51 protein-coding genes (1 of these 51 running past the window's edge) are annotated in these 57,671 nt (G+C 43.8%); 17 read left to right on the top strand and 34 right to left on the bottom strand.

Translation table 11 applies throughout. The annotated features are described in order from the left end of the window. From ftcD to FFF34_019240, 5 genes are all read right to left on the bottom strand, one after another. On the bottom strand, nucleotides 1–459 hold the start of the coding sequence (ftcD, locus tag FFF34_019260) for a glutamate formimidoyltransferase (GenBank protein TSD62672.1). Its footprint begins 1,227 nt before the window's first position; 459 of the gene's 1,686 nt are visible here — the first part of the coding sequence; its start codon is at nucleotides 457–459; its stop codon lies off the left edge, out of view. Nucleotides 460–616: 157 nt separating this feature from the next. After that, nucleotides 617–1,840, bottom strand: coding sequence for an imidazolonepropionase (gene hutI / locus FFF34_019255; GenBank protein TSD62671.1), 1,224 nt, complete (start codon nucleotides 1,838–1,840; stop codon nucleotides 617–619). 223 nt (nucleotides 1,841–2,063) lie between these two features. After that, nucleotides 2,064–3,737 carry a urocanate hydratase gene (locus FFF34_019250; protein TSD62670.1) on the bottom strand — a complete coding sequence of 558 codons (1,674 nt, stop codon included), beginning with the start codon at nucleotides 3,735–3,737 and terminating at the stop codon, nucleotides 2,064–2,066. Next, a complete protein-coding gene (gene hutH / locus FFF34_019245; protein ID TSD62669.1) occupies nucleotides 3,715–5,286 on the bottom strand; it encodes a histidine ammonia-lyase in 1,572 nt (523 codons plus the stop codon). The genes FFF34_019250 and hutH overlap by 23 nt, the downstream gene beginning before the upstream one ends. Beyond that, the gene (locus FFF34_019240) at nucleotides 5,267–5,764 is read right to left on the bottom strand and encodes a winged helix-turn-helix transcriptional regulator (protein ID TSD62668.1); all 498 of its coding nucleotides are present in this window, start codon (nucleotides 5,762–5,764) and stop codon (nucleotides 5,267–5,269) included. The genes hutH and FFF34_019240 overlap by 20 nt, the downstream gene beginning before the upstream one ends. Before the next feature lie 167 nt (nucleotides 5,765–5,931). On the opposite strand from FFF34_019240, the gene FFF34_019235 reads away from it, so the two are divergent. Then, a complete protein-coding gene (locus FFF34_019235; GenBank protein TSD62667.1) occupies nucleotides 5,932–6,603 on the top strand; it encodes a secretory protein in 672 nt (223 codons plus the stop codon). 68 nt (nucleotides 6,604–6,671) lie between these two features. Here the strand turns inward: FFF34_019235 and FFF34_019230 are convergent, their stop codons facing one another. The 9 genes from FFF34_019230 to FFF34_019190 all read right to left on the bottom strand — a co-directional run bounded on the left by FFF34_019230 (nucleotide 6,672) and on the right by FFF34_019190 (nucleotide 13,150). After that, the gene (locus FFF34_019230; GenBank protein ID TSD62666.1) at nucleotides 6,672–7,259 is read right to left on the bottom strand and encodes a DUF4142 domain-containing protein; all 588 of its coding nucleotides are present in this window, start codon (nucleotides 7,257–7,259) and stop codon (nucleotides 6,672–6,674) included. A 118-nt stretch (nucleotides 7,260–7,377) separates the two neighbouring features. Beyond that, a complete protein-coding gene (gene atpG / locus FFF34_019225) occupies nucleotides 7,378–8,283 on the bottom strand; it encodes an ATP synthase F1 subunit gamma (GenBank protein TSD62665.1) in 906 nt (301 codons plus the stop codon). 81 nt (nucleotides 8,284–8,364) lie between these two features. After that, complete coding sequence (locus FFF34_019220) at nucleotides 8,365–9,939, bottom strand: F0F1 ATP synthase subunit alpha (protein ID TSD62664.1); 1,575 nt, start codon at nucleotides 9,937–9,939, stop codon at nucleotides 8,365–8,367. Between the two features lie 33 nt (nucleotides 9,940–9,972). Then, on the bottom strand, nucleotides 9,973–10,521 hold the full coding sequence (locus tag FFF34_019215) for a F0F1 ATP synthase subunit delta (GenBank protein ID TSD62663.1): 549 nt from the start codon (nucleotides 10,519–10,521) through the stop codon (nucleotides 9,973–9,975). 17 nt (nucleotides 10,522–10,538) lie between these two features. Then, nucleotides 10,539–11,030, bottom strand: a complete 492-nt coding sequence (atpF, locus tag FFF34_019210; protein ID TSD62662.1) for a F0F1 ATP synthase subunit B — start codon at nucleotides 11,028–11,030, stop codon at nucleotides 10,539–10,541. A 102-nt stretch (nucleotides 11,031–11,132) separates the two neighbouring features. Further along, nucleotides 11,133–11,366 (bottom strand): ATP synthase F0 subunit C, encoded by a 234-nt coding sequence (atpE, locus tag FFF34_019205; GenBank protein TSD62682.1) that lies wholly within the window; start codon nucleotides 11,364–11,366, stop codon nucleotides 11,133–11,135. A 67-nt stretch (nucleotides 11,367–11,433) separates the two neighbouring features. After that, nucleotides 11,434–12,522 carry a F0F1 ATP synthase subunit A gene (atpB, locus tag FFF34_019200; GenBank protein ID TSD62661.1) on the bottom strand — a complete coding sequence of 363 codons (1,089 nt, stop codon included), beginning with the start codon at nucleotides 12,520–12,522 and terminating at the stop codon, nucleotides 11,434–11,436. Nucleotides 12,523–12,536: 14 nt separating this feature from the next. Continuing rightward, nucleotides 12,537–12,923, bottom strand: coding sequence for a hypothetical protein (locus FFF34_019195; GenBank protein TSD62660.1), 387 nt, complete (start codon nucleotides 12,921–12,923; stop codon nucleotides 12,537–12,539). Next, nucleotides 12,920–13,150 (bottom strand): AtpZ/AtpI family protein, encoded by a 231-nt coding sequence (locus tag FFF34_019190; protein TSD62659.1) that lies wholly within the window; start codon nucleotides 13,148–13,150, stop codon nucleotides 12,920–12,922. Before FFF34_019190 ends, FFF34_019195 begins: the two co-directional genes overlap by 4 nt. 72 nt (nucleotides 13,151–13,222) lie before the next feature. Between FFF34_019190 and FFF34_019185 the strand changes: the two genes are divergently transcribed. Genes FFF34_019185 through FFF34_019170 form a run of 4 tightly spaced genes read left to right on the top strand, consistent with a single transcriptional unit; the run spans nucleotide 13,223 to nucleotide 20,572 of the window. Next, nucleotides 13,223–16,051: a tetratricopeptide repeat protein gene (locus FFF34_019185; protein ID TSD62658.1), complete on the top strand. Its 2,829-nt coding sequence runs from the start codon at nucleotides 13,223–13,225 to the stop codon at nucleotides 16,049–16,051. Next, on the top strand, nucleotides 16,035–18,287 hold the full coding sequence (locus FFF34_019180; protein TSD62657.1) for a penicillin-binding protein: 2,253 nt from the start codon (nucleotides 16,035–16,037) through the stop codon (nucleotides 18,285–18,287). Before FFF34_019185 ends, FFF34_019180 begins: the two co-directional genes overlap by 17 nt. Before the next feature lie 56 nt (nucleotides 18,288–18,343). Next, complete coding sequence (locus FFF34_019175) at nucleotides 18,344–18,727, top strand: four helix bundle protein (GenBank protein TSD62656.1); 384 nt, start codon at nucleotides 18,344–18,346, stop codon at nucleotides 18,725–18,727. A gap of 33 nt (nucleotides 18,728–18,760) precedes the next feature. Beyond that, nucleotides 18,761–20,572, top strand: coding sequence for an excinuclease ABC subunit C (locus FFF34_019170; GenBank protein ID TSD62655.1), 1,812 nt, complete (start codon nucleotides 18,761–18,763; stop codon nucleotides 20,570–20,572). A gap of 96 nt (nucleotides 20,573–20,668) precedes the next feature. Here FFF34_019170 and gldN read toward each other — a convergent pair whose 3' ends face one another. The 7 genes from gldN to FFF34_019135 all read right to left on the bottom strand — a co-directional run bounded on the left by gldN (nucleotide 20,669) and on the right by FFF34_019135 (nucleotide 28,173). Beyond that, entirely contained in the window at nucleotides 20,669–21,649 is a 981-nt protein-coding gene (gene gldN, locus FFF34_019165; GenBank protein TSD62654.1) for a gliding motility protein GldN, read from the bottom strand. A gap of 7 nt (nucleotides 21,650–21,656) precedes the next feature. Further along, nucleotides 21,657–23,192, bottom strand: a complete 1,536-nt coding sequence (gene gldM / locus FFF34_019160) for a gliding motility protein GldM (GenBank protein ID TSD62653.1) — start codon at nucleotides 23,190–23,192, stop codon at nucleotides 21,657–21,659. Nucleotides 23,193–23,234: 42 nt separating this feature from the next. Next, the gene (gene gldL, locus FFF34_019155) at nucleotides 23,235–24,038 is read right to left on the bottom strand and encodes a gliding motility protein GldL (GenBank protein TSD62652.1); all 804 of its coding nucleotides are present in this window, start codon (nucleotides 24,036–24,038) and stop codon (nucleotides 23,235–23,237) included. Nucleotides 24,039–24,083: 45 nt separating this feature from the next. Beyond that, nucleotides 24,084–25,409, bottom strand: a complete 1,326-nt coding sequence (locus tag FFF34_019150) for an SUMF1/EgtB/PvdOfamily nonheme iron enzyme (GenBank protein ID TSD62651.1) — start codon at nucleotides 25,407–25,409, stop codon at nucleotides 24,084–24,086. 251 nt (nucleotides 25,410–25,660) lie between these two features. Continuing rightward, a complete protein-coding gene (locus FFF34_019145; GenBank protein TSD62650.1) occupies nucleotides 25,661–26,425 on the bottom strand; it encodes a uroporphyrinogen-III synthase in 765 nt (254 codons plus the stop codon). A gap of 9 nt (nucleotides 26,426–26,434) precedes the next feature. Next, on the bottom strand, nucleotides 26,435–27,418 hold the full coding sequence (locus FFF34_019140; GenBank protein ID TSD62649.1) for a DUF4271 domain-containing protein: 984 nt from the start codon (nucleotides 27,416–27,418) through the stop codon (nucleotides 26,435–26,437). A 113-nt stretch (nucleotides 27,419–27,531) separates the two neighbouring features. Continuing rightward, on the bottom strand, nucleotides 27,532–28,173 hold the full coding sequence (locus FFF34_019135; protein TSD62648.1) for a hypothetical protein: 642 nt from the start codon (nucleotides 28,171–28,173) through the stop codon (nucleotides 27,532–27,534). A gap of 118 nt (nucleotides 28,174–28,291) precedes the next feature. Between FFF34_019135 and hemW the strand changes: the two genes are divergently transcribed. From hemW to FFF34_019115, 4 genes are all read left to right on the top strand, one after another. Beyond that, on the top strand, nucleotides 28,292–29,422 hold the full coding sequence (gene hemW, locus FFF34_019130) for a radical SAM family heme chaperone HemW (protein ID TSD62647.1): 1,131 nt from the start codon (nucleotides 28,292–28,294) through the stop codon (nucleotides 29,420–29,422). 102 nt (nucleotides 29,423–29,524) lie between these two features. After that, nucleotides 29,525–30,073 carry a fasciclin domain-containing protein gene (locus tag FFF34_019125; protein ID TSD62646.1) on the top strand — a complete coding sequence of 183 codons (549 nt, stop codon included), beginning with the start codon at nucleotides 29,525–29,527 and terminating at the stop codon, nucleotides 30,071–30,073. A gap of 249 nt (nucleotides 30,074–30,322) precedes the next feature. After that, nucleotides 30,323–31,201, top strand: a complete 879-nt coding sequence (locus FFF34_019120; GenBank protein ID TSD62645.1) for a cupin-like domain-containing protein — start codon at nucleotides 30,323–30,325, stop codon at nucleotides 31,199–31,201. Nucleotides 31,202–31,320: 119 nt separating this feature from the next. Further along, nucleotides 31,321–32,202 carry a cupin-like domain-containing protein gene (locus tag FFF34_019115; protein ID TSD62644.1) on the top strand — a complete coding sequence of 294 codons (882 nt, stop codon included), beginning with the start codon at nucleotides 31,321–31,323 and terminating at the stop codon, nucleotides 32,200–32,202. 118 nt (nucleotides 32,203–32,320) lie between these two features. Here the strand turns inward: FFF34_019115 and FFF34_019110 are convergent, their stop codons facing one another. The 6 genes from FFF34_019110 to FFF34_019085 form a co-directional block, all read right to left on the bottom strand. Next, a complete protein-coding gene (locus FFF34_019110; GenBank protein TSD62643.1) occupies nucleotides 32,321–32,941 on the bottom strand; it encodes a class I SAM-dependent methyltransferase in 621 nt (206 codons plus the stop codon). 146 nt (nucleotides 32,942–33,087) lie between these two features. Continuing rightward, complete coding sequence (locus tag FFF34_019105) at nucleotides 33,088–33,909, bottom strand: hypothetical protein (GenBank protein ID TSD62681.1); 822 nt, start codon at nucleotides 33,907–33,909, stop codon at nucleotides 33,088–33,090. 139 nt (nucleotides 33,910–34,048) lie between these two features. Beyond that, nucleotides 34,049–35,320 carry a metallophosphoesterase gene (locus FFF34_019100; GenBank protein ID TSD62642.1) on the bottom strand — a complete coding sequence of 424 codons (1,272 nt, stop codon included), beginning with the start codon at nucleotides 35,318–35,320 and terminating at the stop codon, nucleotides 34,049–34,051. A 23-nt stretch (nucleotides 35,321–35,343) separates the two neighbouring features. Further along, the gene (locus FFF34_019095) at nucleotides 35,344–36,846 is read right to left on the bottom strand and encodes a magnesium chelatase (GenBank protein ID TSD62641.1); all 1,503 of its coding nucleotides are present in this window, start codon (nucleotides 36,844–36,846) and stop codon (nucleotides 35,344–35,346) included. A 126-nt stretch (nucleotides 36,847–36,972) separates the two neighbouring features. Continuing rightward, on the bottom strand, nucleotides 36,973–38,073 hold the full coding sequence (locus tag FFF34_019090) for a VWA domain-containing protein (GenBank protein TSD62640.1): 1,101 nt from the start codon (nucleotides 38,071–38,073) through the stop codon (nucleotides 36,973–36,975). 127 nt (nucleotides 38,074–38,200) lie between these two features. Continuing rightward, complete coding sequence (locus FFF34_019085; GenBank protein ID TSD62639.1) at nucleotides 38,201–39,076, bottom strand: carbohydrate kinase; 876 nt, start codon at nucleotides 39,074–39,076, stop codon at nucleotides 38,201–38,203. Nucleotides 39,077–39,411: 335 nt separating this feature from the next. On the opposite strand from FFF34_019085, the gene FFF34_019080 reads away from it, so the two are divergent. Beyond that, entirely contained in the window at nucleotides 39,412–39,831 is a 420-nt protein-coding gene (locus FFF34_019080; protein TSD62638.1) for a nuclear transport factor 2 family protein, read from the top strand. A 71-nt stretch (nucleotides 39,832–39,902) separates the two neighbouring features. Here the strand turns inward: FFF34_019080 and FFF34_019075 are convergent, their stop codons facing one another. From FFF34_019075 to FFF34_019065, 3 genes are read right to left on the bottom strand one after another with little or no spacing between them, the layout of a single operon-like run. Next, entirely contained in the window at nucleotides 39,903–40,589 is a 687-nt protein-coding gene (locus FFF34_019075; protein ID TSD62637.1) for a response regulator transcription factor, read from the bottom strand. 15 nt (nucleotides 40,590–40,604) lie between these two features. After that, nucleotides 40,605–42,248, bottom strand: a complete 1,644-nt coding sequence (locus tag FFF34_019070) for a HAMP domain-containing histidine kinase (protein TSD62636.1) — start codon at nucleotides 42,246–42,248, stop codon at nucleotides 40,605–40,607. 6 nt (nucleotides 42,249–42,254) lie between these two features. Continuing rightward, on the bottom strand, nucleotides 42,255–44,144 hold the full coding sequence (locus FFF34_019065) for a S9 family peptidase (protein ID TSD62635.1): 1,890 nt from the start codon (nucleotides 44,142–44,144) through the stop codon (nucleotides 42,255–42,257). Nucleotides 44,145–44,273: 129 nt separating this feature from the next. On the opposite strand from FFF34_019065, the gene FFF34_019060 reads away from it, so the two are divergent. The 5 genes from FFF34_019060 to FFF34_019040 all read left to right on the top strand — a co-directional run bounded on the left by FFF34_019060 (nucleotide 44,274) and on the right by FFF34_019040 (nucleotide 50,871). Beyond that, nucleotides 44,274–46,085, top strand: coding sequence for a tetratricopeptide repeat protein (locus FFF34_019060; GenBank protein ID TSD62634.1), 1,812 nt, complete (start codon nucleotides 44,274–44,276; stop codon nucleotides 46,083–46,085). Nucleotides 46,086–46,272: 187 nt separating this feature from the next. After that, nucleotides 46,273–46,575, top strand: coding sequence for a DUF4286 family protein (locus FFF34_019055; protein TSD62633.1), 303 nt, complete (start codon nucleotides 46,273–46,275; stop codon nucleotides 46,573–46,575). A gap of 2 nt (nucleotides 46,576–46,577) precedes the next feature. Beyond that, complete coding sequence (gene rfbC / locus FFF34_019050; GenBank protein ID TSD62632.1) at nucleotides 46,578–47,132, top strand: dTDP-4-dehydrorhamnose 3,5-epimerase; 555 nt, start codon at nucleotides 46,578–46,580, stop codon at nucleotides 47,130–47,132. Between the two features lie 164 nt (nucleotides 47,133–47,296). Further along, entirely contained in the window at nucleotides 47,297–50,086 is a 2,790-nt protein-coding gene (locus FFF34_019045) for an outer membrane beta-barrel protein (protein ID TSD62631.1), read from the top strand. A 5-nt stretch (nucleotides 50,087–50,091) separates the two neighbouring features. Continuing rightward, nucleotides 50,092–50,871: a GLPGLI family protein gene (locus FFF34_019040; protein ID TSD62630.1), complete on the top strand. Its 780-nt coding sequence runs from the start codon at nucleotides 50,092–50,094 to the stop codon at nucleotides 50,869–50,871. 23 nt (nucleotides 50,872–50,894) lie between these two features. Here the strand turns inward: FFF34_019040 and FFF34_019035 are convergent, their stop codons facing one another. From FFF34_019035 to FFF34_019020, 4 genes are all read right to left on the bottom strand, one after another. Further along, nucleotides 50,895–51,767: a sugar phosphate isomerase/epimerase gene (locus FFF34_019035; GenBank protein ID TSD62629.1), complete on the bottom strand. Its 873-nt coding sequence runs from the start codon at nucleotides 51,765–51,767 to the stop codon at nucleotides 50,895–50,897. Nucleotides 51,768–52,247: 480 nt separating this feature from the next. After that, the gene (locus FFF34_019030) at nucleotides 52,248–53,435 is read right to left on the bottom strand and encodes a Gfo/Idh/MocA family oxidoreductase (GenBank protein TSD62628.1); all 1,188 of its coding nucleotides are present in this window, start codon (nucleotides 53,433–53,435) and stop codon (nucleotides 52,248–52,250) included. Between the two features lie 218 nt (nucleotides 53,436–53,653). Further along, on the bottom strand, nucleotides 53,654–54,403 hold the full coding sequence (locus tag FFF34_019025; GenBank protein ID TSD62627.1) for a hypothetical protein: 750 nt from the start codon (nucleotides 54,401–54,403) through the stop codon (nucleotides 53,654–53,656). A 71-nt stretch (nucleotides 54,404–54,474) separates the two neighbouring features. Next, a complete protein-coding gene (locus FFF34_019020) occupies nucleotides 54,475–54,675 on the bottom strand; it encodes a hypothetical protein (protein ID TSD62626.1) in 201 nt (66 codons plus the stop codon). A gap of 564 nt (nucleotides 54,676–55,239) precedes the next feature. Here FFF34_019020 and FFF34_019015 point away from each other — a divergent pair. Together FFF34_019015 and FFF34_019010 are read left to right on the top strand one after the other, a co-directional pair. Next, entirely contained in the window at nucleotides 55,240–56,313 is a 1,074-nt protein-coding gene (locus FFF34_019015; GenBank protein ID TSD62625.1) for an AAA family ATPase, read from the top strand. A gap of 151 nt (nucleotides 56,314–56,464) precedes the next feature. Further along, nucleotides 56,465–57,460, top strand: coding sequence for a hypothetical protein (locus FFF34_019010; protein ID TSD62624.1), 996 nt, complete (start codon nucleotides 56,465–56,467; stop codon nucleotides 57,458–57,460). Nucleotides 57,461–57,671 lie beyond the last annotated feature (211 nt).

Here is a 57,671-nt window from a genome sequence, read left to right as displayed (position 1 = left end):
TATTTTTTTGAAGAAGCCCTCGTACTCGCCCGAGCGAATAACCGACAGGTTGTTGCGCTTTTTATCGGCCTGCGCATGTTCATATAAATATGCGGGGATAGCCAATTCTTCTCCCACACGGTTAGCCAGCTTTTTAGCGTATTCGGCAGTTTCGGCCATAGTGATGTTGGCTATCGGTATCAGCGGACAAACATCGGTTGCACCCATACGGGGATGCTCGCCTTTGTGTTTGCTCATATCTATCAGTTCACCCGCTTTTTTGATGGCTAAAAACGCTGCCTGTATCACCTGCTCAGGTTCGCCAACAAAGGTTACCACGGTGCGGTTTGTGGCCTTGCCCGGGTCTATATTCAGCAGGCGAACACCCTCAACCGATTCCACTTCATCTGTTATTTGTTTGATGATGGATAGGTTCACACCTTCGCTAAAATTGGGTACACATTCAATTAGTTGGTTCATTGGTTCAATTGTTCATTGTTCATTAAATTATTCCCTCCCCACGGGAGGGGTGTGTTGGGCGGAGCGATGGCAGGGAGGGGTTGTCGCGGCGACACATCGCATGTTAAATAACCCCTTCCTCCTCCTTCCCCAGGGAAGGAATCGCATAGCCCCCCTCTTATTTGCTACCGCCAATCCATACCTCGTCCGGTTTTAATTTACCCTGGTAATATAATATGTCGCGATAATCGTTTACGGGGTAAGCCTGCATATCAGCGTACATTCCGGATGCTAATATACCACGCTTGTTTAATTTTAAAGCTGCCGCCGCACGGTAGGTTAATCCTGCAAATACTTCGGCTGTAGTTAATTTTTCACCCGCGCTCATCACCGCTGCCTGCATCAGCAGATCGCCCATAGGTGCCGAACCGGGGTTCCAGTCGCTGGCAATGGCCAGGCAGGCACCGGCATCTAATAATTTACGGGCCGGTGTATAGGGCATACCCAAACCTAACGATGCGCCGGGCAATGCAACGGCTACCGTAGCAGAAGCTGCCAGTAGCTTTATTTCAGCTTCTCCGGAAGCTTCTAAATGGTCAGCAGATAACGCACCTGCTTCAACCGCTACTGCACTGCCGCCCGCTGTAAACTGATCGGCGTGAACGGTGATATAAAAGCCCATTTCTTTAGCTTTTTTAAGATAGGCGAGTGCATTTTTTGTATCAAAGGCGCTTTTTTCAATGAAAATATCCACCCTATTAGTCAGCTGTTCCTGTTTGATAACAGGCAACAGATTATCTGCCACATACTGCAAATACTCCGCCTGCGAGCCTGCAAAATCTCTTTGGACCATGTGGGCGGCAAGGCAGGTGGGTATTAAATTGGCTTTCGTTTGATGTGATGCCGCTTTTATAGCCCTTAACTGTTTTAACTCCTCCTCCAAACTTAAACCATAGCCGCTTTTTACTTCTATGGTGGTTACGCCTTCGGATAGATGGCGATTGGCCCTGTTCACTAATGATTTAACAAGCGTTGCTTCATCAGCTAAACGGGTTTGGGTAACGGTATCCCATATCCCACCGCCTGATTGGGCTATCTCCAGGTAAGTTTTACCCGCTATGCGCATTGCATAGTCTTTGGCCCTTGTCCCTGCATAGCAAATATGGGTATGGCAATCTATAAAGCCCGGCAGCAGTATTTTTTCGCCGGTAATTTCTTCTATTGGGCTTGATGGATTATCCTTTCGCAGCGTATCAAAATCGTCAACAGCCATAATCAGTCCGTCCGCTACCAGCACACCGCCGTTGGGTATGATGCGCAACTGCTCATCCCTCAGGGCACCTTTTAAAGGCAAGCCTGATAACGGCAAAATTTGTGTAAACGGACCAATTAGTTTTTTCATTTTATTTAATAAACCATGTCATTTCGAACGAGGTACGAGGAGAAATCTTGTTCATCGTACCAGGTTCGACACCTATCATTTGAACAAGATTTCTCACTATCGTTCGAAATGACATGTATATAATTGCTTTCACGGGAGATTGCTTCGTTCCTCGCAATGACGGTTTTTATTATGTGTCGCATCCGACCACTCACCAATCAACCATGCTCTACTTACCATCCAACTACCACACCCTTAATCCAAATCTTTCGCCCCACTCGGCCGCTTTGTCGTAACCGGCATCGGTATGGCGGAAGATACCCATTGCAGGGTCGTTATGCAAAACCCGTTTAAGGCAGGTGGCCGCGCGTTCGGTACCATCGGCTACTACCACCATACCCGCATGCTGCGAGTAGCCCATGCCTACCCCGCCACCATGATGGAACGATACCCATGTTGCCCCGCCCGATGTATTGACCATCAGGTTAAGCAATGGCCAATCCGATACCGCATCCGAGCCATCCTTCATTGATTCCGTCTCCCGGTTTGGCGATGCTACCGAGCCGCAATCTAAATGGTCACGACCGATCACTATTGGGCCTTTTACCTTGCCTGTTGCTACCAGGTTGTTAAATATCAAACCTGCCTTTTCGCGGTCGCCCATGCCCAGCCAGCAAATACGGGCCGGTAACCCTTGGAAGGCGATCTGTTTTTGTGCCTTCTCTAACCAGTTTATCAGCGGTTTATTTTCGGGAAAGGCTTCCATTAGCGCCCTGTCTGTAGTATAAATATCTTCCGGATCGCCGGATAAGGCCACCCAACGGAACGGCCCCTTGCCCTCGCAAAACAGCGGGCGTATAAAGGCCGGTGTAAACCCCGGAAAATCGTAGGCATTTTGCTCGCCGCCTTGCTTGGCAAACTCGCGCAGGTTGTTGCCATAATCAAAAGTAACCGAACCCAGTTTTTGCAGCTGCAGCATAAAACCTACATGGCGCGCCATGCTTTTTAGCGATAATCGTTTATATTCTACAGCATCTGCCTTGCGCAAATCTGCCGCTTGTTGCAGGCTCAAGCCGTTAGGGATGTAACCATTCAGCGGATCGTGTGCCGATGTTTGGTCGGTTACCATATGAGGCACAATGCCGTCGGCTATCAAACGTTCCAGCATATCACCAGCATCGCTCACCAGGCCAACAGATAGTGCCTCGCCTTTCGCCATCGCATTTTGCACCCAGCTAATAGCCTCCTCGTAAGAGTGGGTAAGCCTGTCTATATACTTACTGTCTATCCGCTTTTGTATGCGGGTTACATCAGCATCGGCACCTAAAAATACGGCACCTGCCATAGTAGCGGCCAGCGGTTGGGCGCCACCCATGCCCCCAATGCCGGCGCTTACTATCAGCTTACCCGTTAAATCGTTGTTAAAATGTTGCCGGCCCGCTTCTACAAAGGTTTCGTAAGTGCCTTGTAAAATACCTTGCGTACCAATATAGATCCAGCTGCCGGCGGTCATCTGGCCGTACATCATCAGGCCATCAGCGCGTAGCTTATTAAAATGCTCCCAGGTGGCCCATGCCGGTACCAGGTTGCTGTTGGCTATTAAAACCCTTGGCGCCTGTGCGTGGCTGCGAATAATACCCACCGGCTTACCCGATTGTACCAGCAAGGAATGGTCCTCGTCCAGTTCCAGCAAAATTTCAATAATTTTTCGCAGCGACTCGGGGTTGCGGGCGGCCTGGCCTATGCCACCGTATACCACCAGCTCGTCGGGGTTTTCGGCAACCTGCCCATCCAGGTTGTTTAACAGCATACGCAAGGGTGCTTCGGTTTGCCAGCTTTTGGCATGCAATTGTGTACCCACCGGCGCTTTGTAAACGGGGTGATTGGCGTATGTTTTAATAAATTCCGAACTCGTCATCGCTATTTAGGTTGATGTTATGTTTTTGGGCGGCATCGCCGGCAACTTGCTCAAACCGGCCGCTTATAATTAATTGATGCAGGGCGTTTATATCGTCGGCAAAAATGCGGTCCTCTTTTATAAAGGGCACATGCTGCCTCACCACCTGGTGGCAGGCCTCTATCACCGGGGTACTTTGCAAGGGCCTGCGAAAATCCAATGCCTGCGAAGCGTATAATAATTCGATGGCCTGTATGTACTCGATATTATCTATCACCATGTGCAGCTTGCGCCCGCTGATAGAACCCATAGAAACATGATCCTCCTGCCCTAAAGAAGTTGGCACGCTATCGGCGCTGGCCGGGAAGCAAAGCGTTTTATTTTCGGTAACCAATGCGGCGGTAGTGTATTGCGGTATCATCAGGCCCGAATTTAGCCCGGCATCGTCTGTTAGAAGTTTGGGCAAGCCGTATCGTCCCTCGCTCATCAGGTAACAGCGTCGATCGGCAATATTGCCTAATTCGGCAGCGGCTACGGTGGCATAATCTAAAGGCATGGCTAATGGCTGCCCGTGAAAATTGCCCCCGCTTATGGTATCATCCGCGTTAAAAATAACAGGGTTATCGGTAACGGAATTTAATTCTATTTCGGTTAGCTCTTTTAAATGCAGCCAGGCGTTCCGCGATGCGCCATGCACCTGCGGCATGCAACGCAACGAATAGGGATCCTGCACCCTGTCGCAATCTACATGCGAGCTGCCTATATCTGAGCCATTCAGCAGGGCGGCTAATCGCCGCGCTACGTACTTTGTTCCTTTGAAGGGGCGAATGCCATGCAACCGTGCGTCAAATGGCCGTGACGAGCCCTTAAGCCCCTCTAATGACATGGCACCGATCAGGTCGGCAACGTTTAAAGCATTATGCAAACGCTGCACTGCTTTTATAGCAAATGCCAGTATAAACTGCGTACCATTTATTAAGGCCAGGCCTTCTTTCGGTCCAAGTACTAATGGCTGTAAGTTGTTTTTTTGCAGTACCTGCGCCGCCGGATGTTTTTCATCGCCAACAACCACAAAACCCAAACCTATAAGCGGTAAAAACAAATGCGACAGCGGCGCCAAATCGCCCGATGCACCTACCGAGCCTTTTTCGGGAACTACCGGGATGATATCATTATCTATATGCCATATAATGCGAGCCAACGTTTGCGGCGCAATGCCCGAGTAACCCTGCGCCAAAGCATGCACCTTGGTAATCAGCATCAGTTTGGCAATTTCCTGCGGGATGGGTTTACCCACGCCTACGCTATGGCTTTTTAATATATTACTTTGCAGCAGGCTGGTGTCTTTTTCGGATATACGGGTATCGCAAAGCGGGCCAAAACCAGTATTGATACCATAAACCGGCTTTTGCGCGTGTACTATCTTCTCCACCTCCAGCCACGATATTTTAATGCGATTTGCAGCTTCATCGGCAATAATGCCCTGTACCTTGCCCGCGGCAATATCCAGGCAAATACCAATTGTTAGGTGGCCGGTGCCATAGTCAAAACTATTCATTGGGTACAGCATTTAGTTTGTCACTCACCCTGCTCGCCAGGTTAGCCGTGCGGAAAGTATTTTCTAATGCGGATATAGCGGGCAGCAGCTCCGCAATGGTGGGGTCGCTTTCTGCCATTTCGTTCATGCCGCTGCTAATGGCATCCCAAACGGGCAATATTTGTTCCAGCAAAACACGGCCCTTTGGGGTAAACTGTACCAGTTGCCTGCGGCCGTCGTCGGTGCAAACAGAGGTTTCGACCAGTTTGCGGTTTTTCAGATTGGTTATTAACTGACTTGCTGCCGGGTGTGATACCTCGGTTTGTTCGCTTAGTTCTTTTATAGACAGAGAGTCGTTTTTTGACAATAAATAAAAAACCGGGAACCATCCGGCATCAAAGTCTATCCCTTCGTTCTGATATATGCGGTTTATTTCGGCCAAAAAGGTTTCGCTCATGCGCCTTAAACGGCTGCCCAAAACCAGGTAACCTAAGCTTTGATACAAATTCATGATGCAATTTATATAAGTGCTTATACAATTGCAAATAAAAAGTGGTATTGGTTTGCTATTGCCTGTGTGTCGCATTAATCTATTACCTTACCGTCGCACCACAGGCTATGTAACATTAACGATAGATAGGATGATGCAGAGGCAAAATATTATTTTTGCGCATGAACATGAAGAAGACCCTATTATTTACCTCACTATTAATAGCCATTGCCTATAATACGGCTTTAGCAGCTGGTGCCGACACCATTAAAAGAGCAGGCTACACACTTATTGTAAGTGGTAACGATGAGCATTTTGATAACGCCATCACTCAAAAACTGATCAGCACATTTTTTATTGTTTATCCAAAAATTGTGCAGGAGTACAATAAAAAAAGCCTTAAGCAGGTGGTGTTTTTTATTGATACCGCTTACCACGGTGTTGCTGCTACAGACAATGGCCGCGTAGTATTTAGCCCTGCCTATATGACCAAGCACCCTGCCGACGTTGATGTAGTTACCCACGAGGTGATGCATATAGCCCAGGATTATGGCGACAGTAACGGCCCCGGCTGGCTTACCGAAGGTATTGCCGACTATGTACGCCATGAACATGGAGTAGCAAATGATGCGGCCCGCTGGCAGTTCCCGTCGTTTGATGCTAAACAAAACTATGATAACGCCTACCGGGTTACCGCCCGCTTTTTATTTTGGGTAGAAACCAAGGTTAAAAAAGGCACTGTTAAAAAGCTTGACGAAATTATGCGTAAGCATACTTATAATGATAACACCTGGGCCAGCCTAACCGGCAAATCTGTTGATGAATTATGGAAAGCATACGCAGCTAACCCCAACATTTAACCAAAGCTATACCAAACGCAAAAATTTTTTAAACAAAAAAAGCTTCCCCTAACCGGGAAGCTTTTTTGTTACTTAAGTGTTTTTTGTATCTCCTGTGCCTTTTGCAAGTGTTTTTGCAGTATGGGCACATGCTTGCCTGCAAAGGCTTTAAATTCGGCATCCTTACCCTTTTCAGCTTCCTTTTTATATTCTTCTATATCTTCTTTATGGTCCTTCACCATATAGTCTATATAGGTTTTATCAAAACTCTTCTTGTCTGTTTTTGCAAACTTGTCATAATCCTGCTGAAACTTATCGTCGAGCGTTTTGGGTAAAGCTACTTTTTTTGAGGTTGCAATACTATCCAGCATAGCAGCGGCCATGGTATGGTCGTTCACCATCATGGTACCAAATTGTACAACTGCTGCCGATGCTCCTTTTTGCTGGGCTAATTTGCCTAATTGCACTTCCATCAAGCCACCTAAAGCGGCTTTATTGGCAAATGCCGAATCGGGTGTGTTAGCGGTCGAATCTGTAGCGGCCGCAGTCGAACTTGCGGAAGTGGTGCTATCTGCAGTTTGTGTACTATCGGCATTGCCCTGGCTTTTATTACTATTACATGATACCGCTAAAACAACTGATGCGGCTATCAAACAATTTAAGATCAACTTTTTCATGGTAATTTTTTAACTTTAAATTAATTAACAAAACCAAATTTTGTGCCAATAAAAAAGGCTTCCCAAAATTGGGAAGCCTTTTTATGTCTTCGACAAGCGCAGCCGGATAAGCTAATTATCAACCACCTAATGCTGCTGCACCGCTCACAATCTCGGTAAGCTCGGTAGTGATGGCTGCCTGGCGTGCCTGGTTGTACGAAAGTTTTAAAGCTTTCAGTAAGTCGCCGGCATTTTCAGTTGCCTTATCCATCGCTGTCATACGTGCGCCGTGTTCAGATGCGTTTGAATCTAAAACTGCACGGTATAACTGTATTTTAATGTTCTTGGGGATCAGCTGTTCTACTATCTCTTCTTGCGAAGGCTCTAATATGTAGTTAACCTGTGTTTCAATAACACCATCTTTGGTTTTTACAGCCTCTTCCTTTTTTTCTTCAGCCATTGGTACAGGCAATAACTGCTCGGCTATTTGGTATTGTATAGCCGCGTTACGGAAATGGTTATACACCAGTTCTACCCGGTCGTAATCGCCGTTAATAAAGCCCTGCATTATAGACTCGGTTATTTTTGAAGTATTCTCAAAGTTTAGGTTAAGGTACAAATCGTTATTGTTACCAATTACATTGTACTTACGACGCTGAAAAAACTCCTGGCTTTTTTTACCAATAGCAACAATAGATACATTACCGGCTTTTAACTGCTCGCTGTATTTTTCGGCTATCAGGTTGTTAGCGGTTTTAATTACGTTAGTATTAAAAGCACCTGCCAAACCACGGTTTGATGATACAACTACTACCAATACACGCACCGGCTCGCGGTTTTGCAGGTATGGCGATGCACCATCCTCCAAACTTGCCGATAGGTTAGCCAACAGGTCTTTTAACTTATTGGCGTAAGGGCGTAATTGTACAATAGCATTGGTTGCCCTTTTCAGCTTTGCCGCCGAAACCATTTTCATGGCCTTGGTGATCTGCTGGGTAGAGCTTACCGACGATATCCTGTTTCTTACTTCTTTTAAATTAGCCATTCTTTGTTGAGTCTTAAGTCTGGAGTATTAAGTCTTAAGTCTGTTTGACTTTGGACTAAAAACTTTCGACTTTGAACTTAATTAATATTTACCTGCCAGTTCTTTAGCTACTGTTTCCAGTACGCCGGTTAGCTGGTCGTCAAATTTACCTGCTTTAAGGGCGGCCAGCACTTCGGGGTGGCGCAGCTCTAACTGGCTGGTGTATTCGGCTTCAAACTCGCGTATTTTGTTTACCGGTACGTTACGCATCAGGTTTTTAGTACCCAAGTATATAATAGCTACCTGTTTTTCAACCGTTACCGGCGAGTACTGGCCTTGCTTTAATATTTCAACGTTACGTGCACCTTTATCAATTACTGTTTTGGTTGATGCATCCAAATCCGATCCGAATTTAGAGAATGCCTCTAACTCGCGGTATTGCGCCTGGTCAAGCTTTAAAGTACCCGCAACCTTCTTCATCGATTTGATCTGCGCGTTACCACCCACACGTGATACCGAGATACCTACGTTAATTGCCGGGCGTATACCTGCTAAGAACAAGTTCGACTCCAGGAATATCTGACCATCGGTAATCGAAATTACGTTGGTTGGGATGTATGCTGATACGTCACCTGCTTGTGTTTCGATAATTGGCAACGCCGTTAACGAACCACCACCTTTAACGATGTGCCTGATAGACTCCGGCAGATCGTTCATTTGTTGAGCGATGCTATCATTTGAGTTTACTTTAGCGGCACGCTCTAATAAACGGCTGTGCAGGTAAAATACGTCACCAGGGTAAGCCTCGCGGCCCGGTGGGCGACGTAGTAATAATGATACCTCGCGGTAAGCAACAGCCTGTTTTGAAAGATCATCATAAATGATCAAAGCAGGGCGTCCGGTATCGCGGAAGTACTCGCCAATTGCAGCACCTGCAAACGGAGAGAAGAATTGCATGGTAGCAGAGTCGGAAGCATTAGCGGCAACAACTATAGAGTATGGCATAGCACCATTCTCTTCTAATGTGCGCACAATGTTTGCAACGGTTGAGGCTTTTTGGCCACAAGCTACATATATACAAGTTACAGGCTGGCCTGCATCGTAAAATTCTTTTTGGTTGATGATGGTATCAATACAAACTGCAGTTTTACCTGTTTGGCGGTCGCCAATAACCAACTCACGCTGGCCACGGCCGATAGGAATCATCGCGTCGATAGCTTTGATACCTGTTTGTAATGGCTCGGTTACCGGCTGGCGATAAATAACACCCGGTGCTTTACGCTCCAAAGGCATTTCATAGGTTTCTCCTAATATCGGGCCTTTACCATCAATTGGGTTACCTAAGGTATCAACAACACGGCCAAGCATACCTTCGCCTACATTGATAGATGCAATGCGGTTGGTACGTTTAACATTGTCGCCTTCTTTGATATCGTCAGACCGTCCCAACAATACCACACCCACGTTATCTTCTTCAAGGTTTAGTACTATACCTTGCAATCCGTTATCAAATTCAACAAGCTCGCCTGATTGTACTTTAGTCAATCCGTAAACACGTGCAATACCGTCACCTACCTGTAGTACGGTACCCACTTCTTCTAATTCAGATTCTGACTTGAAGCCTGCTAATTGCTGACGCAAAATTGCCGATACTTCGTCTGGTCTTACCTCTACCATTTTTTGAGATTATTTTAGAGTTTTAATTAAATATTATTTGATTGCAACCTGTGCAAATTCCTTCTTTAGTTTTTTAAGACTGGTAGCAATGCTGGTATCTACCTGCCTGTCGCCAACGGTTAATACAAAGCCGCCTATCAGCGTAGGGTCAACCTTATCGGTTAATTTAACTGTACCGCCAATGGCTGCCTGCACATCGGCCTGCATTTTTTGTTTGTTAGCTGCCGATAAAGGTGCCGCTGTGGTAACCCTTGCATTAGTAATGTGGTTTTTAATATCGTACAAGCCAACAAACTCCTGGGCGGTAGTATATAATACTTCGCCACGGCCTTTGTTAACCATAATGTTAAAAAACGCTATGCTTACCTTGCTTACCTTGGTGCCAAAAACATCAGCCAGTATGTGTATCTTTTTACTGTGCGATATGATGGGATTAGCTAAAACAGCGCCTAACTCAGGGTTAGCTTTTACAGTTTTAAGCAAAAGCTCCATATCATTCTTAACCGCTTCAAGGGCTTTTTGCTCCTCGGCAAGGTCAATTAATGCTTTCGCGTATCTTAATGCTACTGTTATTTCTGACATTCTCTTTTTGTTGAGAGTTACAATTTCACTTCTTTCAACAGGTCGGCAACTAATGCATCCTGTTTGCCCTGGTCTTCAAATTGCTTGCGCAATACTTTTTCAGCAATCTCTAAAGATAATGCTGCAACCTGGTTTTTAACATCGGCCATAGCTATGGCTTTCTGGTTATTAATTTCTATACGGGCAAGCTCAATTTGGCGGGCACCTTCTTTGTGTGCAGCTTCTTTTGCTTCGCCGATAATTTGGTCTTTTACCTTTTTTGCTTCGGCTAAAATAGCGTCACGCTCAATACGTGCCTGTTTTAGTAAAGACTCGTTCTCGCTGGTTAAGCGCGACATCTCTTCTTTAGCAGCTTCGGCTTTTGATAAAGCGTTCTCAATATTACGCTCGCGCTCGTTAACGGCACCTAATATCGGGTTCCAGGCAAACTTGCGTAATATAATTAGCAAGGCTATAAACGATATAAATGTCCAAAAAACTAAACCTATTGCGGGTTGAACAATTTCCATATTTTTTATATAGATATTAAAAATTCAAAATTAAATTTAAACATTGCCCGGAGCCAATCGCCCCGGGATTATGTTTTCTTTTTTTGTTGCTGAATACTAAGATTACAGCAATGCAACTACCACAGCAAACAGTGCAACACCTTCTACAAGGGCTGCAGCGATGATCATGTTAGTTTGGATTTTTGAAGCAGCTTCTGGTTGACGAGCGATACCTTCAACGGCTTTACCACCAATTTGACCGATACCGATACCGGCTCCGATTACTGCTAAACCTGCGCCAATTGCTCCCAGTTTACTAAGATTCACAACACCTGCTGTAGCGGCCTCTGCGATCATTCCGATCATTCCAATCATTGTTTGTTAAATTAAACGTGTATATATAGATTATTAATAATTCAAAAAATCAGTGTGCGTGCTCTTCAACAGCCATGCCTATAAACAAGGCCGATAGCATAGTGAAGATAAACGCTTGCAGGAATGCTACCAATAATTCTATAGTGTCCATAAAAATCACGAACGGTACAGATACAGTTGCCATCCAGGCAGTTTTAAATATAAATATCAGAGATATTAAGCTTAGTACAATAATGTGCCCGGCTGTAATATTGGCAAACAAACGTATCATCAAGGCAAACGGCTTTGAGATAATACCAATAAGCTCTACTGGAACCATGATAGGATACAACCAAAATGGGATATCAGGAGCAAAAATATGCTTCCAATAATATTTATTACCGCTAAAGTTGATAACTATTAATATAATAAACGACAAGGTTAAGGTTACCGCAATATTACCCGTCAGGTTAAAACCACCCGGGAAAATAGGTATCAACCCCAATAGGTTATTGATCAATATAAAAAAGAAGATAGTAAGTAGCAAAGGCATATACTTAGTGTGCTTAATACCAATATTTGGGACAGCTACATCATCGCGCACAAATAAAATAATCGGCTCTAAAAACGATTGTAACCCCTTTGGTGCTTTACCAACCCGCTTTTTATAAGCCGATGATACAGTGCTGAATATAACAATCAGGATCAACATCCCCATCCACATACTAGCAACGTTACGGGTGATAGAAAAGTCCCATACCTTTTTCGTGGCAACCTCATCTATTTTGCCACTCGAATCTACAACCTTCACTTTATCTTTTTCTAAAGTGTAACTATAATGGCCACCCTGATAAATTTTTTGTTCAATTTTACCGTCTTTTTCTTCTTCCTTTATTTTAGCCGAAGAAAATATCTCCAGTCCTTTATCAGTATATAATATAATAGGCAATGGTAAATAATGTTCACCTAACATTGTCCACGAGTGCGAATCGCCAATATGTTCAAAGATTATGTCTTTTGGGTCAAACCGTTTTGCAGCCTCATCAGGGGCCTTTTCTTGCGAAAAGCCTAAGGCCGGAAATGCCGACAGTATCACAAAAAACGCACAAAAGAGCGAAAGTTTAAAATTTTTTAAGTTCAAAATCGAGCCGTTATACATCTAAATGAAGTTTTTTACCTTAAATTTTGGTTGCGCAAGTTACGCAACAAACCATAAACTTCAAAGGCCGTATTTAAGAAATATACATAAAAAAAATCAGCCGCAAAGGCGTATCTATTAACGTGATTTTTCCGCAGAAAAAACAGCACAAAAAACAGCGTTGCCAGTATCTTAACGGTGGTTGCCGCCAAAAATGCCGAGGCATATAACTCGTTATTTTTTTGCTGAACAACCAGCACGGTAACAATTGCCATGAGGGTTAATGCTGATAAATAACCAAATAATACCCAAAATTTGGGAATAATATATTCTGTGTTGCCTGTGTACTTTAATAACACCGGTACTATAGCTATAGTAACCACAAATACCAGGTAGCGAATAACTGTGTTTGAGATTTTCAATTTTTTACAGATCTGATGACGATGAATAATGAGATAAAAACCCCGGCAAGCGATAATACCGCCGTTACCCATTTGGTGGAGTGGTGGGTAGCCTCGTCTATTTTATATCCGGCATATGAAAATAAGCCAATAATAACTATCATTTGAAAAGCCATGCCTGTGTATTTGCCATAAGCACTAACCTCTTTGCCTGTTTCGCTATTATCTTGCTGTTCGTTTTTAGCCATGCGCAAATTTATTAAATCCTATTGCATAATGTTTAGTATTTTAGCGATTGCTTATAAAACTATACATCAACTTTGAAGCGGTCCGCTATTAATTCCGTCATACGTTTAAATAAGCTACTGTTTTTTGCAGTAGCATTTGCCATAGCAGGTTGCTCGCTCGAAAAAAAAAGCAAGTTTAACCGCGCTATGCAGAACCTTACCGCGCATTATAACATCTTGTTTAATGCCAACGAACTGCTGCGCGAGAAGCAGGAAAGCTACGAAACCAGCCACATAGATGATTATACCGAAATTTTAAGCGTTTACCGCGATACCATTGCAAGCACCGGGTCGCCGGATAAGGATTTGGAAGAAGTAAAGATTAAGGCCAACAAGATCATCACCATAAAAGAGCAAAGCAATTACCTTGGCGATGCCTACTTGCTGCTGGCGAAAGCCAACTACCTGGATAAAAACTTTTTTGATGCAGTTGAGTACGCCAATTATGTGATACGTTCGTTCCCCAACAAAACCGAACTTAAGCAGGAGGCCGAGGTTTGGAAAGCCCGTGCCCTATTATACCTGCACCAGCCCGCCGATGCCAAAGCGGTTATTGATACGGCCGAAAAGAATATCAACCCCAAAAAAGATATTACCCCTGATGTATATGCTACCAAACTACAGTATGACATAAACACCCGCGAATATGAAGATGCGGAGCAAACCGCAAAGCTTGCCATACAATACAGCAACAGCAAAATGCAGCGCCTGCGCCTTACCTATATATTAGCGCAATTACAGGAGCTTAATAATAAACCCACCGATGCCATTGCTAACTATAACCGGGTTGCTAAAAGTAATGTGATATTTGAAATGGCCTTTAATGCCAATCTTAACCGCATACGTATTGAGGATAGCCAAAATGGTGTTAAAATTAGCCGGGCCGATAGATTACGGGGTTTATTAAAGGAAGAGAACAACCAGGATTTTATTGACCAGATATATTACCAGATAGCCCAACTGCAATATGCCGACCACCAGGTAGATGATGCGCTTAAAAATTATGGTTTATCGGTAGCTAAAAGCACAAAAAATCAAAACCAAAAGGGTTTGTCGTACTTGCGCCTGGCCGATATCTATTTTAAGGACAAGGCCGATTATAAAAACGCAAAAAATTATTACGATAGCACCCTATTAAACCTGAGCACCAACTATCCGGGGTATAACACTATTCGTAAAAAGGCCGATAACCTGCAAATACTGGCCGATAACCTGCAAATAATTGCCCACGAAGATACTTTGCAACAATTGGCTGCCTTAAGCGATACCGCCCGTGCAGCCCGTATTGATGAAATGGTAAATCAGCAGGTTTTGCAACAGTCGGCGGCTATAACGGCGCCTGTTAACACGGCTTTGCAAAACGGCGGTAACCCGCAGGCCAGCGTGCCTAATGGTAGCAGCTTTTATTTTTATAACAGCAAAGCAGTAAGCCAGGGTTATACTGATTTTAAACGTGTTTGGGGTAACCGCAAGTTGGAAGATAACTGGCGCCGCAGCGATAGGTCAAACACCGACGCCGTCGCTAATGCAGATGTAATAAAAAACGTCGACCCGGATGCTGTAACAGATGCTCTTAACCGCCCGCCTGCTAAGGTAGATGCGGCTAACTACAGGCAAACACTGCAGCAAAACCTGCCGCTAACGCCCGAACTGATGGCACAATCTAATCAGCGTGTATTTAATGCCTACCTGGAGATAGCCAACTTTTACCGCGATGTGCTTGATGATAAAAAGGAAGCCATAGCCACCTACGAATTGTTACTGGCCCGTTACCCCGACAATGACAGCAAACCGGCGATATATTACAACCTATATAGGTTGTATAGCGAAAGCAATACCGCGCAAAGCGATAAGTATAAAGAGCTGTTGTTAAAAAACTACGCACAAACACCTTTTGCCAAAACCATTTTAGACCCCGAATACGGCAAGCGGATGAACGACGAAGACACAGAGTTTAACACCTTATATAATAAGGTATATGATTTATACGCTGCCAAACAGTTTGCGCAGGTAATTACCAATGTAGATGCCTTGCTTACACAATATCCTGATAACAAACTTGCCGCACAGTTATATTATTTACGGGCATTTGCAGCCGGCCATCAGGAAAGGCTTGCCCCTTTTACCGCCGATCTGCAAACGATTGTAAGTAAATATCCCGAGGACAAACTGATAACCCCATTGGTAAACCAGCACCTGTTATATATTACCGCTAACCAGCCCGAACTGGCTGCAAGGCCCATTATTATAACCGACCGCGATGACGCTGCCTTCAGCATCCCGATAGTTTACCAGCAACAAACCGAGTACCGAGTACCTTTTACCGGCACCCGCGAAATAGTACCTGATGTACGCAAGCCCGAGCCTGCAAAAGTTGCTGCAAAACCGGCAGATAAGCCTGCGGTAGCCCCACCATTAGCGACAGCGGCACAAACAACACAAACCACGGTTACCCCTACCACTAAAACAGAGGTAAAGGTTGCTGCACCTGCCCCATCTATTTTTAACCTGCGCGACAGCACTAATTATTATTTTGTGGTTACCGTGCGCTCGGGTACAACTAATTTAGCTTCTTCGCGTTTTGGCATAGGGCAATTTAACCGGGTAAACTTTCAGGATAATACTATAAAGCACCAGCTTAAAAATGCCGGGCCCGATAACCAGCTGATATATGTTGGCAGGTTTACATCCTTAACCAATGTTAAAGATTACGCCAGGGCAATAATCCCGCTAATGCCCGATATTATGAAGGTGCCAAAGGATAAATACAGCTTTTTTATCATTACAAAGGAAAATCTGGATAAATTAGCCGATCAAAAAACTGTGGATAGTTACATAGACTATTATGAGAAAACCTACTAAACCTACAATGGTTAAACAACAGGATATAAGGCGCTATAACTGGTATATATGGCGCTTTGTTATTGGTTGTTTTGCATTTTTTTTATTGATGATACTGCTTGTAGCCTTCCAGTTGTTTGGCCCGCTGCCATCATTTCGCGAGTTAGAGAACCCAAAAAGCGACCAGGCATCAGAGATAATATCGTCAGACAAGCACGTAATTGGCAAATATTACATAAAAAACCGCACCAGTGTTACCTATCCGCAGCTGTCGCCAAATGTTATTAACGCGCTTATAGCTACCGAGGATACCCGCTTTTATAATCATTCGGGTATCGATTTTCAGCGTACTTTCAGTATTGTGTTATATAACCTTGTCGGCAAAAAACAAGGGGGCAGTACGATAACCCAACAACTGGCAAAAAACCTTTTTACCGAAAAATCGAACAACCCCTTTAAGCGTATCATTCAAAAATTACAGGAATGGATAACCGCGGTAAAGCTGGAGCGTAACTACACCAAAGAAGAAATACTAACGCTTTACCTAAATACGGTGGATTTTGGTGCATACAATACGTATGGCATCCATTCGGCCGCACGTACTTATTTTGATACCACGCCTGATAAGCTTACACCAGACCAGGCCGCGCTTTTAATTGGTATGATAAACGGGCCTGGCTTATACTCGCCCATCAACCACCCGCAAAACGCGCTTAACCGCCGTAATTTTGTTTTACGACGCATGGCCGAAGAGAACTTTTTAAGCGATGGCCAGGCCGATGAGTTTAAAGCTAAACCGCTAGGCTTAATATTTCGCCCGATAGACCATAACGATGGCATAGCCACCTACTTTAGGGCGGTACTTAAAAAAGAAGTGCAAAAGATACTGGTCGAAAAATCTATCTTAAGACCTGATGGTACGCCTTACGATCTTGACCGCCACGGCCTTAAAATATACACCACTATTGATGCCACTATGCAAGGCTACGCCGAAGAGGCGCAAAAAGAGTATATGCGTAAATTACAGGCGCAGTTTAACGCGCACTGGAAAGGCATTAGCTTATGGAAATCTATCCCAACCTTTAAGGCTTTATTAGATAAGGGTATGCACCGGTCAGACCGGTATATTGCCCTTAAGCAGTTAAATAAAACCGACGAAGAAATACGAGATGATTTTAATACGCCTGCCAAGATGAACCTGTTTACCTGGCACGGCGATATTGATACGGTGATGAAACCTATCGACTCCATTGTGTATTGTAAAATGATGCTGCGCAATGCCTTAATGAGCATGGACCCAACAACGGGTTACATTAAAGCATGGGTGGGCGGTACTAATTTTGAGCATTTTAAATACGACCAGGTAAAAATGGGTACCCGCCAGGTGGGTTCAACCGCTAAGCCGTTTACCTATGCCGTTGCTATCGACGATGGCATATCGCCATGTATGCAGGTAGCCAACGAACCTATTACTGTATCGTACGAAGGCCAGGAATGGAAGCCGCGCTCATCTCCTACAGAGACAGTACCTGGTGTAATTACTTTACGCACCGCGTTGGCCCGCTCGCAAAACTGGGTTACCGCCTATGTGATGAACGAGGTAAAACCTATCCCCGTTGCCGATCTGATCAAAAAAATGGGCATCACCAGCCCTGTACCGGCTGTACCATCTATTTGCCTGGGCACGTTTAACGCATCGGTATTTGATATGACTGGTGCCTACTCGGTATTTGCTAACGAGGGTGTGTGGACCGAACCTACTTACCTGTTACGCATTGAAGACAAGAACGGGAACGTACTATATAACAACACACCGCGCGTGGTACAAGCAATGAACCCGCAAACCGCCTACGTAATGACCTATATGCTTAAAGGTGTTATAGACGAAGGCACCGGTTACCGCTTACGCCGTGACTACGGCTTGATGAACCCGATTGGTGGTAAAACAGGTACTACTCAAGACAACTCGGATGGTTGGTTTATTGGCATAACCCCGCAACTGGTTACCGGCGTATGGACAGGTTGCGAAGACCGCGATATACACTTCCGGTCTACCCGCCTGGGCGAAGGTGCTAACAGCGCCCTGCCTATTTTTGCCTTGTACATGAAAAAGGTGTACGCCAACGCGGCATTAGGCATTAAAAAGAATGTAGACTTTGTGCCGCCCAAAAACGGCGTAACCATCACTCTTGATTGCGGTGCCTACAGCCAACAACAAAAGGGAACGAATGAGGTGGATAAGAAACTGGATTTTTAGGTTTGGTTCATTAGCTCACTTGTTCATTGGTTAATTGGTGAATAGTTCAATAATTTATGAGTTATTATAATCTTGAAGATTTAGAGTTATACCAATTGGCCGAAACTTTTGGTGATGAGATTTGGTTTTTAGTACACGAATGGGAGTATTTTGCTAAAGATACTATTGGTAAGCAAATAGTACGGTCAGCTGATTCCATTGGTGCTAACATAGCAGAAGGATATGGCAGATATCATTATAAAGAAAACAGGAACTTCTGTTACTTTAGTCGCGGATCTATTTTAGAAACAAAAGGGTGGTTAAAAAAGGCTAAAACCAGGAACCTAATAAGTGAAGTTCAATTTAATCTTCTATTCGAAAAACTTCAAAGCATCCATTTAAAGTTAAACGCGTATTTAAAGTTTATTGGCAAGCAGGCAAGTAAAGCACCAGACCAATGAACTAATGAACAATTGAACCAGTGAACTAGGGGCATGGAAAAATTCGATTACAGGGAAGCTTTAAAAAATATACCGCACAAACCGGGTGTATACCAATATTGGGATAGCGAGAACGAGCTGATATATATTGGTAAGGCTAAAGATCTGCGCAATCGGGTAGGTTCGTACTTTAATAAGGATACCCAGATCAATGCCAAAACAAGGGTACTGGTATCAAAAATACGCAAGATAACCTTTACCATAGTTGATACCGAGGTGGATGCCTGGCTGTTGGAAAACAGCATGATAAAAAAGCATCAGCCCCGCTACAACGTAATGCTTAAAGATGATAAGACCTACCCCTGGATCATCATCAAAAACGAAAATTACCCCCGCATTTATTGGACACGCCGCATCATTCGCGATGGATCCAAATACCTGGGGCCTTATGCCTCAGTAAGTATGATGCATACCATACTGGGTTTAATAAAAGAGACCTACCCACTGCGTACCTGCAACCTGCCGTTAACCCGCCAAAATATCGAAAAAGGCAAGTTTAAAGTTTGCCTCGAATATCAGTTGGGCAATTGCAAAGGCCCTTGCCAGGACTACCAGTCAGAAGCGGACTATGATAAAAGCATTGAGGAAATAAAAGACATACTAAACGGGAAAATTGGCGCCGTTGTACGCAACCTTAAGTCGGATCTGGACAAAGCCATCAGCGACCTGAATTTTGAGCAGGCGCACCGCCTAAAGCGCAAACAGGACCTGCTGGAGAATTACCAAAGTAAATCTACCGTGGTTAATTCATCTATAACCGATGTAGATGTATTCAGCATCGCTTCAGAAGAGAAATACGCCTTTGTAAACTACTTAAAGGTAATGAACGGTACTATCATCCAAACACAAACTATCGAGCTTAAAAAGCGCCTGGATGAGAGCGACGAGGAACTGCTTACAATTGCCATTACCGAATTTCGAACCAGGTACCAAAGCCATTCAAAAGAGATAATTGTCCCTTTTGATATAGATGTGGATGACGCGTCCGTTAAATTTACAGTGCCCAAGCTGGGCGAGAAGCGTAAACTGCTCGATCTATCACAAAAGAATGTAATGTTCTTTAAAAAAGAGAAGATAGACCAGTACGAAAAACTTAACCCCGAGGTGCGCACCGATAGGTTAATGAACCTGATGATGAAGGATCTGCGCATGAACCAACAGCCCCGCCATATAGAATGCTTTGATAACTCCAACTTTCAGGGTAAGTATCCGGTATCGGCTATAGTGGTGTTTAAGGACGGCAAGCCATCAAAAAAAGACTATCGCCACTTTAACGTAAAAACCGTTGTTGGCCCCGATGATTTTGCCACCATGGAAGAAGCTGTATTACGCCGCTATCGCCGTGTGTTAGATGAAGATACAGGCTTGCCGCAATTGATTATTATTGATGGTGGCAAAGGGCAGCTATCATCGGCCATGAAGAGCTTAAAGCTGCTGGGTATTGATAAAAAGGTAACCGTTATAGGCATTGCCAAGCGGTTAGAAGAATTATACTATCCGGGCGACCAATACCCAATGTATTTAGATAAGCGATCGGAAACATTAAAGGTGATACAGCAGCTGCGCGACGAAGCACACCGCTTTGGTATTACCTTTCACCGTAAAAAGCGCGATAAAGGCACATTAGTTACCGAATTGGAATTAATTGAAGGCATTGGCAAAACCACCGCCGAAAAGTTGCTTAAGTACTTTAAATCGGTAAAAAAGATACGCGAAGCTACCGAGACCGAGTTGCAGGAAATAGTAAACCTTAAACAGGCCAAAGCTATTAGCCAATATTTTAATCCCGCTGTGTCTGATAATTAATATTATAAGCCGCAATAGTTTATCACCATACAGCACAAAAAAAGCCCCTGCATTATGCAAGGGCTTTTATATTTTTTAGCAGATCGGCTATTATAATTAATACTGCCAAAGGTTAAGCTCCCAATCCATCAGGTTTTTTTTAACCCTATCCGATTCGTAAAGCTTATCTATACCTTGTGCGTAATCGCGTATACGTTCGTCCTTATCGTTAGATTGTTTAACAATATAGCTGGCAAATAAACGCTTTACAAAAACATCATCAAAGCTTAAGCCGGTAGCATCGTTGTTATGGCTAACAGCTTCTTTGGTTGCCAATATTTGGCGTGCCTCGGGGAAGTATATCCAAAAAGCGGGTTGATACTCCAGGTCTAACCCAGCTGCTTTAGGCTTAATCAATGGTGCAATACCAATAATGCGTGGTTCAAAAACCGAACGCTGCCTGTCAAATATCCAGTCTTCTTTGATACGGAATTTTACTACGCTATCCGGGTTAAACTCACCGGCCCTAAACTCCGAACCTATTTTGTTACCATCCTTATCAAACTTATCTACCGCGCTGCTGTCGGCCATGCGGCTTCGTGCCTGGCCCGCGGCCAATGGGGTCGAAAACGAGTCGCCTCCCGGATCGTCTTTAGTGCTTGCCGGGTCGTAAGCGGTTAACTCACCTGCATCAATAGCATCCAACAAAATAGTTATCAGCCTTTGCTTTGGCGATGCCAGGTACTGGTTCATCTTTTCGCGAACATCAATTTCGCGCCATACGCGTTTGGCAAAGGTTACGTCACTTTCGCGCAGGTTAGCATAAGGGGTTACCCTTGCGCTTAAAATATTGTTCTTTTTATAGTACCCGTCTAATGGGCGGTCAAAAGGCTTTTTCTTAGCTGTATCAACAGGCAACTGTGCTTTAGGCTGTAAAACGGTACTGGCTGTAGTGTTAGCACCATTTACTACCGGCCCCTGCGAAAAGGTTTGTGAAGCAGCAGGCTTTTTAGCCGCCGGTTTCCTTGCCTTCCTTTTTTGCGCGAATGAGGCGCTGCAGGCCAGGCAAAGTGCCAAAATTAAAAATCTTGTTTTCATAACTTTCTTAATTAGCCGTTAATACTATAGCGTCCAAACCTCGCTGCGAGCCATCGGGGCCAACAGCAATTATATCTTTAAATACCACTGTAGAGCCCGGTGTTACACCCGCCATTGCAGCACGCATTTGCGCCGATAATTCGGGTCCGCTGGTTGAGGCAATAACTGCGTCCTGGCGCGGTTTAATTACCACCAATGTAAACCTGGTTACGTTAAATTTAGCATCAAATTCAAAGTTTTCCAACTTGGCGAAAACTCTGTCCTGCGCGCGAATATTGGCTGCGCTGGTATTACCCCCGCTTTTGCCGGCAAACTGCGCCTTAGGATCTGGTATACGTTTTACACGGAATAAGGTTGAGCCCAATGTTTGCGTTTTACCCGGGGTTACCTCGCCTGATACGGTTACGGTAGCCTCGCCTATGCTATTTACATTGGCCACATAGTGCCCGGCCGAGCCGCTTAACGAGCCGTTTGAAATATTTACCCTTAATTTTTCTTTAGCGAGACCTGGTGCCGAAACCGATATAGGGTTAGGTACACCAATGTATAACACGTTCATCTTATCAGGCGATACCACTGCCGATGGGCGGGATACCTGGTAAGTTTGCGGCGTTGTTTTGTATTCCTTTATAGTACCATCAGTTTGCTTTACGCGGATAGTACCTACCCAGGTAAACACCCCTTCTGACCCTGTACCAACGGTATATTTACCTTTACCATCTGATACCGCCAGGCGCGAACCGTTTACACTTATATCCGGGCTCGATTTTGAATCGGATGCGGTTAAAAACACTTCGGCGGTATACGGCGTGCCGGCTATTACATAGCTTGATGGCGCAACCGCCACAGCGTCAAACTTATCAAGGTTCACTACAGCCTGATCAACTTTACCTAATAACTTCTTTACTACTTCATTTTCGGCATTTTTCGCATCTGCCTGTATTTTAGTAAGCGCTGTAATTGATGCCCCCATTGGAATACCGTCGCCAAAGGTTGCCTCTTCCCATGATTTTTTTGTCAGTTCCCCATTACGTGGAGGATCAACAACCTGGAGAGAAAACTTTACATTTTTCCTGTCGTCAGGATCTAATAATGACAGTAATTTCTTTTGTGTTTCCTCAATTTTTTTACGCAATTCCTTGCCATGCCCACCAGCTATCATATAATGTGATGAAATATCCTGGTCAGATCTACCTTTAAAGTCATTAGTGGTTTCATCAAAGCCACCACCTGCTACAACAAGGTCCTTTTTAAGGGTTTCAATGTAAGTATTAAGTTCCTCACTGGCCTTGCTGGCTTCTTTGGCTCTATTGTAAAAAGGTGTTGCCCTGGCAGGCTGTTCTTTAAGTTTAGTTTTCTCAAATGCCTCAAACGTATTTGAAATACCAGTTTGTACATTACTTTTAGACCTGTCTAAACTATCTGTAATATTCTTAAACGCATCGAATAAGCTATCCGGTAAACTTAAGGCAACAAGCCCTAAAAGTACCAGGTATAATATACCCATCATTCGCTGTCTTGGGGTTTCTTTACCTCCGGCCATTATGTATATTTATTCTTTTTTGGTTTGATTAAATATGGTTAATTACCCCCGGGGCTGATTCATTGCTGTTAACATGTTGCCATAAACCGAGTTAAGCGAAGCCAGGTTTTTAGCCAAACGGCCTACTTCCTCTTTAAACTGTTTCGAATCGTCTAACGACTCGTTAAAGTTATTCATGGTTAACGACAGGTTTTTATAAAAACTGTTCATCGCTTTTAAATGCGCGCTCGAATCCTGTAGTTCCAATTCGTAAACCGCGTTTAGCGACGAAAGATTTTTAGCCAAATTAGTTACCTGGTCATGATATGCTTTTGAATCAACATTGGTATTAGCCATTTCAGCCAGATTTGCCGATGCTTTTTCAAAAGATGCGCTCAGGTTATCGTAGCTGGCAGTAGCCTGCTTTACCTTGTTGGTAAAAGCAATTGTAGCTTCGCCTGCATCAGCTACCTTTGATATCGCGTTAACCTTATCGCCAAAAGTGCGTAAGCCTTCGCCTAAGCTGCCTATCAGTTCAGGGCCAATTTTGGCATCTTCCAGCATTTTATCTAAAGCCGCTGTATTTGAAAAACCGGTTGCTGATGCAACAGGTCTTGCCGATGCCTTGGGCAATTCGCCGCTAAAATCTTCACTCAATTCTGGGTACGCACGTACCCAGTCAATCTCCTTCTCTTCCCGTTGAAATCCTAATAAGAAAAATAGGAATGCTTCAGTACTTAACCCAATAGCAATCCAGTAAGTTGAGCCAGGTAAATGCAAAATTTTGAACATCAAACCGATGATCACCACTGTTGCACCCCATGATACTACGTTACCAATTCCGTAAGGTTTCTTCTTCCCAGCCATAAATTTTAAGTAAATTTTATTAGTAGTTTATTGATTAGTTTATTGTTAGCGCTTGTCTTTGATATCGCGGCCGATGTAAGGGGTAACACAACGGAAGCCTATGTATGATTTTGCAGTATCCTGGTACTCGTAAGTCCGGGTTGAATTTTGTAAAAAGTAGCCTATATCTTTCCACGAACCGCCGCGTACCACCTTGCGTTTTAAAACTGCAGGGTCGCTTGCTTTAGCTTCATAATCAAATGATGGCGATAGGTCATGCACAAAAGTAGATGCCGACTCGTCATAAGCTGATGATGTCCACTCGGCAACGTTACCGGCCATGTTATACAAGCCATAATCGTTAGGGAAATACGAGCGTACGTTTACAGTATAAGCGCCGCCGTCGTCGGTATAGTTACCACGGCCCGGTTTAAAATTGGCCATTAAGCAACCTTTAGCGTTTTTAATGTAAGGGCCACCCCATGGGTAATCGGTACCAATACGGCCGCCACGTGCAGCATATTCAAATTCGCCATCGTTAGGTAACTGAAAAGGCAGGTTGTGCGGTAAGCCACGTGCATCTTTAGCGCCATCGCTTAAGCGGGTACGCCATACGGTAAAGGCCCTTGCCTGGCGCCAGGTAACACCCACAACAGGGTAGTTACGGTATGCCGGGTGAGAGAAATAACCCTCAACCATAGGCTCGTTGGCCGCATACGAAAAATCGTTTAACCAAACCAGTGTATCAGGGTAAACACCTACTGTATCGCGGATGATGAAATCTGATCTGCGTTTGGTTTTATCGTTACGATAGTTTGATGCATCGCGCTGCGACATTAACGAGTAGTTGTATTTTAATAAACGGATATCTAACTCGTTACGGTCAAACACACGGTCATCGCCCTGGTAATATAAGCCTTGTAATTTTTGCGCATTACCAGCAGAACCTTTGCCCTTGGTGCTGAATACAGGATTTTTGGCTACATATTTCCAGTTGATATATTTTTTGCCCGACGCGTCGGCTGCGGCGCCTTTTTTAGGCTGCATGTAATATTTTTGATCGTTAAGGTAATTGGTAATTGCAATAGAATCGCGCACCCAAAATACAAACTGCTTGTATTTGCTGTTTGATATTTCAGTCTCATCCATAAAAAATGGAGGAATGGTTACCTGCTTGGTTTGCGAGGTTTGCGCAAAAGTAACATCCTGATCTGTTTGGCCCATTAAAAAGGTACCCCCTTTAATGTAAACCATGTTTAAAGGGGTAGTTGCCCTAAACGAGCGTTGCTTAACACCTACCACCTCGCCGTTGTTTCCGCCGCCGCCTCCGATTCCGCAACCGGCTAATCCTGTAACAGCACAAATCGCTATCAAAAAGTAAAGTTGTTTCATTTTGTATACAAAATCGTAATGTGCATGCAAGTTACCCAATGTAATGCACCCCCGAATATATTAAATTTACTTATACTAAACAGTAAAAATATTTTTTGACCTCAAAAAAACTACACTATGAGTTAAAAAAATACACTTATTCTTAAACAATAGAATATAACGCAAATGTATTCTTTTAAATGAGAAATACATTTCTACCGTTATACGTTTAAAGCTACAAAATGTTGCAACAGGTTTACGAAGGATTTGAATTATTTATTAACCTGCTTAACGTACTGATCTATCGCCATGGTCATAGATGGGGCGGCCGGAGATGGTGCAGGGATATCTAATATTAAGCCCGCTTCGAGCACTGCCTTATGAGTGGTTGCGCCAAAAGCGGCAATGCGGGTGTTGTTTTGTTTAAAATCGGGGAAGTTTTTGTATAACGACTGTATGCTCGACGGGCTAAAAAAAGCGATGATGTCATAAAACACTTCGGCCAGGTCGCTAAGGTCACTGCACACCGTGCGGAAAAGTACTGCAGGGGTAAAATCGTAACCGTTATCCAGCAAAAACTTTTGGGTTTCTTCGGCAGCTACATCCGAGCATGGGTATAAAAATTTCTCGCCCGAGTGTTTCTTTAATACCTCGGCCAGATCGGCAGCGGTTTGTTTACCAAAAAATATTTTACGTTTACGGTATTGGATATATTTTTGAAGATACAGAGCAATGGTTTCTGAAAGGCAAAAATATTTCATTTCTACAGGCACCTCAAAACGCATCTCTTCGCAAATACGGAAGAAATGGTCGGCAGAGTTACGACTGGTAAATATTACCGCGCTAAAATCAGCAAGGTTTATTTTTTCCTTACGAAAATCTTTAGCGGGTACGCCTTCCACATGAATAAAAGACCGGAAGTCGATCTTTAAATTCAGCTTTTTAGCCAGTTCAGCGTACGGATTTTTATCGTTCTCAGGTTTCGGCAGAGTAACTAAAATACTCTTAACCTTTTTCTTTCTGTCTTCCAATGCCATGCGTTATAACTACCTAAACCCAATATTAAGTGCCTTAATCAGTATCAATATGGGACAAATTTCGAGGGCACAAAGATAGATAAATAAATAAAATTTATGAAATCGAAAATTAGAAATAATACTAACGCTGCTGCGCAGGTATTGCCATACAAATATAATAATAACCAGTAACAGAGTAATTGCCAGTAAATACGGGATAAATTTTTCGGCTATCAGGCTGAAACACAGCGCTACAGGCAAAAATACAAAGGCGATATTAAAGTACGTAAGCGATAGTGCGGAGATGTATTCGCTCACTAATTTATTTATATCAAAAACAAAGCCTAAAAATTTTAATACCAGGAACTTAGCCGCAAACAGGGTGATAATAACCAACGACAAAGTTAAGAATAGTTGCAGCCCGCCAATAGTGTAATATACTTTATAATAACCTGTAGTTAATAAGTATAAAAACAGGCCAAACGTAAAACCAAACAGCAGGAACAAACCTATAAAGGTCCAAAAGTTAATGGGGCTATCTTCTTTACCGGCCTGGCCAACAGTGCGCTTGTTGTAAAACGACTGGAAAACATTACCCATATCTTTGGTTGAGGCGATGTTTAACCCGGCTGTAAATAATATTAAAACAAGGATGATGGCAATAACCCAACCCTCGCGCTGGGGCCGACTGTGCCCATATCCCAGGCTGTTTTTTGATCGTTTTGATATATCAAGGTACAGGTTGCCTCTGTAAGCGTTTGCCTTAAGTACGCTATCAACAAACATGTTTTGCCTGAGGCCTTCGGGCTTACGTATGTAGGTAAAAGCGATAGAATCTGACACGAACTGGGCCCTTAAGGCCGTAGCCTGCGCAACCGAATCTAAAAATGGCAGGGGTTGCTTTACATAGCTGCGGGCAACGGTATCCCGGTAAGCTACTGTATCAGCATCCTGAGCATAGGCTGCTGAGCACATAATAAACACAACAATAAAAAAGCAAATTATCCGGCGCATTATATAAGCCCAATAACCCGGGCTGCTGCAAATTTACCTTAATAATTGCAGCTTATGCAAACTTATATAAATGAATATGGCTTTTTTGAGCCCAGGTATCACAAACAGCTATATTAGCGGTTGGTGGCCAATTTTCTGTTACTTCGTGTTTTTATATGGGCAAAATCTTCCGGTTTTGTAAAATGCTCCAACCCTAAAATTAACAATGTTGACGTGGCAAAGTTTATTTTTTGCATAATAGGCAATAAGCTCCAATCGCTTGTGCCCCATAAGTACACGCTGTAATAAAAAACCAAAAGAATTACAACACAGAAGAACTTAAACAGGTGAAGCTTCGTCTTTAGGATGAAAACGGTGATAATAACCAGGCATGTCCAAAACACGCTGGTTGATATGATCAGCATCAGATCGTGCATGGGCGTCACCGTTAAAAACGTAAAAATTATATTAACAATGCCACCGTATTTTAAAATGTAAGCTGCATTCCTGTCAGGTATTTTTTTCGACATATTATTAAAAAACAACCCGTACGTAAAAGGGAGCAGTATCATACCGGCATAAGCCCATAACCTCGAAGGATTTTCTGCGCCATTCAATGCCCGCACTCCGAACAGGTTGCTCATAAAGTTTTTTGTCCAGTTAAAGCCGGTAGCATATTCATCAAACATACTACCACCCGGGTAAACGGCAATAGCTATCATTATCAATACTACCGATATTACTATTCCAATTAAAACTGAATATTTCCTGATCATTTGTTCAAGGCATTGGGTTGTAAACTAACCTTAGAGCAAATCGCCCGCGCATTGTTACGAATTGACGGACGATGGTTTTAAACTCCGATAATTGTGCTTTTACATTACCTTTGCCCCCATGGCCGGTATCTATCTACATATTCCTTTTTGCAAGCAAGCCTGCCATTATTGCGATTTCCATTTCAGCACCTCGCCGCAGTATAAGGATGAAATGGTGCAGGCGCTGGTAAAAGAAATAAGCCTGCAAAAAAGCTATCTGAACAACGAGACCATCGAGACCATTTATTTTGGTGGTGGCACGCCGTCCGTACTTTCTGCAGACGAGATCAGCCTGCTCATCAACACCATTACCGAATTGCATACCGTGGCCGCTGATGCCGAAATAACGCTGGAGGCCAATCCCGACGACCTGGACCATAGCAAGCTAAAGGCTTTCAGGCATACACCGGTAAACCGCTTTAGCATTGGCATACAATCGTTTTTTGATGAAGACCTGCAATGGATGAACCGCGTACACCGCTCGGCCGATGCCGAGGCATCGGTAAAGCGCGCGCAGGATGCCGGCTTTGAAAACATCACTGTCGACCTGATTTACGGTTATCCTTTATTGACAGATGCTAAATGGAAGTTTAACTTAGATAAGGTGTTTGAGTTGGGCATCCCCCATGTATCTGCCTACTCGATGATGGTTGAGCCGCAAACAGCACTGGCCACCTTCATCAGCAAAAAAAAGCAGCCCCCCATGAGCGAGGGCCAAAGCGCCGAACAGTTTACCCTGATGCTGGATGCCATGCAAAGCAACGGCTTTGAACAGTACGAAATATCAAACTTTTGCAAACCGGGGCATTACTCGCGCCATAACTCCAACTATTGGAAAGGCGTAAAATACCTGGGCCTTGGGCCATCGGCACATTCTTTTAACGGCGATACCCGCCAGTGGAACGTGGCCAATAATGCAAAATATATTAAATCGATAGCCGAAAATATTATCCCGGCCGAGCTGGAAATACTCACTCAAACTAATCGATTGAACGAATACATCATGACCTCATTGCGTACCATTTGGGGCCTTGATCTGGACCGGCTTAACGCTATTGCATCCTCAGCATCAAACGAAGTTTTAAAAGTCGCCAGGCCCTATTTTGACGATGGTAGCATCCTGCAAAATGGCAATGTTATTACCCTTACCCCGCAAGGAAAATTGTATGCCGATAACATTGCGGCCAGCCTGTTTTTCCACGAAGAATAAAAGATAGCGTATAGCTTAGCGTTGTGCGAATTATGCCTTTTGCCAAAAACCGCCCTTTGCTAATCGGCGTATCTTCTTTCAAATATCAATATCTACAAAACAATGAAAAAACTAATTATCGCAGCAATTGCCTTAGCAACTATCGCAATCGCACCAAACACATTCGCTCAAACAAAAATGGTAGGTGGCGCGGCCATGTACCCAACTAAAGACATCGTATCTAACGCTGTAAATTCAAAAGACCACACCACATTGGTTGCAGCTGTTAAAGCAGCCGGTTTGGTAGAAACATTACAGTCTGCCGGCCCATTCACTGTATTTGCACCAACCAACGAAGCTTTTGACAAATTGCCAAAAGGCACTGTTGAAACTTTGGTAAAACCAGAGAACAAAGCAACCCTTACCAAAATTTTAACTTACCACGTAGTAAGCGGCAAAATAAGCGCTGCCGACTTAATGGCTAAAATTAAAGCAGGTGGTGGTAAAGCAGAATTAACTACTGTTAGTGGTGGTGTATTAACTGCTATGGCCGATGGTAAAAAAATATACCTGGTTGACGAAAAAGGTGGCAAAAGCTGGGTAACCATTGCCGATGTTAACCAAAGCAATGGCGTAATACACGTAGTAAACAGCGTGTTATTGCCTAACTAAAAAGTTTGCAGTATGCAGTTAGCAGTGCGCCGAGGCTATGAATAGGACTGTGTGTGTAAAGATAAGCCAAAGCAAACTGCGGCTACAACTGCAAAACTTTAAAAACATTTATTCTACCCTAATGAAAGCAAAACCCGGCCGCTAAAAGCGCCGGGTTTATTTTTTGTCAATAAAATATCAAAAACAAACTTTACACTAATGCACTTATGTGTTAACATATAATTTTGTAAAGTTAACGTACCGTAAACCATGAGTTTGTCCCTTACACAGATAGACAGAGTAGACCACATTAGCAAAGACGACTTTGTAAACAACTACTTAAAGCCCCGCAAACCCCTTGTTATCAGCAAGGCTACCCAAAGCTGGCCGGCTTTGCAAAAATGGACCTTCGACTATCTAAAAGAAACCGTAGGCGACAAAACAGTACCACTTTACGATAGCTCAAAAGCCGACCCGAGCAAACCCATTAATGCATCAGCAGCAGAGATGAAGTTTGCCGATTACATAGACCTGATACAAACCCAACCTACCGACCTGCGTATATTTTTGTTCGACCCGATAAAGGATGCCCCAAAATTGCTTGATGATTACCGCTCGCCTACCGACCTGATGGGTGGCTTTTTGGATAAATATCCCAACATGTTCTTCGGCGGTAAGGGCTCTGTTACCTTTTTACATTACGATATAGACCTGGCGCATATATTCCATACCCATTTTAATGGCCGCAAGCATGTCATACTGTTTGATAACAAATGGAGCGAACGCCTGTATAAAATACCTTTTGCTACCTACGCGCTGGAAGATTACGATATTGAAAACCCCGACTTCAAACAATTCCCCGCACTTGACGGGATTGAGGGGCAGGAAACCATTTTACAGCATGGTGATACCCTGTTTATGCCCACAGGCTACTGGCATTGGATGAAGTACCTGGATGGCTCGTTCTCGATATCGTTACGCGCCTGGGATAAATCGTGGGGGATAAAAGCCAAAAGCCTGTATAACCTAACCATACAGCGCAAGTTTGACGACATCATGAAAAAGAACTTTAAAAACCGCTATATGGACTGGAAAGAAAAACTGGCCATCAAACGCGCAGATAAGGCCTTGGCAGCAGGCAAACCCTGATGCGTTTTTAAAATTTAACCTGATTTTAACATTCCTCAAAGTTTTATTTCGTTATTTTGATAAATTCGGGTGATACTTGTGTCCTAATAGCAAGTATTTATTACCCTATTGATCAAGATATGAGCTTTATACTGCACCCTATTGATACCGTTGAGAGCATTACCCCCGAGGATTTCCGCGAGAAATACCTGAAACCGCGTCGCCCATTGGTGATAAAAGGCCTAACCAAAAGCTGGCCCGCCCGCGAAAAATGGACACCCGAATATTTAAAAGAGGTGGTAGGCAAAAAGGTGGTGCCTTTGTACGATAACTCCAAAGCCGATCCATCAAAACCAATTAACTCATCGGCTAAAGAAATGCCTTTTGATGAGTATATCGACCTGATCAAATCAACGCCAACAGAACTGCGCATATTTTTCTTCAACATATTTAAACAGGCCCCGCAACTGCTGGATGATATTGTATTACCAAAGGACCTGATGGGCGGCTTTTTAGAAAGCATGCCGGCCATGTTCTTCGGTGGCTCTAACTCGGTTACCTTTTTGCATTACGATATAGACCTGCCGCATATATTCCACACCCATTTTGGCGGGCGCAAGCATGTAATACTGTTTGAAAATAAATGGAAACGCCGCTTATACTGTATCCCTAACGCTACTTATGCCTTAGAGGATTATGATGTGCTAAACCCCGACACCAAAAAGTTCCCGGCACTGGAAGGTGTGGAGGGCACAGAAGTGTTCTTAGAGCACGGCGACACGCTTTTTATGCCGACCGGCTACTGGCATTGGATGAAGTATATTGATGGCTCCTACTCGCTTAGTTTGCGTGCCTGGGACGCCTCTATCACCCGCAAGGCAGCCAGTTTATATAACCTGGCCGTAAAGGGTGGTGTAGATAGCCTGTTAAAAATGGCCTTCAAAGAAAAATACGCCCACTACCGCGAAGACCTTGCCGTTAAATGGGCCGAGAAGGAACTGGCAGCAGGGAAACCGTATTAACTACCCTGTCATTGCGATACGCCGTTAGGCGGAGAAGCAATCTCGTAGCCAATGCATTACCGCCTTGCTCACGACGAGATTGCCACGTCGCTATCGCTCCTCGCAATGACACAGTTTTTTAAATTTTTCTATACCCCCTCGTCACTACAAAATCGCCATAAAAGGTTTTTTCATCGATCATCTTATAGGCCAACTGGTTAAACTGTGCGGTCACGTCCGGTAGTTTGGACGACTCTACGCCACAAAGTATTTTAAAGAATAGCAGCATACTTTTTAGCAGCACATATTGCCACCATTTACCGCTAAGCTGAAAATCGGTGTTAAGCCACAGGCCGCGGGGTTTTAACATACTGTGGATATGGCCGAAGGTTTCTGGCAAATCTTGCTCGCGGTAGTTATCAAACAAAAACGGGGTGATCAATATATCAAAATCTGATAGTTCAAGGTCCTCAATAGCCGCGTTTATCAGAATGATTTTATTGCTGTTTTTGACTACTCTTTTTTGCGCAATGGCTATCATTTTTGCCGATATCTCTACATAGGTAATGCTAAGTCCCTGCCGGTGTACTTTTGTTATTTCATCCAAGATCCAGCCTGTACCGCCGCCCACTATCAGCACGTTTGCACCGGGCGGGATATGGTGCAGCAAATAAACCTGCGCCTTTACCAAAGCATCGCCAAATACTACCCGCGAAAGCCTGTCGTAAAATGATGCGGAGTTATCGTAATTGCTTGCCATTGAGTAATATCTATAAACCACTACTTGTATAAAAGTGTCATCTCGAACGACGAAGGAGGAGAGATCTTGTTCAAATGACAGGCGGCGAACTTTGCATAACGAACAGGATTTCTCTCTATCGTTCGAAATGACAGCAAATTCGGTACCTACACCCAGTTAAACACCGCCAATACCACATACTGCAATATCAGTACGCCGTCTAAGTAAAAAAAGTAGTAATACTCGTCCTTCTCCCATTTCGATTTAAAGATAAGCCAGCCCATTAACACAGTGGTGGTGGCCAGGGCCCAAAAATCGTTATTAAAGCCATTGTTCCTAAACACAAATAACAAGGCTATATAACCGGCCAGTAAAACCTGGCAAAACAGGTAAGCGTTCTTTTCGCCCCAGGCTACCGGGATCGTTTTAAGTCCGGCCTCCCGGTCGTGAAATAAGTCGCGAATATCAAAAGGTACGGTTAGCGCACCTATCAACAAAAAGCGTTTGGCAATTAAAATGGTAATGTCGCGGGTAGATACATCTGCCAGGTGAAGGTCTTGCGCTTCCAGCACGGGTAGCAGCACACAGCTCAATGTCCATACTAGGGTTATCAGGAAAGGCTTTAGTCCTGGTATGTTACGCAGCCCAAACTTATGTTCGCCTACGCTAAACAAAGGCAAGCTATAACCAAAGGATAATATTGACAGGAACACCAGCAATATCCTCGACTCCATTGATAGTAAAAAGAACAGCGGTATAAGCGATAGCAGCGATACAATGGTAAAAGTTACCATTAACCTGTAATGCGCAAAAAACCAGCGCACACGTCGATAAGGCGATAGCTCGGGCTGTATAGGTTTTGTTAACAGGATGCAAAAGTTATAGATACCCAATGTTGAGGTAAAAAGCAAACCTGTTACCGTATAAACGGGTTTGGCATCTATTAAATGAAAGGTAACCAGTGCCTGCGCCACCGCGCATAACGACATAAATATATTGCTGAACAGCAAGAAGTCGAAAATACTTTGTAAGGCTTTTTTCATTTGGTAATGCTAAAGTACAGCAATACGGGCTAATAAAACAATTGCTACATATAAAAGGCATCACCTGCCGGGACCAGCATAAAACTTATGCTTTCAGTTTTGGGTCTTCGCCGGCACGCAGTGTAAACAGGGTTATCTCGGGCATAATGCCTACCCGGCCTTTAAAGCCTGCAAAGCCGTAGCCTACGTTTACGTATATCTGCTGGTGTTTTTCGCGGTACAGACCAGCCCATTCCTGGTATACGTATTCAATTGGGCTCCATTGTACCTCTTTGTAGCGTATACCAAACTGCATGCCGTGGGTGTGGCCTGCAAATACAGCATCTATTTGTGGGTATTTTGGTATCACCTCGGCACGCCAGTGCGATGGATCATGCGATAATAACAGTTTAACGGGCAGGTCATCGGTATTTACTACCGCCTTTTCCATTTTGCCATATTTAGGGAAACGGCTCATTTCGCCCCAGTTGCCTATGCCCAAAATACCTATTTCTTCGTTATCCACCTTTAAGCGGCGGTGCTCGTCTATCAAAATATCCCAGCCCATGTTTTTATGGGTTTGTATAATATCGCGGTTGTTCTTTTCCTTATCAGCTGGCGAATTCCAGGTACCATAGTCGCCGTAATCGTGGTTGCCTAAAATAGAGTATACGCCAAGCGGCGCTTTTACCTTGCTGAATATATCCTGGTAATCGTTCATTTCCCAGGCGCCGCCATTCACCAGGTCGCCGGTAAAAAATATCACTTCGGCTTTTTCCTTCATCAACATATCTACCCCACCCTTTACCGCTGTTTTATTGTAAAAACCGCCCGAGTGTATATCAGATATTTGCCCTACCCGCATGCCATCGAATGCTTTTGGCAGGGTGGGCAGGTATAGGTCTACATAGTTTACATAGTAATCGTAGCAGCCGGCTTTCATGCTTAGCTTAATGGCCGTTAGGGGTACAATACCTGCCAGCAAACCGGCTTTCATCAAAAACTCCGACCGTGGGATGGCTTCGGGCTGGTAAGGCTCGGCAGGCGGCGAAACCTGCTGCTTGCTTTTACGCAACGCTTTGGTTATCCAACGGCGTATATCATCAATAAAAATGACAAGTATGAATGATATTTTAAAGATAAACACCAGCGCAAAACCAAACAAAAGCGCGGTGCGTGGCCCGGCACCTAATTTGGTATACACACCAACAATTAGCGCGCTTATTAAAAAAGCCGCGCTTAGCCAGTATAGTATTAAAAACCATTTGGTACGGATAAAACTCCACTTTTTAAAAGCAGCCCTTACCCCTTTAAGAATATAATAATCTGCGGCTAATAGTACACTTACAAGTAATAGAGTTAGGGCTTGTCCCTGCATTATTTTAGTATAGGTAAACGGTATTAATAACGGTCGTCGTCCAGATCCACGTCGTCATCATCGGGCTCTAAATTAAACAAACTGTTAAACATATCCGAAAACGCGAAGCCATTATCTAAAAAACCTTTGTTAAGCTGCGAAAATTCGGCCAACCCGTGTAGTATAAACTCCATCAGCAACAGGTGCTGGTTTTCGCTTAAGCGTGGGTGAAACTTCTTTACCAGGTCCTTTAACCCCGGTACAGCGTTTAATCCTTTTTTGTAATCTACCAGCGATAGGTCGTCTACCAATGATAGCGTGTTGCCATCACCAAACCAGTTGATGATCTCGGCATAAGGGTTTGGCGTTTTGCCTTTTTTTGATTTCTCCGGATCAGGGAAAAATTGCAGCATCAGCGTTTTAACAGCTTTGCCTATCAGGATGTTTGCCACCTTGCCCGGTCCTTCTAATTCGCCTTCGTATACCAATTCTATTTTACCGGTTATAGCCGGGATGACTCCTAAAAAGTCGGATATGCGCACGAAGGTTGCTTTTTCGCCATTGATGATCATACGGCGCTCGGCATTGCTTATCAGGTTTTCGTAGGATGATATGGTTAACCTTGCCGATACGCCCGACTTTTTGTCGATATACTCAGAGTTGCGCGCTTCAAAGGCAATTTGCTCTACCAAATCCTTTACCAAACCATCAGCCTCAATATTGCTGCGCTGCTCGGGCGTTAGCAATGCTTCCTGCTGGGTTATTTTGCGCGATATTTCTACCGTGCGCGGGTAGTGGGTTAATATCTGGCTTTCTATACGGTCTTTTAAAGGCGTTACTATCGATCCGCGGTTGGTATAATCTTCCGGGTTGGCCGTAAATACAAATTGAATATCAAGCGGCAAGCGTAGTTTAAAACCACGTATTTGTATGTCGCGCTCCTGTAAAATATTAAATAACGATACCTGTATACGTGCCTGTAGGTCGGGCAATTCATTTATTACAAATATGCCCCTGTGGGCCCGTGGTATTAAACCAAAGTGAATTACCCGCTCGTCAGAGTAGGTCAACTTCATGGTAGCGGCTTTTATCGGGTCAACATCGCCAATTAAATCGGCAACGGTAACATCCGGCGTAGCCAGCTTTTCGGTATAGCGTTCACTGCGGTGTATCCAGCCAATTGGAGTATCGTCGCCCTTGCTCTCTACGGTGCTGTGGCCATACCACGATATAGGCGCCAATGGGTCGTCAAACAGTTCCGATCCTTCTATGTAAGGTACATACTCGTCCAGCAGGTTTACCAGCAGGCGGGCAATACGTGTTTTTGCCTGGCCGCGCAAGCCCAGCAATAAAATGTTATGGCGCGATAATATAGCGGTTTGCAGGTCGGGTATTACGGTATCTTCAAATCCGATGATACCTTCAAAACCGCCCTCTTTTTGTTGCAGCTGCTTTATCAGGTTTGCCCTTAATTCGTCCTTAACCGAGCGGCTTACATAGCCCGACTTTTTTAACTCGCCAAGTGTTTTTATATCTGTTTTATTCATTCTTATTCTTGATTTCACCGATTATCTTTTTTGATTTCACCGATTGATTGTGATTTCACAGATAATGGCAATGATTATTATGTTCGAGCTTCATCTGCACATCTGCATATTTGCACATCCGCACATCTACCTTACGTTCTTTCTTCTATTCTTAGCGTAGTCTTCAAAAATGTATTCGCCTAAATTGTTAAGCGAGCTGTAAAATGCCTTACCACCATTGGTTTCGGTAAACTTGCGTACAAACTGCTGCAGGTAAGGGTCCTTTGCTATCATAAAAGTAGTGATAGGTATTTTAAGCCTTTTGCATTGCGCGGCCATGTTAAGCGTTTTGTTTACCACTTTCCTATCCAGCCCTATACTGTTTTTATAATACTTGGTGCCTTCCTTTAAACAGGTGGGCTTACCATCGGTTATCATAAATATTTGCTTGTTGTGCGTTTTACGGCGTCGCAGCATATCGGTAGCCAGTTCTAAACCCGCATAGGTATTAGTATGGTAAGGGCCAACTTGCAGGTAAGGCAAATCCTGCAGGGTTATAGGCCAGGCATCATTACCAAACACCACAATATCTAAAGTATCTTTAGGGTATTTGGTGCGTATCAGTTCGGCCAGGGCCATGGCTACCTTTTTGGCGGGTGTTATCCTGTCCTCGCCGTAAAGTATCATACTGTGCGATATATCTATCATCAGCACGGTTGAGGTTAGGGTCTTATAATCCATCTCCTCTACTTCCAGGTCGCGCTCAGTCATCATAAAATCGCCGCCTATGCCGTGGTTTACCTGCGCGTTTTGGATAGATTGGGTCATGTCTATCTGATCCAGACTATCGCCAAACTCAAACTCGCGGCGTTCGGCATTCTTTTCATCGCCCTGCCCGCTTTGCGGCGAACGGTGATTGCCTTTACCCGATTTTTTTAGCTTGCCAAATATCTCCTCTAATGCCGACTGGCGGATACTTTGTTCGGTTTTCGCGGTTATCCTGAATTCGCCCTTTTCGTTATTCTCGTCCAGGTAGCCCTTTTGCTTTAGCTCGTCAATAAAATCGCCCATGCCGTACTCGTCATTGGTGATGTTGTATTGCTTGTCTAATTCATTAAGCCACGCCAAAGCCTCGCCTGCATCGCCGGCGGTATAGTTCAATAATTCCAGAAATAACTTTAGTAATTCTTCAAATCCGCCTTTGGGGATCTGGTTTGGTTTAAACTTTGAAAATCCGAAACCACGCATATTGTACCCTTTCTTCCTATAAAGTAACGGATTATTTAGTTCAAAAGTTTGCTACGCGCAGCAATTTAACCGAATTGTTAGGCTGGTATGACAAAACCCAAATACATACGTATTTACTGTTGTGCTATTACCCTATTGCCGCTAACACCTCGTCTATTTTATACTCGGGGTTGGCACCACGTTGGCCGGCTACATAGGCCCCAACCGCGCAGGCTTTTTCAAGCAGGGGTTGCATAGGTTCGTTGCGTAGCAGCCCGGCAATAAACGTTGCCAAAAACGAATCGCCCGCACCTACGGTGTCTACCACATCAACCACAAAACCGGGATGCTCATAAAAGTTATAATCGTGCCATATAATAGCCCCCTTATCGCCGCGGGTAACACAAATTACCTGGGCATGAAACTTTTTCTGAAACTCGTTTATCTTTTGTTTAAGGTCGCCGCCGCTGCCATGTATCAGTAGCTCGGCTTCCTCTTCGTTCATTTTTACCACATCGGCCTTTGCGGCCAGGGTTTCGATGGTGGTTAGGTTATAATGCGGCGGGCGCAGGTTAACATCAAATATTTTTAGCGCGTTGCTATCGTCAAGTACTTTTAGCAAGGTTTCAAATGTCGCCTTTTGGCGGCAGGCTAAACTGCCAAAAACTATAGCATCAACCTTTTTTGAGGCTTGCTCCAATTCGTAAGTAAACTCAATATTATCCCACGATACTTTTGGCGGGAAAACGTAGGTTGCCTGGTGCTGCGCGTCAAGCTGTACGGTAACCTCGCAGGTGGGCAACTGCTCATCGCGCTGTAATAGATCGCTAAACAAACCATTTTTCTTTAAAAATTTGGTTAGCTCTACGCCAAGTGGGTCAATTCCTACGCTACTTGCAAACAGGGTATCAACCCCTTGCTGTACCAGGTGGCGCGCAACATTCATGGGCGCTCCGCCTGCCGTTTTACCATCGCCAAAGGCATCCCATAAAACTTCGCCGAAGCATAAAACCTGTTTTTTCATAAGCGTAACTAAACTGATAGGTTAAAGCGTAAAGCTACTGAATTTTTAATATGATTATTAGCTTTTAGCATCCGCCCAAATGGCCGATATTTAAAAAAAAACTTTTTTATATCAGATTAAATTTTATATTAGTTAGTGAGGGGTAGCGAAAAAAAACGAAAATTTTAGCTATACCCCAACAAAATAATGGAATAATTTACAGCCAAAAATGCAAAGGTTTAGGCCCATACTGGCTGTAAAGGCATTTTTTGCTTATAAAGGCCGCATAAATAAACACCGCCCCAAAATATTGCCGGCCGGCACCCGCAAATCACGAAATGATACTATATTAGTGTATGAAAAAAGCAACGCTACCCATCTTCTTGCTACTTATATCGTACTGCTGCATGGCGCAGGACAAACAAGCCATCATCAAGCTGATGCGCACCCAGGAGGTCGCCTGGAACAAGGGGGATATCCCCGGCTTTATGGAGGGTTACTGGAAATCAGACTCGCTGATGTTCATCAGCAAGCGCGGGCCAAACTACGGCTGGCAGCAAACGCTGGATGGCTATAAGCGGGGCTACCCCGACAAAGCCGCTATGGGTAAGCTTACCTTTACTATTATGAAGGTTGAACTGCTGGGCGGTAAAGATGCCTTTGTATTAGGCCAATGGGATATAAAACGCCAAAAAGACGGCATAGGGGGCTATTTTACCCTTTGGTTCAGAAAGTTCCCTGATGGCTGGAAAATAGTTTGTGACCATACAAGTTAGTAGTATATAATAAAAAGAGAGCGATGAGTTAAACACATCGCTCTCTTTTTATTATATGGCAACCATGTTGCTTAATAAACAAATTTATACCCTATGCCCCTTACCGTTTGCAGGTATGTAGGCGAATCGGGGTTGTTCTCTATCTTTTTACGCAGGCGCACTATATGCATATCCAACGTACGGGTGTTTACATCGGCATTGTAGCCCCAAACCTCCATCATCAGTTCTTCGCGGTTTATTACCTTATTCTTATTCTTTAAAAAGTAAAGTAAAATGCGGTTCTCTAAAATGGTTAGCTCGGTTTTACGGCCATCCTTAATCAGCAGGTGGGTGTTGGGCTGGTGCTCCATATTGCCAAACTTGTGCGACTCAGTTTTGTCGTTATTTAACGAGAATTTTATCTTGCTGTCTATCATCGCCACCAACACATCCATGTTAAAGGGCTTGGTGATATAATCACTTACGCCAAAGTTATAGGCACCGATTTTATCAATATCCTGCGCCTTGGCGGTCATCATTATCACCAGCTTATCAAAGCCCTTTTCGCGCAAGCTGGCGCACACTTCCGATCCTTGTTTGCCTGGCAGCATCCAATCAAGCAGTACAATGCCCGGCTGCTCTTCTATAATAATACTCTCGGCTTCTTCGCCGTTGCCTATTTCTATAACCTTGTACCCTTCGCTTTGCAAGCGCTCGGCAACCAAAAAACGCAGGTTTTCATCATCTTCAACCAGCGCAATTTTTATTTCTTTATTCATTTTTTATGTTGTGATCTAATTATCTAAGGGCAATGTAACTATAAACGTTGTACCTTCATTTATCTTGCTTACCAGGGTAATATCACCATTCATAAAGTTAACCAGCTCTTTACAAAATGCCAAACCTAAGCCTACGCTTCCGTTTTGGTTATACTGGTTCTCTATGCGGTAAAACTTTTTAAACACATCGCCCTGCAGGTTTTTGGCCATACCTATTCCCTTATCAGCAAACGAAAATACAATATTCCGCTTCTCTTGTTTTATATTGATGTATAATTCCTTTTTACCCGGATGCGAATATTTGTATGCATTCTCCATTAAATTCTGAAAAACACTGCCTAGCAGCACCGGGTCACTGTTAATATTCGTAATATCTTCAATGGCAAAACTTAGCTTAAAATCAGGATATTTTATTTTAAAGGTATCGATATAACCTTTCACAAAGGTTTTTAGCTCTATCTCTTCGCGCTTAATATTTATCGATCTGTTCTCTAACTGGGTGAAGGATAGCAGCTTGTTCATCAGCTCGTTTAGCTTATCGGCCTCCTCATCAAGTATCTTACCATAATGTTTGCGCTGGCGCTCGCTCAGCTCGGCATCGCCCTTAAGGTTAGAGCCGGCAATTTTTATAACGCTTACCGGTGTTTTAAACTCGTGGGTAAAGTTGTTTATAAAATCGTACTGCAGCTTAAATATCTTCAAATTCACATTTAGGTTGCGGTATATTAACCAGCCTATAAGTACCAGGCAAAAATAAATAAGCAATATAATTGCACCTATAGGCAAAAAGCGGCGGTCTATCTCTTCGGTTAAATGCCCCTTTGCAGATATAAAGTACAATTTAAAGTTTGATAGCGCACCAGGCAAAGCTACCTCGGTAACTATACGACCGCCTTCTACCTCCAATGGGTCGTACACTATCGGCTCTATGGTTACCTTTTCGTATAATTCTGGGTGCGTGTTTCTTACCCTCAGGTAGTGTGCATCCAGTAAAAAGGTTAGCATATTTTGCTTATAAAAAGCCGCTGATCGTTGGTTTTTTAGTAAAGACCTGTATAATTTAATATCCTCCCGGCGGGGGATGTTTAAGTAGCTTATCTTATCGGGGTTAACATCATAAAAGGTTTTGAATATCTCGTCCTGAGTAGGTAGTTGAGTAGTATCGGCAACGCTGATAAAATTGCTGAATTTAAAAGCCATTTGCTTAAAATCTTCGCCATAGGCCCAGGCCATATCTTTAATACCCTTCACCTTACCACGCTTAGGCTTATATTGATAAATAGCCTTAACGGATATCCATTGATTATCGGCAAAACCTGATTTTATTTGGGGGTTGCCAATTTGTATATCGTAAAAAAGCACTTTGCGCACAAAGGGGTAACTTTTAAATACCGTACCCGAGTAATTTGCTGCAGAAGTAGAGTCTAAAAAGCCCTGATAGGATGTTATCTCTGGGATTTTGATCTGGAAAAAATCGTAATAGGGCTTAATGGTTTGTTCCCAAACCTCTATCTTTTTGGAGGCGAACTCATTCTCGACGTATTTGGCAGTAAGCTTATATGATATGAAAATAGCGATGATAAGGCTCACTGTAATCAGCACCAAAAAACTGGCTATTAGCGAAAAGTTTTTACGATAAATATTTCTCTCCAGTTTCATAACAGGTTAACGTTTAACCTGCATATTGGTGTCCAGAAATTTTTCTATCTCGCTATACATCTCTAAGCGGTTGTGTTCGCTTTTAAAGTAGGCGCGTTCGTTTTCTTTAAGGCGGTAAGTAACCGGCACATTACGTTTTTTTATCTCACGAACAAACTGGTTCAATTCGCTGATGTTAGCACGGGGATCTTTAGCTCCCTGAAAAATAAGCAGCGGACTTTTAATTTTATCGGTATGAAACACCGGCGATATTGCCCTTAACTGTTCGGCATCCGTTTCGGGGTTACCAATCATCTCGTATATCATGCTTAAATACGGCTTAAAAAATGGCGGCGCATCCTTTAAATAGGTAAAAAAGTTGATCAGGCCATATTTCATTATAGCGCAATTGTACAATTCGGGATGGAACGATACACCATATAATGCCGAGAAACCACCAAAACCCCCACCAAATATGGCTATCTTTTTAGGGTTTGCTATTTTATTGGCTATTAACCATTGTACCCCATCGGTAATATCCTGCTGTATCTTTCCGCCAACCTGCTTATAGCCTGCATTACGAAAAGCCTTGCCATAACCCGCCGATCCACGGTAATTCACCTGGAAAACGGCATAACCCCGGTTAGCCAAAAACTGCACTTCGGCATCGTAGCCCCACGAATCGCGGCCCCAAATACCGTCGTGCGGCATCACTACTACAGACAAATTGTTCCTGTCTTTATTCCTGGGGATGGTAAGATACCCGTTTATCAGCATGCCATCGCTTGCCTTAAAAGCAACCGGCTGCATATCGCATAATTCTTCAGCATGTATCTCGGGGTTTATATCGCCCAGTTTGCTTAACTTATCGTGGCTACGTTCATACAGGTAATACGATCCGGGGTTTTTATCAGTATAGCTTACTATTATAAATTTATTCTCGGCACTGTCCCGGTCAACAATCTCAAGGTTGTTCCCCTTTATTTTCCCCGACAAATTCTTATAAAGCTGTTCTACATCGCCATCTAAAAAATGCTTTTGCGGTTTTGCCTCTTCCCATGATACCATCTCTAAGCGACGTTTATTTTTAGAGTAGCTTACATCTAATATATCGGCCTTATCGCTTTGGTAAACTACCTTTACTTGTTTGCCATTTTCGGCATTAATCTCTATCAGAGCAGTTTTATCGCGGTTTACATTTGATAGCGCGTAAAAATTTTTGGCAACACCTGTAAACGCAATAGGCTCTACCCTGTCTTTAAAGTTATTTTTAATAATAGTGGTAAATCCGGCACTTTCGGTTGGGCGATACAATATACTTTCGTTCACCCCGTCAGATACCTTTACCATGCGTATACTGCCATCTGGGTCGGGGTACCATTTGGTAATGTTACCGGGGTTTAGCAGGTAGGGTTGCAAGTCGCCGGTTTTAACGTTTAAACGGTATACATCAAAATTTACCGGGTCGCGTTTGTTCATAGCCACGGTAATAATATCAGGGTTTTGGCGATTACGATTTAGTATACGTATGCGGGCCTTATCTAAATTGAGCAGGCTTTTTAGCTTTAGCGACGCTACATCAAGCGTGTAAAGCCGAAATTCATCTACCGCAATAATATCCTGTGTTAGTACAATTTGATTACTAAATGTCCAGGTGTAGTCACGTACCGAGTAATCGGTAAAGGTAGTAGCCATGTGTTCGGTACCGTCAACTAACGACCGGATGTAGATATTTTGCTTATCTTTATAAGGCTTTAAATAGGAGATGTAATTCCCGTCGGGCGATATCTTAAAAAAGGTTTTTTCGGGTGTTTTAAAAAAATCGCTTACAGCTATTTGCCGCACCGTGTTTTGCTTACATGCACACGCAAATATTAGGGCAATAACTATTAAAATTGATCTGAACCGACCGTACATGGATGTCAACTTAAATAAACAAGGGTCAAATTAGTTATTTTGATTAACCTTACACCAATGTCACTACAATTTTACCCTCTTAAAGCGTTATATAAAAAAGCCTAAACGGCTTATAAATATATAAAAAGAATGAAGCGTATACACCTGCTTATTTTATTTTTCACACTGCTTTACACAGCCGTTTTTGCACAAACAAACGATTTGGAATTGGCGCGCCAATATACTGCCAATGGCGAAACACAAAAGGCCCTTGACATATACCAGAAGCTATACCGGCAAGATAATGAGGCTTATTATCAGCAATATTTTAACAGCTTAATTACCGCCAAAAAATTTGATGACGCCGAAAGCATCACCAAAAAGATGATGAAAAAACACCCCGACGACATGGAGTACCCCGTGGCTTTGGGCGCTGTTTATACCCAGCAAGGCAATACGCCTAAAGCCGAAGCCATTTATGCCGACCTGATCAAAAACCTGCCTGCCGACCAAAACCAGATAGCCAGCCTGGCATCACAATTTTACCAGAATGCCAATGTTGATTATGCTGTGAAGATATTTAAGCAGGGCCGTAAGCTGCTAAATAACGATGCCCTGTTTAGTTTTGAACTGATAACCCTTTACCGCTACAAACGCGATAAGGTAGAACTTACCGAGGAGTACCTGAACTTTTTACCCCTTAACCCGGTATTTTTAAGCCAGGCCGAAAACACATTCTCATCGATATACGAAGGGCCCGATGATTATGCGATGCTAAAAACAGCCCTGCTAAAAAGAATACAAAAAGACCCGCAACAGGTGGTATACACCGATTTGCTAACCTGGCAGTTTTTGCAGCAAAAGGAATTTGACCAGGCCCTTAACCAGGTACTTGCACTAAGCCGCCGCCAAAACGATGATGGCAGTAAAGTGGCCGAGCTTAGCAAAACACTGGTGGCTAACGAGGCTTATGATGCCGCTATACGCGGGTACGAGTATATTATCAGTAAGGGTAATAAAGACGACCCCAATTATGTAGCGGCCAAAATAGAACTCATTAACACCAAAAACTTAAAGGTGACCAGCGGCAGGTACACGCAGACTGATCTGCTTAGTTTGGAGAGCGATTATATAAACCTGCTTGCCGAATTTGGCCGTACACGCAATACGGCTTTTGCCCTGCAAAAACTGGCCAATCTACAGGCTTTTAAACTCCATAAATTAAAAGATGCCCAAACACTGTTAGAGAGCACAATAACTATCCCCGGTGTAAGGCCGCAGTTATTGGCAAGCTGCAAGCTGGATTTAGGTGATATTTACTTACTGAACAACCAACCATGGGATGCCACGTTGGTTTACAGCCAGGTAGAAAAAGCCAACGTCAATACCCAAATTGGGCAAGATGCACTTTTGCGCAATGCTAAACTGGCCTATTATACCGGCGATTTTAACTGGGCGCGCAGGCAATTGGATATTTTAAAAGCAGCCACATCGCAATTAATAGCCAACGATGCGCTTAACCTTTCGTTATTAATAAGCGATAATTTGGCGGTTGACAGCAGCGGCAGTGCGTTAAAACTTTATGCAAGGGCCGACCTGTTGATATTTGCCGAGCAAACCACGAAGGCATTTACAACCCTGGATAGCATAGATAAACTATATCCCGGCAATTTGCTTGCCGCCGATATTTTAATGGCAAAGGCGCGTATACTGCTACAACAAAAAGATTATACCAATGCCACTGTGCTGCTCAAAAAAATTACCGAAAGCCATGCCGACGATCTTTGGGCCGATGACGCGGTATTTATGCTGGGCGATATTTACGAAACCAAACTTAACAACCCCGAACTGGCCAAAACCTATTACCAAAAAATAATAAGCAATTACCAGGGCAGCCTTTGGTTAAACGATGCCCGAAAGCGTTTCAGGCTGTTAAGGGGCGATAAGAACGATGGAACGTAGCAGGCGAGTTTCCACAACTCCACTACCAGCACCAATAGCCACAAAGCAACCGCTAAACGTGTAGTCATTTGGGTGTCCGTCCGTCCGATATAGCTACCGCTTCGGACATTGCAACTACGTTGGGGTTATTAATAGTTGAAATAAATTTAAAATCTGCAAAATCAAATGCAATCGGTATTTTTACAGCATGATTGTATATAACGATACTTTTATTTTAGATGATGCCATTGAGCAGGAATGGCTGCAATGGGTTAAAGAAGAGCATATACCCGCTGTAATGGCAACAGGGCACTTTAGCTCGTACAGGATATTGAACATTGTTGATTCGCCAAACGAGGGCACTACTTATTGTATCCAGTATAATGCCGATTCTATTGAAGATTTTAACGGTTTTTATGATAAACACTTGTTCCGTTTTCAGGATGCACATCACCAGCGCTTCCCCGAAAAGTTTGTAATGTTTAATACTTTAATGAAAACCGTAGACTAACCATGACCGTTACCGAAACCATTATCCCCGGCGTATTGATATTAGAACCCAAAGTTTTTACCGATGACAGAGGCTATTTTTATGAAAGCTATAACAAGCAAACACTGTTAAAAGCCGGCATAAACGAAGATTTTGTGCAAGACAATCAATCCATGTCAAAAAAAGGAACGCTGCGTGGCTTGCATGCCCAGGCTAATCCATTTGGCCAGGGTAAACTGGTTAGTGTAGTGCAAGGTGCCGTACTTGATGTTGCGGTAGATGCGCGCAAAGGATCGCCAACTTATGGCCGCCATATAAGTGTTGAATTATCGTTTAAAAACAAACTGCAATTATGGATACCCGTAGGTTGCCTGCACGGTTTTGTAACATTAGAAGACGATACCATATTTACTTATAAAGTAACCAATCATTACGATAAAGCATCAGAAACAGGCATCGTTTGGAACGATCCTACACTGGCTATTGGTTGGGGTATAGATGAACGAGACGCCCTGTTATCGGCTAAAGATCAGGAACTTCCCGCCTTTGCTACTTACGAAAGCCCCTTTACTTTTTAGTATTTTAAAAAAAATTACATTATACATTGTTAATATGTGTTTGCACGCATAAGTAACAATTATGTGACTTTAACATATGTGAGGCTATATTTAACACTTTTTAACAAGTGTAAATTTAATTACTAAGTTTTTAGTTATAACTTAGCTATCCTTAAACCTCACGAATGAAAATTTTTATTACAGCACTCGTACTGCAATGCTTGTGCTCCTTTGCTTGCCTTGCGCAAACAAACTACTCAGTTAAAGGCACCGTGGCCGATACTGTATCAAACGTTAAATTATCCAATTCTTCTGTCAGCATTTTAAACGCCAAAGATTCTACTTTAAGGAAATTTACGCGTGTTGCCCCTAACGGTAGCTTTAGCATGAGCAACCTAAACAAAGGCAATTTTATTTTGCTGATCACCTACCCCGGCTATGCTGATTACGTAGAAAAATTTACGTTAGATTCGGTAAAATCAACCCACGACTTCGGCAACGTTAGCTTACTGCTAAAATCGCGCTTGTTAAAAGAAGTGATTGTAAAAGGATCAGTAGCTGCCATTAAAATCAAAGGCGATACCACCGAGTTTAACCCCAAGGCTTTTAAAATAGAGCCTAATATGAAGGTAGAAGACCTGATACGTCAGCTACCCGGCATGCAGGTAGATAAGGATGGTAAAATTACCGCACAGGGCCAGGCCGTACCAAAGGTATTGGTTGATGGCGAGGAGTTTTTTGGCGATGACCCTACCCTGGTTACCAAAAACATACGTGCCGATATGGTAGATAAAGTACAGCTTTACGATAAAAAAAGCGACCAGGCCACCTTTACCGGTATTGATGACGGAGAGAAAACCAAAACCATCAACATTAAGCTAAAAGAAGATAAAAAGAACGGCTACTTTGGCAAGGTAGATGCAGGCATTGGTACCGATGGCTTTTACCAGGGCCAGGGCTTATATAACCGTTTTAAAGGGAAAAAGAAGTTTTCGGCCTATACTACGGTGAGTAACACAGGTAAAACCGGCTTAGGCTGGGAAGACAACAACAAACTGGGCACATCAGAAGGGCTACAGTTTGGCGATAGCGGCGAGATATATATTAACGGCGGAGATGACGATGATCTGGAATCGTGGGATGGCCGTTACAATGGCCGTGGCATACCCATTGCACGCACAGGTGGTTTACACTTTGATAATAAATGGAACGCTGATAAAGAATCTATTAATACCAACTATAAAATTGGCGACCTATCTGTTAACGGCACTGCCAATACCTTAACGCAAAATAATTTGCCGGGTAGGGTGTTAAACAGCAATTCCGACGAAACCACAAACAACTCGGTATTCAGGCAAAAGCTGGATGCGATGTTCCAGGTTAAGTTAGATACTACATCAAACCTTAAATTTACGGTTGATGGTACGGTTAAAAATACCAAAACCCGAACCTCAGATAACTCGCAAAGCTTTGAGAATGATTTATTGCTAAACAAGCAAGATCGCCATTTAACAAACGATGCCGATGGTAAAATATTTAATGCCACCGCATTTTATAACAAAAAGCTTAAAAAGGCAGGCCGTACCTTTTCGGTTAGCTTAGCTACCGGCATAAACGATAGCAAGGCCCAAGGTTATTTGAATGCCCATACCGATTACTACACCAAGGGCATATTAGATAGTACTAAGGTAGTTGACCAGTATAAAACCAACGACACAAAAAGCACCAAATTCCTTTCTAACGCCACTTATACCGAGCCCTTAAGCAAAAGCTTTTCATTGGTATTAAACTATGGGGTTAATATCAACAATGCCAACTCTAACAGGCAATCGTTTGATCAATCGGCACCGGGTGTTTATAATTTACTAAACGACTCGTTGAGCAGCAACTATAAATTTAACCAGTTTGCTAACCAGGGTGGTGCCATATTCAACTACAAAAAAGGCAAGCAAACCTTAAACTTTGGTACCAAGGTATCTGATGTAAGGTTTAAACAGGTTGACGAAGAAACCGGCAATGCCTTTAAGCGTAGCTTTACCAACTGGAACCCGCAGGCCAGCTACCAGTATCGTATATCGCAGCAGCAGTCGTTCAGGTTTAACTATAATGGCAACCCTACACAACCTACTATAGACCAAATACAACCTATACGCATCAACAACGATCCGTTGAATATCACATTAGGTAACCCGAATTTAGATCCATCGTTTACACACCGTGTATCTGCCAACTACAACTCCTATAAGGTACTTAGCGGGCAATCTATATGGTTAAATGGTTCGTACTCGGTTACTACTAACCCTATTGTAAGCAACATCACTACCGATACTACAGGTAAAAGCACTATACAGTATTTAAACCTGCCGGGTAAAAAGCCTTCAAACTTTTATGGCAGTGTTTACCTAAGCCGTAAAATACCTAACCCCGAATTTTATATAGGCTTAAACTTTAATGTTAACGGCAGTACCTACTTTAGCTTAAAAAACAGTGCTTTAAACAAAACTACGTCCAATAGTTACCGCGGTGGCTTAAGCATCGACAAATACGTGGCTAAAAAGTATAACTTTAGTATACAGGCAGGCCCTACCTACTCTACCGGGCAATCATCGTTACAACCCGACCTGAATAACAATGGCCGCGGTTTTAGCGGCAACGCACGCTTTAACGTTTACCTGCCCGGTAAAATACAGGTGGGTGCCGATGGCGATTATACTTACCAGGCAGCAACACAATCTTTTGCTACCGATTTTAGGCAGTTTATTGTGAATGCCAACCTAACCAAATCTTTCATGAAAGACGAAACCCTTAAGCTAAGCCTTAGCGGTAACGATTTACTGAACCAAAATCAGGGCTTTAGCCGCAATGCCGACGGGCAAAGCATCAACCAAAGCCGCTACACTACAATTAAACGATACTTTATGCTATCCGTTATCTGGGACTTTAACAAACTGGGCGGCGGGGCTCCAAAAAAATAACGAAGATGAAAAATTCAATATTACTATTATTGCTTGCCTGCTTTGTTAGCAGCAGCTTATTGGCACAAAACGCGCACTTTACCACAGCAGGTACCATCGAGTACGAAAAGAAGGTAAACATGTATGCCATTATCAAAAAACGCCTGGGTAAAGAGGAAGATAACAGCTTTGGCCAACAGGCCTTTGAGCAATACAAAAAAACACAGCCGCAATTCAAAACACTGGTAAGCACCTTAACCTTTACCGGCAACAAAACCTTTTTTAACCCAGCCCCCGCGCCCGAAACTACAGGCAACGGCTGGTTTGGTAACGAGCCATCGGCTACGCAAAATAACATTGTTTATACCGACCTTAATACGAATGTAAGCACCACCAACAAAAAGGTATTTGAAGAGCAGTTTTTGGTAAAAGATACCGTACGCAAGATAAACTGGAAAATAACCGACGAAACCCGCGAAATTGCAGGCTTTACCTGCCGCCGCGCCAACGCCATCGTAATGGATTCGGTTTATGTGGTGGCTTTTTACAGCGATGAGATACCTGTATCGGGCGGGCCCGAATCATTTACAGGGTTGCCGGGTATGATACTTGGTGTTGCCCTGCCACACGATAACATTACCTGGTTTGCCACCAAGGTAACCGATATGCCGGTTGCCGAAACTGCCCTTAAAGTGCCCAATAAAGGCAAGGCGGTTGATTATAAAGGGCTGGTAACCACCCTTAACAAAGCCCTTAAAAGCTGGGGCGAATATGCCCAGCAGTACTTTAGGGTATTTTTACTATAGCCAAACTCCAAAAAAATCAATAGTTACACCAGCCGCATGCCTTTTAGGTAGGCGGCATTTTTTTGCGCGCTTTGCAGCGGGGTTTCGTTTAGGTAGCGGCTTTGCTCAACAAAAAAGTACTCCATACCGTTATCTTCTGCTGCCGCGATGAGTTTGGGGAAGTTGATTACCCCCTCGCCTAAATCGCAAGCCGATTCCTCTTTACTGCCTGCCGGCAGGCGTTGCTTTAATACATCTCGCATGTGCATTAGCTTAAAGCGGCCCTTGTGTTGGCTTAAATAGGCATAAGGGTCCTGCCCCTGTGTTACGGTGTAGTATACATCCATTTGGTAGTATACCAAATCGGGGTCGGTGTGTTTTAGCAGTACATCAATGGGCAGGCGTCCGTCCACAGGTTGGTAGGGGTAATCGTGGGGGTGGTAGCCGTAGCGCAGGCCGTACTTTTGGCAAACGGTGCCCCGTTGGTTAAACACATCCGCGAAGCGTTTAAAATCGTCGATGCTTTTTTGGGGGCCAAGCCATGGGCATATCAGGTACTTCATACCAACTTCGGCACACCGGGCGGCAAGCCTTTCAAACTCCTGCGGGGTGCCATCGTTATAGTGCGTGCTGATGAGGCTTAACCCGTTATCGGCAGCCAGCTTTTTAAAATCGGTGTTGGTCATCCCCCAAAACACGCCCTTATCGCCGCCATAGCTTTCTATTTGCGTATAGCCCAGCTGGCCCAGCTTTTTAAGCGTACCGGGGGTATCGGCAGCCATCTCATCGCGCAGCATATAAAGCTGTATACCTGCGGCAGGTGTATGGTGGGCAATAGTCCGCGTACAGGCCTGTGTGGCTGCTGCCGCTGCTAATAAGGTAGTGTTGTAGATGAAGTTTCTTCTGTTCATGGTCATTAATTCATTGTGTCATTACGCTTCGCTGTCATTGGGTCATTGTATTCAAGCGTCATTGAGAGGTACGAAGCAATCTCTATGCAGGACGAGTAACGAGTTATGTATTTCAAACTTATGTGGCCCCGCTCACCGCCGCGGCAGGGCTCCTTCTTTTTCCTTGATGAAAAAGAAGCAAAAAATCAAGACAAAAAAATCCTTCCCCACACAGGCCTTTACCTTTTGGCCCGGTTTTTTGTCGGGCCTTTACGCTCGTTCGATACCTCTTCTAAACAAGTACTCTCCACATAATCAAGCTAATCCTCCAATCAAACCAATCAGCGGTGCAGACAATCTGCAAGCCCCCTCTAAATCTCTTCCATAAGGGGGAGACTTTTTAAAAATGTCCTCTCCTTTGGAGAGGGTTTGGGTGAGGCTTCCCGCAGTCGCCTTTATGAGTCGCTATACAACTACTCACCACTTAACTGCTCACCACTCACCAACCTACAAATCCCTCACCACCACTTCGCCTGTTACTTTATCTTTTAGTAACAGCTTTTTATCGCCGTGGGGTAGTATCTCTTCTTTTATCAAGTAGTACTGCTCGTTATAATTGGCAAACTCGGTGGCTATTTTGGTATCGGTATCGCCGCGCCAGTCGGTAAGGTTTACGGGTTCCCACACGCCGCTTTTGGCCGATGCGTAGGCCGCATCAATAATGGCGTTTACCACGTAGCCATCGTAAAAGGTTTCGGCTGGCGGGCGCTGCTGCTCAATAGCCTCAAACATATCGGTAAACATGTGGTTGTAGCCCAGCTCGTTCACCTCGTCGCCAACGGGGAAAAGCCAGCCGCTGCTGCTTTCGGCCTTTTCGGCAACGTAACCGCCGCCCTTGCCGGTGCTAAACATATCAAAGCCGGTACGCAAAAAGTTGTTTATCCAAATAGTGCCCTCGGTGCCCATCACCTCGTCGCGAAGGTCCATACCGCCGCGGAAGCACCAGCTTACCTCAAACTGCCCTATGGCGCCGTTGGCATACTTTACCATACCAATAGCATTGTCTTCGGCATCAATAGGGTGCACCTGCGTAGCCGCCCAGCACATCACCTCTACAGGTTTAATGTGCTTGCCTATGTAGCTGCGGGCAATTTCGATACAGTGGCAACCCAGATCGACAATGGCGCCGCCGCCGCTTTGCGTTTTATCCCAAAACCAGTTGCTGTGGGGGCCGGGGTGTGCCTCGCGGCTTTTGGCCCATAATACACGGCCCAGCGCGCCCGCCTTTACACTGGCAAGGCTTTTATTAAACTTGGGGGTGTAGCATAAATCCTCCAGGTAGCCGCCCATAACGCCGGCAGCCTCTACGGCATCCAGCATTTGTTTAGCCTCGGCAGCGGTGCGGCCCAGGGGTTTGGTGCACAGCACATGCTTGCCCGCCTTGGCGCAGGCCTCAACAGCGGCAAGGTGCAAATCGTTAGGGAGGCTGATGACCACTACATCCACATCGGGGTTGTTTACTACATCGTGCAGGCTATCGCTATACACGGGCAGCTTATAATCGTGGGCAAATTGTTTGGCTTTGTTAATATCCCTGCTGTACACGGCGTGCAGCACATCGGTTCGGCGGTGGCCAATTAACGAGTCGGCATAGAAACGCGCGATAAAGCCCGAACCCAGCATAGCAATTTTCATATATAAACGGTATTGGTTTTTATTATGGTTTGTAATTGGGGTTTAAGATAATTATTTTTTGATTACACCGATGGTGTTTTTTTGATTACACCGATGAGGTGCAGATATGCAGATGATAGATGTGCAGATTGCAGGGTGTCCGTCCGTTGGAGATGCGACAGTGGGTGGACGGTGCGGACGGGTTTAAAGCAGAGGTGGTAGGGTGCGGTAACTGGAATCTATAATTCAGGTGGTAAAAAAAACTCTTCGGCTGTATTTATGGGAATGATTTCGATTTCTTGTTTTTTCCAATTTGGCAATATCGATAAAAATCTATTTACTATATCATTAGGGTACAGATCTTGAATATAAATTTTCTTCAACCTAAACATAGATCTAATTATCTTTCTATCAACATCCCTATTGAAGAAAGGAAATGAATATCCAATTACAACCAATACCTCCGTTGTATCATGTAAAGCTGCTATTTTATTTAGTTTGTCAGTATCATTATACCAAGCGAAGTTTATATTTACCCGGGCACTAGAAAACTCTCTTCTATTTTTTATATGGCAAAACCCGTATTTCAGAGCCCAATCTATATCTTCAAGATCAACCTTATCTGATGATATATTTTTAATCAAATGATAAAAGCTTCCAAATGATTTATCAATCATATTACAAGACCCATTTATTTTTATTGAGTTGAATTCTTCCTTTTTCCAACTGTTCTCATTTTTATTAAATTTACTGTACTGCAAGCTATCAGTATGGTCATCTAACAGTTTCTGATATGCCAATTCAAACTGTAAATCATAATTCCACGTTAAAAATTTCAGATTTGACGGAAACTGGTATGCTGAGGAATTTAATATCGATATTAAAAATGTGTTGTATCTGGGATCTACACCGACAATCTTTTGTTCAAGATTAAAGTACAATGCAAGAATAAAAACCAATTCATTCACCTCACTACTTCTACTTGTCAAATGCAGCTTTTTCGCGTATGTATCTACAGTAGAATGATTTTGTGACGCATTATAAAGCTTATCAAACCCATCTAGGATAAATTGTTTGGCATCTTTGCTTTAAAACTAAAGTTGTTGACTGTCATTACCTCATCTTCCGGATATATGTACGATTTATCAAGATAGTCCTTAACAAACTTTATCCGATCAGGAAGACCTTTAATTGTTGGCAGTTTTAAAGCACTGGCCCCAGCCCCAAATAGATATGTAATTTTAGGCAATTCATTTTCCATGCTTAAATGTATAAAAAAATCCATCATCTCCCCCCGTCCGTCCGCTCCCTACCCTTACCCCCTCGGCCACTTTGGACGCTTTGGACACCTGCGGACAGCCCCTTTTTGTCCTTTTTACATATTAAGACCCTTTTTTCACTTTTTTGTCCCTCTCCCTATAAATTCTTCGTATTTTTTGTTGGTGCTGCTATAAATATTTCTCTTTTTTTGTTGGGGTAGGTTTTACACCCCATTATTTTACAATTTATTCTTGATAATTAAAGATTTATCTTTATATTTGTAATATCCCTTCAGCCGTACAGGCTTTTAATAACACACTGTCCGCACCGTCCAAACATTGTCGCACCTTTAAACGGACGGACACCTTTACAACCATCGTACTATAGCGCTGCCTGCCTAACCCGCCTTGCAGCGAAAGCCTTATATAAATATGGTTATTGGGGGGATTGTATTCGTTTCACTCATCTATTGATCATTTGGTCATTGGGTCATTGGGTCATTTTGCCGTATTCATTAAATGACCGCGTAGCAACCACGTAGCAAATAACATAATCAACATAAACAATGTATCCAAACAACCCTAACAGCGGCATGCGCATTGATGCCGCACAACTACAACAAGCCAGTTTAAACCAGCTTACCCAACCACAGCAAGAAACTACCGATAGCGTGCTGATGGTGCGTGGTGCCAACTACTGGATGAACGAGGCCAGCCAGCGTGCTATACCCCAAATGCTTTTTGGCAAGTTTTGGCACCAGGGCGAGGTATGCATACTTTTTGCCGATAGCAACCTGGGCAAAAGTATATTGGCCGTACAAATTGCCGATGCTATTACCAAAGGCATTAGCCAGCACCCTTTTGAGGTTGAGGCATTGGCACAACCCGTTATTTACTGCGATTTTGAGCTTACCGATAAACAGTTTGAGGCACGCTACAGCTTAAACTACGGGCACCACTACCTGTTTAACAGCAACTTTTTACGTGGCAAAATTAACCCCGATAGCGAGCTGCCCGAAGGCTTTACCGATTTTGACCAGCACCTGATATACGAGCTGGAGCAGGCTGTTGTACAAACCGGTACCAAGGTGCTTATTATTGATAACCTTACCTACCTGCGTAACGAAACCGAGCAGGCCAACGGTGCACTGCCTTTAATGAAACAGCTTAAAACGCTTAAAAACAAGTACGACCTAAGCATACTGGTGCTGGCACATACCCCCAAGCGCGACCTTAGCCAGCCTATTACCCGTAACGATTTGCAGGGCAGTAAAATGCTGATGAACTTTTGCGATAGTGCCTTTACCATTGGCGAAAGCAATGCCGATAACAACCTGCGCTACCTTAAGCAAATAAAACAACGCAATACCGAGCAGGTTTACGGCGAAAGCAATGTGTGTATTTGCCAGATAAGCAAGCCCCATAACTTTTTACACTACGAGTTTTTAAACTACGGGCAGGAGTGGGAGCAGCTTAAGCGCAAAAGCGAAGCCGTAACCGAGCAAATGGTACAAAAAGCGGTTGATTTAAACAACGAGGGCCTAAGCCTGCGCGAAATTGGCAAGGCACTAAACATATCGCACCAAAAGGCCGACAGGCTCATAAAAATGCACGCCCTTAAACAAAGCATAGGCAGGTAAGCAAAGCGTCCGTCCGCAGGGGTAACCCACCCTTTGCGGACGGACGGACAGGAGGGAATTGAAATTCTAAAGATCTAAGCTCTAAGTTCTAAACTCCAAATCTGCACATCTGTAATCTGCACATCTGTAATCTGCACATCTAACAACATATATGAATAAGTACCAATTACAACCTTATAAGGGTACGCAATCGCGGTATCGTTGCCCGAGGTGCAACCATCGCACCAAAACATTTACGTTATATATTGATATTGAAAGCGGCGGGCAGCTTGCGCCGCATGTTGGCCTGTGCGATAGGGTTGATAATTGCGGCTACCATTTTACCCCGCGCCAGTATTTTAGCCAGGTGGGCAATTATCCGCTGGCCATAAGCAACCGGCCCATAACAAAGCGTGCCAAGCAAACGGCCAAACCTAAACCGGCTACAGAGTATTACATACACCCCGACTATGTAAACGATAGCTTTGTAAACTATGCAGACAACCATTTTGTACAGTACCTTATTACGCGTTTCGGCTTTGATATTGCCGATACCCTTGTGGGCCGATACCGCATTGGCACCAGCAGCCATTGGCACGGCGCAACAATATTTTGGCAACTGGATGGCAACGGCTACGTGCGCACAGGCAAAATAATGCTGTACAATAAAACCACCGGCAAGCGGGTAAAGCAGCCTTATAACCACATTACCTGGGCACACACGCAACTACTAAAACAAGTGGGCAGCCTACAGTCAGCAGTGGGCAGCGATGATAAGCTAACTGCAAACAGCCAACAGCAAACTATAAATTTTACCCTTAACCAATGCCTTTTTGGCGAACATTTGTTGATCACATCGCCATATAAGCCTGTAGCTATTGTCGAGAGCGAGAAAACCGCCATAATAGCCAGTGCGTTAATGCCTGCGTTTATATGGCTGGCCAGCGGCAGTTTAGATGGGCTTAATGCCGATAAATGCCGTGTGCTGCAAAACAGGCAGGTAATGCTGTTCCCCGATGTAAATGCTTATGATAAATGGGTGGCCAAAGCCGGGCAGTTAAAAAGGGCGATGCCGGGCACCCGGTTTGAGGTATCGCGCCTGTTAGAGCAACAGGCAACCGATGCTGATAAAAAAGCCGGTGTTGATTTAGGCGATGTGCTGGTGTAGCAGATGTGCAGATTGTAGGTGTCCGCATTTGTAATTAGTTGTCGCACCTGCGGACGGACGGACGGATGCATATGCGGCTGTCATGCTGAGCTTGTCGAAGCACGGCGGGGAGGGCCTTTACGCACGCCCTTCGACGGGCTCAGGCTGACCCTGTTTTGATGTGCAGATTACAGATGTGCAGATGAGCTTCGGGTTATCAATAAAAAGCCTG

It is taken from the genome of Inquilinus sp. KBS0705 (assembly GCA_005938025.2).
GTDB lineage: Bacteria > Bacteroidota > Bacteroidia > Sphingobacteriales > Sphingobacteriaceae > Mucilaginibacter.
Note: the sequence above shows the minus strand (reverse complement) of the source record. Positions and strands in the feature narration are given on the sequence as shown.

What these genes read in the sequence shown, in the direction of transcription:
- hutI (TSD62671.1), bottom strand. Translation starts at nt 1,840, where the DNA reads ATGAAAAAACTAATTGGTCCGTTTACACAAATTTTGCCGTTATCAGGC.
- FFF34_019250 (TSD62670.1), bottom strand. Translation starts at nt 3,737, where the DNA reads ATGACGAGTTCGGAATTTATTAAAACATACGCCAATCACCCCGTTTAC.
- hutH (TSD62669.1), bottom strand. Translation starts at nt 5,286, where the DNA reads ATGCTGTACCCAATGAATAGTTTTGACTATGGCACCGGCCACCTAACA.
- FFF34_019240 (TSD62668.1), bottom strand. Translation starts at nt 5,764, where the DNA reads ATGAATTTGTATCAAAGCTTAGGTTACCTGGTTTTGGGCAGCCGTTTA.
- FFF34_019235 (TSD62667.1), top strand. Translation starts at nt 5,932, where the DNA reads ATGAAGAAGACCCTATTATTTACCTCACTATTAATAGCCATTGCCTAT.
- FFF34_019230 (TSD62666.1), bottom strand. Translation starts at nt 7,259, where the DNA reads ATGAAAAAGTTGATCTTAAATTGTTTGATAGCCGCATCAGTTGTTTTA.
- atpG (TSD62665.1), bottom strand. Translation starts at nt 8,283, where the DNA reads ATGGCTAATTTAAAAGAAGTAAGAAACAGGATATCGTCGGTAAGCTCT.
- FFF34_019220 (TSD62664.1), bottom strand. Translation starts at nt 9,939, where the DNA reads ATGGTAGAGGTAAGACCAGACGAAGTATCGGCAATTTTGCGTCAGCAA.
- FFF34_019215 (TSD62663.1), bottom strand. Translation starts at nt 10,521, where the DNA reads ATGTCAGAAATAACAGTAGCATTAAGATACGCGAAAGCATTAATTGAC.
- atpF (TSD62662.1), bottom strand. Translation starts at nt 11,030, where the DNA reads ATGGAAATTGTTCAACCCGCAATAGGTTTAGTTTTTTGGACATTTATA.
- atpE (TSD62682.1), bottom strand. Translation starts at nt 11,366, where the DNA reads ATGATCGCAGAGGCCGCTACAGCAGGTGTTGTGAATCTTAGTAAACTG.
- atpB (TSD62661.1), bottom strand. Translation starts at nt 12,522, where the DNA reads ATGTATAACGGCTCGATTTTGAACTTAAAAAATTTTAAACTTTCGCTC.
- FFF34_019190 (TSD62659.1), bottom strand. Translation starts at nt 13,150, where the DNA reads ATGGCTAAAAACGAACAGCAAGATAATAGCGAAACAGGCAAAGAGGTT.
- FFF34_019180 (TSD62657.1), top strand. Translation starts at nt 16,035, where the DNA reads ATGAGAAAACCTACTAAACCTACAATGGTTAAACAACAGGATATAAGG.
- FFF34_019175 (TSD62656.1), top strand. Translation starts at nt 18,344, where the DNA reads ATGAGTTATTATAATCTTGAAGATTTAGAGTTATACCAATTGGCCGAA.
- FFF34_019170 (TSD62655.1), top strand. Translation starts at nt 18,761, where the DNA reads ATGGAAAAATTCGATTACAGGGAAGCTTTAAAAAATATACCGCACAAA.
- gldN (TSD62654.1), bottom strand. Translation starts at nt 21,649, where the DNA reads ATGAAAACAAGATTTTTAATTTTGGCACTTTGCCTGGCCTGCAGCGCC.
- gldM (TSD62653.1), bottom strand. Translation starts at nt 23,192, where the DNA reads ATGGCCGGAGGTAAAGAAACCCCAAGACAGCGAATGATGGGTATATTA.
- gldL (TSD62652.1), bottom strand. Translation starts at nt 24,038, where the DNA reads ATGGCTGGGAAGAAGAAACCTTACGGAATTGGTAACGTAGTATCATGG.
- FFF34_019150 (TSD62651.1), bottom strand. Translation starts at nt 25,409, where the DNA reads ATGAAACAACTTTACTTTTTGATAGCGATTTGTGCTGTTACAGGATTA.
- FFF34_019145 (TSD62650.1), bottom strand. Translation starts at nt 26,425, where the DNA reads ATGGCATTGGAAGACAGAAAGAAAAAGGTTAAGAGTATTTTAGTTACT.
- FFF34_019140 (TSD62649.1), bottom strand. Translation starts at nt 27,418, where the DNA reads ATGCGCCGGATAATTTGCTTTTTTATTGTTGTGTTTATTATGTGCTCA.
- FFF34_019135 (TSD62648.1), bottom strand. Translation starts at nt 28,173, where the DNA reads ATGATCAGGAAATATTCAGTTTTAATTGGAATAGTAATATCGGTAGTA.
- hemW (TSD62647.1), top strand. Translation starts at nt 28,292, where the DNA reads ATGGCCGGTATCTATCTACATATTCCTTTTTGCAAGCAAGCCTGCCAT.
- FFF34_019125 (TSD62646.1), top strand. Translation starts at nt 29,525, where the DNA reads ATGAAAAAACTAATTATCGCAGCAATTGCCTTAGCAACTATCGCAATC.
- FFF34_019120 (TSD62645.1), top strand. Translation starts at nt 30,323, where the DNA reads ATGAGTTTGTCCCTTACACAGATAGACAGAGTAGACCACATTAGCAAA.
- FFF34_019115 (TSD62644.1), top strand. Translation starts at nt 31,321, where the DNA reads ATGAGCTTTATACTGCACCCTATTGATACCGTTGAGAGCATTACCCCC.
- FFF34_019110 (TSD62643.1), bottom strand. Translation starts at nt 32,941, where the DNA reads ATGGCAAGCAATTACGATAACTCCGCATCATTTTACGACAGGCTTTCG.
- FFF34_019105 (TSD62681.1), bottom strand. Translation starts at nt 33,909, where the DNA reads ATGTCGTTATGCGCGGTGGCGCAGGCACTGGTTACCTTTCATTTAATA.
- FFF34_019100 (TSD62642.1), bottom strand. Translation starts at nt 35,320, where the DNA reads ATGCAGGGACAAGCCCTAACTCTATTACTTGTAAGTGTACTATTAGCC.
- FFF34_019095 (TSD62641.1), bottom strand. Translation starts at nt 36,846, where the DNA reads ATGAATAAAACAGATATAAAAACACTTGGCGAGTTAAAAAAGTCGGGC.
- FFF34_019090 (TSD62640.1), bottom strand. Translation starts at nt 38,073, where the DNA reads ATGCGTGGTTTCGGATTTTCAAAGTTTAAACCAAACCAGATCCCCAAA.
- FFF34_019085 (TSD62639.1), bottom strand. Translation starts at nt 39,076, where the DNA reads ATGAAAAAACAGGTTTTATGCTTCGGCGAAGTTTTATGGGATGCCTTT.
- FFF34_019080 (TSD62638.1), top strand. Translation starts at nt 39,412, where the DNA reads ATGAAAAAAGCAACGCTACCCATCTTCTTGCTACTTATATCGTACTGC.
- FFF34_019075 (TSD62637.1), bottom strand. Translation starts at nt 40,589, where the DNA reads ATGAATAAAGAAATAAAAATTGCGCTGGTTGAAGATGATGAAAACCTG.
- FFF34_019070 (TSD62636.1), bottom strand. Translation starts at nt 42,248, where the DNA reads ATGAAACTGGAGAGAAATATTTATCGTAAAAACTTTTCGCTAATAGCC.
- FFF34_019065 (TSD62635.1), bottom strand. Translation starts at nt 44,144, where the DNA reads ATGTACGGTCGGTTCAGATCAATTTTAATAGTTATTGCCCTAATATTT.
- FFF34_019060 (TSD62634.1), top strand. Translation starts at nt 44,274, where the DNA reads ATGAAGCGTATACACCTGCTTATTTTATTTTTCACACTGCTTTACACA.
- FFF34_019055 (TSD62633.1), top strand. Translation starts at nt 46,273, where the DNA reads ATGATTGTATATAACGATACTTTTATTTTAGATGATGCCATTGAGCAG.
- rfbC (TSD62632.1), top strand. Translation starts at nt 46,578, where the DNA reads ATGACCGTTACCGAAACCATTATCCCCGGCGTATTGATATTAGAACCC.
- FFF34_019045 (TSD62631.1), top strand. Translation starts at nt 47,297, where the DNA reads ATGAAAATTTTTATTACAGCACTCGTACTGCAATGCTTGTGCTCCTTT.
- FFF34_019040 (TSD62630.1), top strand. Translation starts at nt 50,092, where the DNA reads ATGAAAAATTCAATATTACTATTATTGCTTGCCTGCTTTGTTAGCAGC.
- FFF34_019035 (TSD62629.1), bottom strand. Translation starts at nt 51,767, where the DNA reads ATGACCATGAACAGAAGAAACTTCATCTACAACACTACCTTATTAGCA.
- FFF34_019030 (TSD62628.1), bottom strand. Translation starts at nt 53,435, where the DNA reads ATGAAAATTGCTATGCTGGGTTCGGGCTTTATCGCGCGTTTCTATGCC.
- FFF34_019020 (TSD62626.1), bottom strand. Translation starts at nt 54,675, where the DNA reads ATGGAAAATGAATTGCCTAAAATTACATATCTATTTGGGGCTGGGGCC.
- FFF34_019015 (TSD62625.1), top strand. Translation starts at nt 55,240, where the DNA reads ATGTATCCAAACAACCCTAACAGCGGCATGCGCATTGATGCCGCACAA.
- FFF34_019010 (TSD62624.1), top strand. Translation starts at nt 56,465, where the DNA reads ATGAATAAGTACCAATTACAACCTTATAAGGGTACGCAATCGCGGTAT.